General features: G+C 65.5%; 50 protein-coding genes, 1 tRNA gene and 1 pseudogene (2 of these 52 running past the window's edge). 24 read left to right on the forward strand and 28 right to left on the reverse strand.

What is annotated here, in order from left to right; all coding sequences use genetic code 11:
• Together OK349_RS17760 and cueR are read left to right on the forward strand one after the other, a co-directional pair.
• A protein-coding gene (locus OK349_RS17760) for a heavy metal translocating P-type ATPase (RefSeq protein WP_265119240.1) crosses the window boundary here: on the forward strand, positions 1-635 show its end. The gene continues 1,738 nt to the left of window position 1, outside the view; 635 of the gene's 2,373 nt are visible here — the last part of the coding sequence; its start codon lies off the left edge, out of view; its stop codon occupies positions 633-635.
• Positions 632-1,021: a Cu(I)-responsive transcriptional regulator gene (cueR, locus tag OK349_RS17765; protein WP_265119241.1), complete on the forward strand. Its 390-nt coding sequence runs from the start codon at positions 632-634 to the stop codon at positions 1,019-1,021. The genes OK349_RS17760 and cueR overlap by 4 nt, the downstream gene beginning before the upstream one ends.
• 26 nt (positions 1,022-1,047) lie before the next feature.
• On the opposite strand, the gene OK349_RS17770 is transcribed toward cueR, so the two are convergent.
• Positions 1,048-2,178 carry an acyltransferase family protein gene (locus tag OK349_RS17770; RefSeq protein ID WP_265119242.1) on the reverse strand — a complete coding sequence of 377 codons (1,131 nt, stop codon included), beginning with the start codon at positions 2,176-2,178 and terminating at the stop codon, positions 1,048-1,050.
• Between the two features lie 442 nt (positions 2,179-2,620).
• Between OK349_RS17770 and OK349_RS17775 the strand changes: the two genes are divergently transcribed.
• The 5 genes from OK349_RS17775 (at position 2,621) to OK349_RS17795 (ending at position 6,959) form a co-directional block, all read left to right on the forward strand.
• Entirely contained in the window at positions 2,621-3,226 is a 606-nt protein-coding gene (locus OK349_RS17775; protein ID WP_265119243.1) for a DUF6088 family protein, read from the forward strand.
• Positions 3,201-3,350 carry a hypothetical protein gene (locus tag OK349_RS17780; protein WP_265119244.1) on the forward strand — a complete coding sequence of 50 codons (150 nt, stop codon included), beginning with the start codon at positions 3,201-3,203 and terminating at the stop codon, positions 3,348-3,350. Before OK349_RS17775 ends, OK349_RS17780 begins: the two co-directional genes overlap by 26 nt.
• 673 nt (positions 3,351-4,023) lie before the next feature.
• Positions 4,024-4,353, forward strand: coding sequence for a hypothetical protein (locus tag OK349_RS17785; RefSeq protein WP_265119245.1), 330 nt, complete (start codon positions 4,024-4,026; stop codon positions 4,351-4,353).
• 207 nt (positions 4,354-4,560) lie between these two features.
• Positions 4,561-6,471: a tail spike protein gene (locus tag OK349_RS17790; RefSeq protein WP_265119246.1), complete on the forward strand. Its 1,911-nt coding sequence runs from the start codon at positions 4,561-4,563 to the stop codon at positions 6,469-6,471.
• Positions 6,471-6,959, forward strand: a complete 489-nt coding sequence (locus OK349_RS17795) for a hypothetical protein (protein ID WP_265119247.1) — start codon at positions 6,471-6,473, stop codon at positions 6,957-6,959. The genes OK349_RS17790 and OK349_RS17795 overlap by 1 nt, the downstream gene beginning before the upstream one ends.
• 107 nt (positions 6,960-7,066) lie before the next feature.
• Here OK349_RS17795 and OK349_RS17800 read toward each other — a convergent pair whose 3' ends face one another.
• Entirely contained in the window at positions 7,067-7,405 is a 339-nt protein-coding gene (locus OK349_RS17800) for a hypothetical protein (protein ID WP_265119248.1), read from the reverse strand.
• A gap of 264 nt (positions 7,406-7,669) precedes the next feature.
• Positions 7,670-8,089, reverse strand: coding sequence for an SMI1/KNR4 family protein (locus OK349_RS17805; protein ID WP_265119249.1), 420 nt, complete (start codon positions 8,087-8,089; stop codon positions 7,670-7,672).
• A 310-nt stretch (positions 8,090-8,399) separates the two neighbouring features.
• On the opposite strand from OK349_RS17805, the gene OK349_RS17810 reads away from it, so the two are divergent.
• Positions 8,400-8,723 (forward strand): hypothetical protein, encoded by a 324-nt coding sequence (locus OK349_RS17810; protein WP_265119250.1) that lies wholly within the window; start codon positions 8,400-8,402, stop codon positions 8,721-8,723.
• Between the two features lie 918 nt (positions 8,724-9,641).
• A complete protein-coding gene (locus tag OK349_RS17815; RefSeq protein ID WP_265119251.1) occupies positions 9,642-10,607 on the forward strand; it encodes a hypothetical protein in 966 nt (321 codons plus the stop codon).
• A 320-nt stretch (positions 10,608-10,927) separates the two neighbouring features.
• On the opposite strand, the gene OK349_RS17820 is transcribed toward OK349_RS17815, so the two are convergent.
• From OK349_RS17820 to OK349_RS17830, 3 genes are all read right to left on the reverse strand, one after another.
• Positions 10,928-11,491, reverse strand: coding sequence for a TetR/AcrR family transcriptional regulator (locus OK349_RS17820; protein ID WP_265119252.1), 564 nt, complete (start codon positions 11,489-11,491; stop codon positions 10,928-10,930).
• A 147-nt stretch (positions 11,492-11,638) separates the two neighbouring features.
• Positions 11,639-13,843, reverse strand: a complete 2,205-nt coding sequence (locus tag OK349_RS17825) for an MMPL family transporter (RefSeq protein WP_265119253.1) — start codon at positions 13,841-13,843, stop codon at positions 11,639-11,641.
• A 184-nt stretch (positions 13,844-14,027) separates the two neighbouring features.
• Positions 14,028-14,933 (reverse strand): LysR family transcriptional regulator, encoded by a 906-nt coding sequence (locus tag OK349_RS17830; protein WP_265119254.1) that lies wholly within the window; start codon positions 14,931-14,933, stop codon positions 14,028-14,030.
• A gap of 99 nt (positions 14,934-15,032) precedes the next feature.
• Between OK349_RS17830 and OK349_RS17835 the strand changes: the two genes are divergently transcribed.
• A complete protein-coding gene (locus tag OK349_RS17835) occupies positions 15,033-15,584 on the forward strand; it encodes a nuclear transport factor 2 family protein (protein WP_265119255.1) in 552 nt (183 codons plus the stop codon).
• A 407-nt stretch (positions 15,585-15,991) separates the two neighbouring features.
• Here OK349_RS17835 and OK349_RS17840 read toward each other — a convergent pair whose 3' ends face one another.
• Entirely contained in the window at positions 15,992-16,210 is a 219-nt protein-coding gene (locus OK349_RS17840) for a hypothetical protein (RefSeq protein ID WP_265119256.1), read from the reverse strand.
• Between the two features lie 698 nt (positions 16,211-16,908).
• Here OK349_RS17840 and OK349_RS17845 point away from each other — a divergent pair.
• On the forward strand, positions 16,909-17,208 hold the full coding sequence (locus OK349_RS17845; RefSeq protein ID WP_265119257.1) for a hypothetical protein: 300 nt from the start codon (positions 16,909-16,911) through the stop codon (positions 17,206-17,208).
• 524 nt (positions 17,209-17,732) lie between these two features.
• Positions 17,733-18,131 (forward strand): hypothetical protein, encoded by a 399-nt coding sequence (locus tag OK349_RS17850; RefSeq protein WP_265119258.1) that lies wholly within the window; start codon positions 17,733-17,735, stop codon positions 18,129-18,131.
• Between the two features lie 300 nt (positions 18,132-18,431).
• On the opposite strand, the gene OK349_RS17855 is transcribed toward OK349_RS17850, so the two are convergent.
• Complete coding sequence (locus tag OK349_RS17855; protein WP_265119259.1) at positions 18,432-18,662, reverse strand: hypothetical protein; 231 nt, start codon at positions 18,660-18,662, stop codon at positions 18,432-18,434.
• 208 nt (positions 18,663-18,870) lie between these two features.
• Here OK349_RS17855 and OK349_RS17860 point away from each other — a divergent pair, with 208 nt between their 5' ends.
• Positions 18,871-19,371 (forward strand): STM3941 family protein, encoded by a 501-nt coding sequence (locus tag OK349_RS17860; RefSeq protein WP_265119260.1) that lies wholly within the window; start codon positions 18,871-18,873, stop codon positions 19,369-19,371.
• A gap of 88 nt (positions 19,372-19,459) precedes the next feature.
• On the opposite strand, the gene OK349_RS17865 is transcribed toward OK349_RS17860, so the two are convergent.
• A complete protein-coding gene (locus OK349_RS17865) occupies positions 19,460-19,870 on the reverse strand; it encodes an immunity 70 family protein (protein WP_265119261.1) in 411 nt (136 codons plus the stop codon).
• Between the two features lie 151 nt (positions 19,871-20,021).
• Between OK349_RS17865 and OK349_RS17870 the strand changes: the two genes are divergently transcribed.
• On the forward strand, positions 20,022-20,513 hold the full coding sequence (locus OK349_RS17870; protein WP_265119262.1) for an SUKH-3 domain-containing protein: 492 nt from the start codon (positions 20,022-20,024) through the stop codon (positions 20,511-20,513).
• 119 nt (positions 20,514-20,632) lie between these two features.
• On the opposite strand, the gene OK349_RS17875 is transcribed toward OK349_RS17870, so the two are convergent.
• From OK349_RS17875 to OK349_RS17895, 5 genes are read right to left on the reverse strand one after another with little or no spacing between them, the layout of a single operon-like run.
• Entirely contained in the window at positions 20,633-22,204 is a 1,572-nt protein-coding gene (locus OK349_RS17875; RefSeq protein WP_265119263.1) for a sensor histidine kinase, read from the reverse strand.
• Positions 22,201-22,914, reverse strand: coding sequence for a response regulator transcription factor (locus OK349_RS17880; RefSeq protein WP_265119264.1), 714 nt, complete (start codon positions 22,912-22,914; stop codon positions 22,201-22,203). Before OK349_RS17880 ends, OK349_RS17875 begins: the two co-directional genes overlap by 4 nt.
• Before the next feature lie 25 nt (positions 22,915-22,939).
• Positions 22,940-23,443: a hypothetical protein gene (locus OK349_RS17885; RefSeq protein ID WP_265119265.1), complete on the reverse strand. Its 504-nt coding sequence runs from the start codon at positions 23,441-23,443 to the stop codon at positions 22,940-22,942.
• Positions 23,440-24,204, reverse strand: a complete 765-nt coding sequence (locus OK349_RS17890) for an exosortase/archaeosortase family protein (RefSeq protein ID WP_265119266.1) — start codon at positions 24,202-24,204, stop codon at positions 23,440-23,442. The genes OK349_RS17885 and OK349_RS17890 overlap by 4 nt, the downstream gene beginning before the upstream one ends.
• On the reverse strand, positions 24,201-26,543 hold the full coding sequence (locus OK349_RS17895) for a VIT domain-containing protein (protein ID WP_265119267.1): 2,343 nt from the start codon (positions 26,541-26,543) through the stop codon (positions 24,201-24,203). The genes OK349_RS17890 and OK349_RS17895 overlap by 4 nt, the downstream gene beginning before the upstream one ends.
• Positions 26,544-27,405: 862 nt before the next feature.
• Here OK349_RS17895 and OK349_RS17900 point away from each other — a divergent pair.
• Positions 27,406-27,969, forward strand: a complete 564-nt coding sequence (locus OK349_RS17900) for a DUF1851 domain-containing protein (protein WP_265119268.1) — start codon at positions 27,406-27,408, stop codon at positions 27,967-27,969.
• 118 nt (positions 27,970-28,087) lie between these two features.
• Here the strand turns inward: OK349_RS17900 and OK349_RS17905 are convergent, their stop codons facing one another.
• Positions 28,088-29,005 carry a HEPN domain-containing protein gene (locus tag OK349_RS17905; protein WP_265119269.1) on the reverse strand — a complete coding sequence of 306 codons (918 nt, stop codon included), beginning with the start codon at positions 29,003-29,005 and terminating at the stop codon, positions 28,088-28,090.
• Between the two features lie 356 nt (positions 29,006-29,361).
• Here OK349_RS17905 and OK349_RS17910 point away from each other — a divergent pair, with 356 nt between their 5' ends.
• A complete protein-coding gene (locus OK349_RS17910) occupies positions 29,362-29,577 on the forward strand; it encodes a helix-turn-helix transcriptional regulator (RefSeq protein ID WP_265119270.1) in 216 nt (71 codons plus the stop codon).
• 12 nt (positions 29,578-29,589) lie between these two features.
• Here OK349_RS17910 and OK349_RS17915 read toward each other — a convergent pair whose 3' ends face one another.
• Both OK349_RS17915 and OK349_RS17920 read right to left on the reverse strand, forming a co-directional pair.
• The gene (locus OK349_RS17915) at positions 29,590-30,822 is read right to left on the reverse strand and encodes a tyrosine-type recombinase/integrase (RefSeq protein WP_265119271.1); all 1,233 of its coding nucleotides are present in this window, start codon (positions 30,820-30,822) and stop codon (positions 29,590-29,592) included.
• Positions 30,823-30,986: 164 nt separating this feature from the next.
• A tRNA-Glu gene (locus tag OK349_RS17920) sits at positions 30,987-31,061 on the reverse strand.
• Between the two features lie 151 nt (positions 31,062-31,212).
• On the opposite strand from OK349_RS17920, the gene OK349_RS17925 reads away from it, so the two are divergent.
• The 4 genes from OK349_RS17925 (at position 31,213) to hmgA (ending at position 36,937) form a co-directional block, all read left to right on the forward strand.
• A complete protein-coding gene (locus tag OK349_RS17925) occupies positions 31,213-32,964 on the forward strand; it encodes a type I secretion system permease/ATPase (RefSeq protein WP_265119272.1) in 1,752 nt (583 codons plus the stop codon).
• A complete protein-coding gene (locus OK349_RS17930) occupies positions 32,961-34,310 on the forward strand; it encodes an HlyD family type I secretion periplasmic adaptor subunit (protein ID WP_265119273.1) in 1,350 nt (449 codons plus the stop codon). Before OK349_RS17925 ends, OK349_RS17930 begins: the two co-directional genes overlap by 4 nt.
• Before the next feature lie 95 nt (positions 34,311-34,405).
• Positions 34,406-35,443, forward strand: a complete 1,038-nt coding sequence (gene hppD / locus OK349_RS17935) for a 4-hydroxyphenylpyruvate dioxygenase (protein WP_265119274.1) — start codon at positions 34,406-34,408, stop codon at positions 35,441-35,443.
• 213 nt (positions 35,444-35,656) lie between these two features.
• A complete protein-coding gene (gene hmgA, locus OK349_RS17940) occupies positions 35,657-36,937 on the forward strand; it encodes a homogentisate 1,2-dioxygenase (RefSeq protein ID WP_265119275.1) in 1,281 nt (426 codons plus the stop codon).
• A gap of 48 nt (positions 36,938-36,985) precedes the next feature.
• On the opposite strand, the gene OK349_RS17945 is transcribed toward hmgA, so the two are convergent.
• The 11 genes from OK349_RS17945 to OK349_RS17995 form a co-directional block, all read right to left on the reverse strand.
• Positions 36,986-38,455 carry a flavin-containing monooxygenase gene (locus OK349_RS17945; protein ID WP_265119276.1) on the reverse strand — a complete coding sequence of 490 codons (1,470 nt, stop codon included), beginning with the start codon at positions 38,453-38,455 and terminating at the stop codon, positions 36,986-36,988.
• Positions 38,456-38,714: 259 nt separating this feature from the next.
• Complete coding sequence (locus OK349_RS17950; protein ID WP_265119277.1) at positions 38,715-42,905, reverse strand: translocation/assembly module TamB domain-containing protein; 4,191 nt, start codon at positions 42,903-42,905, stop codon at positions 38,715-38,717.
• The gene (locus OK349_RS17955; RefSeq protein WP_265119308.1) at positions 42,905-45,031 is read right to left on the reverse strand and encodes an autotransporter assembly complex protein TamA; all 2,127 of its coding nucleotides are present in this window, start codon (positions 45,029-45,031) and stop codon (positions 42,905-42,907) included. The genes OK349_RS17950 and OK349_RS17955 overlap by 1 nt, the downstream gene beginning before the upstream one ends.
• Before the next feature lie 175 nt (positions 45,032-45,206).
• Positions 45,207-47,132 carry a TonB-dependent receptor plug domain-containing protein gene (locus OK349_RS17960; RefSeq protein ID WP_265119278.1) on the reverse strand — a complete coding sequence of 642 codons (1,926 nt, stop codon included), beginning with the start codon at positions 47,130-47,132 and terminating at the stop codon, positions 45,207-45,209.
• Positions 47,133-47,238: 106 nt separating this feature from the next.
• Positions 47,239-47,562 (reverse strand): hypothetical protein, encoded by a 324-nt coding sequence (locus OK349_RS17965; RefSeq protein ID WP_265119279.1) that lies wholly within the window; start codon positions 47,560-47,562, stop codon positions 47,239-47,241.
• A 34-nt stretch (positions 47,563-47,596) separates the two neighbouring features.
• A complete protein-coding gene (locus OK349_RS17970) occupies positions 47,597-49,696 on the reverse strand; it encodes a malate synthase G (RefSeq protein ID WP_265119280.1) in 2,100 nt (699 codons plus the stop codon).
• A 72-nt stretch (positions 49,697-49,768) separates the two neighbouring features.
• Complete coding sequence (locus OK349_RS17975; RefSeq protein ID WP_265119281.1) at positions 49,769-50,221, reverse strand: MarR family winged helix-turn-helix transcriptional regulator; 453 nt, start codon at positions 50,219-50,221, stop codon at positions 49,769-49,771.
• 91 nt (positions 50,222-50,312) lie between these two features.
• Entirely contained in the window at positions 50,313-51,614 is a 1,302-nt protein-coding gene (locus tag OK349_RS17980; RefSeq protein ID WP_372340582.1) for an MFS transporter, read from the reverse strand.
• Between the two features lie 12 nt (positions 51,615-51,626).
• Positions 51,627-52,421, reverse strand: a complete 795-nt coding sequence (locus tag OK349_RS17985; RefSeq protein WP_265119282.1) for a 2-keto-4-pentenoate hydratase — start codon at positions 52,419-52,421, stop codon at positions 51,627-51,629.
• A gap of 67 nt (positions 52,422-52,488) precedes the next feature.
• The gene (locus OK349_RS17990; RefSeq protein WP_265119283.1) at positions 52,489-53,928 is read right to left on the reverse strand and encodes a mannitol dehydrogenase family protein; all 1,440 of its coding nucleotides are present in this window, start codon (positions 53,926-53,928) and stop codon (positions 52,489-52,491) included.
• Positions 53,925-55,397 carry a UxaA family hydrolase gene (locus OK349_RS17995; protein WP_265119284.1) on the reverse strand — a complete coding sequence of 491 codons (1,473 nt, stop codon included), beginning with the start codon at positions 55,395-55,397 and terminating at the stop codon, positions 53,925-53,927. Before OK349_RS17995 ends, OK349_RS17990 begins: the two co-directional genes overlap by 4 nt.
• Positions 55,398-55,470: 73 nt before the next feature.
• Here OK349_RS17995 and OK349_RS18000 point away from each other — a divergent pair, with 73 nt between their 5' ends.
• From OK349_RS18000 to kduI, 4 genes and pseudogenes are all read left to right on the forward strand, one after another.
• Complete coding sequence (locus OK349_RS18000) at positions 55,471-56,490, forward strand: LacI family DNA-binding transcriptional regulator (RefSeq protein WP_265119285.1); 1,020 nt, start codon at positions 55,471-55,473, stop codon at positions 56,488-56,490.
• 123 nt (positions 56,491-56,613) lie between these two features.
• Complete coding sequence (locus tag OK349_RS18005) at positions 56,614-56,871, forward strand: hypothetical protein (RefSeq protein ID WP_265119286.1); 258 nt, start codon at positions 56,614-56,616, stop codon at positions 56,869-56,871.
• Positions 56,872-56,893: 22 nt separating this feature from the next.
• Positions 56,894-57,169 (forward strand): annotated as a pseudogene (locus tag OK349_RS18010) (substrate-binding domain-containing protein); the annotation flags it as partial.
• Between the two features lie 93 nt (positions 57,170-57,262).
• On the forward strand, positions 57,263-57,507 hold the start of the coding sequence (gene kduI / locus OK349_RS18015; protein WP_265119287.1) for a 5-dehydro-4-deoxy-D-glucuronate isomerase. It continues 598 nt past the right edge of the window; the window shows 245 of its 843 coding nt (coding positions 1-245); its start codon is at positions 57,263-57,265; its stop codon lies beyond the right edge, outside the window.

The raw sequence follows: 57,507 nt of genomic DNA on the forward strand, positions 1-57,507 counted from the left end.
AACGGCATCGCAGCAGCGGGGCTGGCGTGATGCTGGTCGCGATCGACGGCAAGGTCGCGGGACTCCTCGCCGTCGCCGATCCGATCAAGACATCGGCGCGCGAGGCGATCGCGGCGCTCCACGCCGAGGGCCTGCGCATCGTCATGCTGACCGGCGACAGCCGCGGCACCGCCGAGGCCATCGCCCGCACCATCGGCGGCATCGACGAAGTGCACGCCGATCTTCGCCCCGAGGACAAGGCACGGATCGTCGGCGAGCTCAAGGCGAAGGGTGCCCGCGTCGCGATGGCGGGCGACGGCATCAACGACGCCCCCGCGCTCGCCGCTGCCGATGTCGGCGTGGCGATGGGGACCGGCACCGACGTCGCGATCGAAAGCGCCGGCATGACGCTGACCAAGGGCGATCTCTCGGCGATGGTGCGCGCGCGCCGGCTCGCCCGTGCCACGATGGCGAACATCCGCCAGAACCTGTTCTTCTCGTTCCTGTTCAACGGCATCGGCGTGCCCGTCGCGGCGGGCGTGCTCTATCCGGTCGCGGGCATCCTCATGTCGCCGATGTTCGCCGGCGCGGCGATGGCGCTGTCGAGCTTCACCGTCGTGCTCAATGCGCTGCGGTTGAACGCGGTGAAGCTGTGAACATCGGCCAGGCCTCGAACGCGAGCGGCGTCTCGCAGCGGATGATCCGGCATTACGAGAAGATCGGGCTGATCCCGTCGCCGCCGCGTCGGGACAGCGGCTATCGCGACTATTCGGAGGCCGATGTCCACCGCCTGCGGTTCATCGCCAATGCGCGCGACCTCGGCTTTCCGGTCGCGGAGATCGAGACGCTGCTCGCGCTCTGGTCGGATCGCAGCCGGTCGAGCAGCGAGGTCAAGGATCTGGCCGAGGCGCGAGCCGCCGAGCTCGGCCGCAAGGCCAAGGCGCTCGAGGCGATGCAGGCGACGCTGCTCGATCTCGCGCGCCGCTGCCATGGCGATGCCCGGCCCGACTGCCCGATATTGGACGAGCTCGAGAGCGGCTGACGCGGCGCCTCGCGTCTGTCCACGGGCTAGTCGTTCTGCCCGTCGGATGCGGAGGCACTGCCGGACGGACGTCTTCTCGCTGACGGTGGCACGAGCATGCGACGCAGCGTTCTGCGGAGCGTGCCGGTCCGCGCTTCGGTCAATCGGCTGAAGAGCCAGGCGGCGGCGAGCGAGCCGGCGAGCGTCAAACCGACAAGCCCGATCGCCGCCGGAGTGGGCGCGAGGCGCTGCGCGCCGAGGAAAAGCCCGGTGGCAAAGGCCATCAGCGGAAAGTGTGTCGCGTAGAGCGAAAAGCTCGCCGCCGCGCCATAGGCGGCAAGCCTTCGCAGGCCCGGCACGGGGCGCGGATTGGTGAGCAGCAGCGTCAGCAGGAAGAAGGCGAAGGCAAGCGCGAGCAATGGGTCCTCGATGCTGAAATCGCCCGTGCGTCCCCAGAACAGGACGCCGGCGAACAGCGCGCCCGCAGCGAGGACGGGCCCGAGGCCGCGCAGCAACGGCAGGTGCGCGCGCGACCGGAGCCGCGCTTCGAGGAAATAGAGCAGCGCCCCACAGAGCCAGGAGAGGAAGCCGAGCGCCAGATACGGCGTCAGGAACGCGAACAGCAGCGCCAGGAGGCCCAGGGAAGGCCGGCGCAGGCGCCAGCTCAGCAGCAGCGCCGGAAACCAGACATAGTACCAGAACTCGAACGCGAGGCTCCAGAGCGGGCCGTTCGAACCGTAAGGCCTGACGAGGATATCCTGGAGGAAGAGCAGATTGCCGGCGAGCACCTCGGGCTGAAGATTGGCGGCGACGTCGGTCCGCAGGACGAAGGTATCGGTCGCGCCGAGGTGCGTCGGGGAGTTCAACGCGTACAGCGCTATCGAATCGAGCAGGCCGCTGAGCGCGAGCGCCGGCACCAGAACGATCATCAGCCGGCTCAACCGGTCGATCAGATACAGACGCCAGTCCCATCCGGCGCGGACGCGGCCAACGACGCTCTTGGTGATCCAGTAACCGCTCAGCACGAAGAACAGGATCACGCTCGCATGGGCGAATCCCGCCGCGAAATAGAGCGCGTCGACCGCCACGCTTCGGCTCGGCTGGTAATCGCGGATCAGGAGCGCCCATGCGTGGCCGAACGCCACCGCGGTGGCGAGCACGCATCGAAACGCGTCCATATAGGCGTAGGCATGGGCAGGCGCGTCGTCCGTCCTCGATACGGCGCTGCTGTCGGCCTCCCTTCCGGACGATCTCATTTCGGCCCGCCGGGGCGTGAGCACCGGTCGCTGGGCGATCGGGCTGGCGATCGCGCGATATCGCCGGACGCGTCCCGCGATTCAGCCGAATATTCCTGCCCCCCGCACTCCATGCCGCTAATACGCGAGCGGCAGCGTTTGCCCTCAGCCCGACTTCGGTCGCCGCAAGGAACTGCGCATCGCCGACGCCCGCTCGATCGGGAATCGGCGGGGCAGGGTTGACCGCGTTCGGGAAAAGATGGCGGTTCGGCGATGCGCAGCCGGCGCTGGCCGTCTGGCTAGCGCCCCGGTACCCGGGCACAGACAGGCGCGACATTGAACTCCCGGTGCGCAGGCCGTATATGGATGTCGGAAACGTCGTATTTTGGTTGAGAATATGGGCACGCTCGCCACCCGCATCATGGATCGCTTCGCCTCTGGCGGCACCCTCGCACGCGCCGATCTTGCGGCGGACGCCGATTATGATTCGGTGGGCCGTGTGCTCGGTCAGCTGGTCAGGGACAGGAAGCTCGTGCGCGTCGGCCGCGGCCGCTATCGCAAGGCGGGTGCGAAAACCGCCCAGCCGACGAACACGATCGCGGATGCGATCGAAAAGAAGATTCGCCGCTCGAAGCGCAACGTGTTCCTGCGCAGCGATTTCGCCTCGCTCGGCAGCTATGATGCGGTCGGCCGCGCGCTCAGGCGGGCGACCCGCGACGGCAGGCTCGTCCAGATCGGCTACGGGCTTTACGCCAAGGCCGAGCGCTCGCCCTTCACCGGCAAGCCTGCGCCGATCGTAGGCATCAAGCGTCTCGCGACGGAAGCGCTCGGGCGCCTCGGCAAGACGGTGGCGCCCTCGTCGCTCGACGAGGCCTATAATCGCGGTCGCTCGACCCAGGTCCCGACCGGCCGCGTGATCGCGGTCAAGGACCGGGTCAGCCGCCGTATCGGATATGACGGCAACTATGTCCTTCTCCAACGCGCCGGCTGAGGCGACGCTCGGCCGCGTCGCGGGCGCGCTCGCGGTCGATGAAGCCTTTGTAGAGAAAGACTGGTTCGTCGTTCAGCGTAATCTGCCTGCAATTGCCTTGTTCGCCAAGCGATTGACCATGTGAAAGCCAGGTCGCGGATAGTTTGGGTCCATCCGTTCGACGTCCCTCGAATCGAGCTAGGGGCAAGTGCTTATCTCGTTCAACGATAGCGATGATTGCTTCCGTCAAACGAGCTTCAAGACCGCGATCAGCAGGCAAATTCCCGCCTCGCCACTGTCCGATGCGCGATCGAACGAAAGCGGCACGATCAGCCGGCGTCCCCAAAGCATGGCTCCCTGCTTCGATCATGTCTCTTCGCAAAGCTGCAAATGGCGGATACGTGAGGACGGGAGTGATACAAGTTTCTGGTCCTTCCAGCTTCTTCAAAACTGTACGGAGAAGCAGTGCATCAGGCCGTTCAGGTAATGGCGTGGCAGTAGCAGGAATAAACATCACACTACCCTGGCCGCCCAGTCTCGTCGGGGGACATAAATCGCAGTCCCGACAGGCGCGCCTGAACCCGACGTACAAGCCGCCAAGCCGACGACGAGTATCACCGATCCTAGACGTACCATGGCCGTATCCTCTCAGGCGTGCGTCGGCTGACATCGGTGTATTTGCCAAAAGCTGCCGGACCGCAATCCACCCAATATCGGTCGTTCCGGCGCTGGAGCGACGAACCAAAAGCGGTCTGTTAGCAAGCGACCCCATTGCGGACGTTGAGCTTCATCAATAACTTGCCGCCGAAGGGGGCGACATGACTGTTTATGACGGCGTTCAATGGTTGTGCTTGATTGTGGGCGTGTGGCTTGTCCTCCTTGCCCGCGATCATCTGCGCATGAACGCACCCAAGGTGAGAGTAACGCTGGGCGGAACTGGCGTGGTTCTAGCTATTTTCATCTTCCTTGGAGTGATGGTGCTCTTACCGCGCCCGTGGGAAAGCGGGTTTTCACCCCTTATCAATGTCACGATGCGTGCTGCTTGCTTCCTTTTCGCAGGGCTGCTCATTTTGTCTCTAAGCGAAATCGCTGGCGGGACGGTGCAGGCTTTCAGGCGCTGGCGCTACCATCGGCGGAACGTCAGCTAACCACCCATTTTAGGCCGTTCGGCGGTGACGATGCCGGGCCAGGAGCGGAACAGGCGCGACACGACAGCCATCTCCCGGTTGAGGGTTGCGTCCATTGCGCCTGCTGTCCCTGGAGGGGGTGTGACACGGTTTGTTGGATACATGTTGGAACCGGGATGCAAGTTCTCCCGTGGCCCGAGCTCGACTCGGGTGTCACGGAGAGCAGATATGTCGACCAACAACACGTATTTCACTCTAGCCGACCTCAAGGCGTCGCCTGTGGCAGAGGGGACGGCGTTTCTCGTTCAGGACCCGACCGATGTTGAGGACGGCACATTCTTCTGGACCCTCGGCGACTTCACTGGCCAAGCCGACGACGAGAACATTATCAAGGCCGACAGCACGGCGCTGAGCGTCGGGGCATGGGTGAGGCAGGAGGCGGCTTCTTTAACTGCGACAGCATCGGGCACGGGTGCTGTAATCCGACCGCTGCAAAGCAAGTTGGACGAGTTTGTCTCCGTAAAAGACTTCGGCGCTGTAGGCGATGGGGTCACTGATGACCTCCCCGCTTTTCAGGCCGCGACCAACACCGGGAAAACGGTCAGAATCCCACCAGCGAATTATTTCTTGAGCGATGCAGTCGCTTACACTGGGCAGGTCTTGTGGGTGGGTGAAGGAGCGCAAAGCACGATCATTTGCGACGGCCCGGTGCTGGAAGTGCTGAACGGAACCGACTCGATCGTCAGCGCGGTCAACCTGATCAACAAGACCGTGCCGTGGACGATCCTGCGCGATCCCAATGATTGGAACCATACCCCCACGGTTGCGCTGTCGAATGACGGCTACCAGCCCACGATCAACGATCAGGACATTTGGGCGAGCCTGACCACCGCGCAGCAAAACCAGCAGATCGGCCCGTCGATCGGCTTTCAGGGCAATTCTGAAAACGTCCTGGTGGAAAACATCACCGGTCGGTTTGTGGTCATCGGTATTTATAGCAGCCGGAACTCGACGGTTCGAAACATCGATATTCACGGGGGCAAGGGCGGGGTTGGTGCCGTGTTCTTCTGGAACATCGACGGGCAATCTGGCCTTGGCAACCGAGCCGAGAATATCCGCGTCCGATATTCGAGCTTCAACGGCGTCACCTTTGCCCGCAACGCAGACGGCTTCGCGCTCAACATTCAGACCGAGCGGTGCGGTGAGTCCGGCCTGAAGTTCTGGAAGGGTGAGATTAGCGGGACGGACGCACGCTGCTACAATATGACGGTCGCGAACTGCAAGAGCAACCGGCACTATTTCGACGGCTTTGATCTGTGCGGCGACCTGCCCTTCGCGGATACGATCCGCACGTCTCACAACATTTCGAATATCGAGGCTTACGGGTGCCATGGTACGGGCATCAACATCGATGGCAACGGCCACGCCGTTTCTAATTTCAAGGCCTGGCTAAACGGCGACAAGGGCTGGTGGGGCGAAATCACCGGATCGTCGGTTTCAAACCTCACGCTGATTGGAAACAACGCAAACGACGTTGATGGAAATCACGAGATCAGCGAGTCTGGCAGCGGCAATAGTTTCGCGGTCATCACTGTGACCTCGGACAGTTCGCTTGGTCACTACGCCATTTACGCTGATGGGCAGAACTCCTGGGCCAATGTCCGCGCCTCCGGTCGTCCGGTTTTCTTCGGTAATCCGGGTTCGATCGTTGCGGCACTGACTGACGTCCAAGACAATCAGACTGGCGCTGGTCGGCTGCACAACGCCGAGGTCGCGGACTGGGCGAGGGGTCTTGACGAACGCGGTTCGCATTACTGGCCTCGCCGGTCCGCCACCTTGGTCGCCGCAGCAGCCACGACCGGCATCCTGACCAATGCAACATCGGGTGGGGAATACGGCATTTACGCCGGTTATGTCGCAAAGGCCGGCGTGTTGACGGAGGCCTTTCACGGTCGGGCGGAGGCGGCGTTCAATGTGCCGTTCTTCCGGTGGAGCGCGCCGAACTCTGTACCCGGCGATGTGTATCTCGAAGCTGGGCAGGTTCTCTGCACGATCGACGAGACCGGGCACAACCTGCTTTTCAAGGTGAAATATTCGGACGGGACGACTGTCAAGACCGGTTCGGTGGCGCTCACGTGATGGCACAGGTGCGACATGACCGACTCCGGCAACGCAGCACAGGTGCGGGCGTGAATGCGGCAAGTCTGGTCGAGCAAATCGGCGTGTTCGCGGGCGCGGGCGCGGGGGCTGGTGGCGGCTTCTTCATGGTCAAATGGTTCGTCGAATGGATGGCTGGGCGTCTCGATAAGCGGGAGGCCCGTCTCGACGGCGCGACCGACAAGCTGATGGCAGCGCAGGACCGGCGGATAGATGCGCTGACCACGCGTCTTGATGCGGTCGAGCGATTGCTTGCTGATTGCCAGCGCAAGCACGCCGAGAGTGAAGCGACCGTTCTTCGGTTGCAGGCGATCATCGACGGCAAGGGTGAGATTGCCCAGCGGGCGCAGGCCATTGTTGCGGCTGACCGGCTCGCGGATGCGGCCAAAGGCGTTTATGGAAGTGAAGCGCGAGCCTATGCAATGCATCAGGCGCTGTCCCTCGCCTATCACCAGGCCGCGCCGGTTTAGAGACCCGCTATTTCATGCTTAAGTGACCGGGCAGAATAGGCCCGGTCACCACGTCGCTGACTACGATTCGCAATAACCCAGGCGTGGGGATTGGTCGCCCTCATGGCCTAAGTGCCTTCATCTGGCGGTAACCGCACTGCGCGCACGACAGCCGCGACCTTCGCCATTAGGTCCGCTTCGGCGCCGAACTCGCCCCAAAGTTCAGGATCATCATCCACCGGCATCAGCTCGTCCCAATAGCCCCTCCCCTTCCGCGATCTCCAGAATTGCAGGCGCTCGCCGAATGGTCCCGGATCGGGCTGCCCGGTCTCCGCCTCCTGCTTTCGGACATACTCCCACATGAGCCTAGCGGCGCGCTCGATCATCTCGGGCGTGACGCCCTGATCCGCCTGGGTTTTGAGCCGCTGGCGAAAACGGCGCTGTCGCTCTGCATTGCTTAGAACCATGCCGCCCCCGTTACGTCACGCGAGCGCGCTCGTCAATTCCGTTACGTAACGTCCTTGGCAGCTTTAACCTTGGGCCGTTACGTAACAAACGAGCCGAGGGAAGGCGGCAACCTTCTCCCCGGCTCTGATCGCAACCCTACAGCTTTTGGGTGGAAAGCAGTCGTTAGTCTTCGCCGAAATATGCGCGACCGTAAGGACGCCGAATGAGCCGGAGGAAGGGCGCGAGTAGCCGCCAGCGCAGCGAGTTTGAGCTTGGACGCCTGCTCACGACCCCGTAGCGGCCTCTTCCTCGATCCCAATGCGGTCATAGAAAGCGTCGAAGTCAGGAGCGATGACTTCGGCGCTGCCGCCGCCCGCTACCATGTCGATAGTGACGACAGGCCATGGCGTTCCGGTGCGGGTATCGAACGCGATATACTCACCGCCACCATTACTACCGAAGACGAGAAAGCCCTGCAGGTCCGCTTGCCCGTGGTTCGCACTTTCGATTGTAACCGCCACCGTTCCCGCAGGGTCCAAGCACATGTTATGGGGCCGGCTCGGCAACGGGCCTTCGCCACCATTACTGAACGCGAGCAGATCGAGATACCGTTCGGGCAGATCGTGAGGCGCAACCGCCCGGAGATATGACAACTCTTCGGCCGGAGCCCCACCCATCGCGAACCAGTCTCGCCCTTCGAGCATCGATCTGCTCCCTCCCGTGTCGGCGCTTAATTGACTGCTTTCACCCAGTTACAACTTAAAGCCGCCTGTCGCCTGACCACCCAATAGCAGACGCCCGACCCGGACCCACTTTACGACCGTAATCCGAAAGCGGGAGCCCAGCGGTACTTCCAATGTCAGGTGGCGTATCGAGATTGCAGTAGGGCTATGCAGCAATACAGGCGTTCGCCTGATACGCTGGGGGTCGTCAGGTTCCCCCGGCGCTGGCACTGTCTGGTTTGCGCCATTTATGACCCCTTGGTTCAACCCTGACAAGAAATGAGAGGCAATTATGATCATCCCTCCATTTGTCGCCATTGCAGAAAAGCCTATTGAAGCTAATCAAACAGATATCGAAAGCTGCTATCAGCAGTATCTGGAAATCATCGATGATGGCGCAAAGATATATGCTAAATATACATCATATTCTGATGAGTTTGGATATATACTTAGAGTAATATACTACCCAATATTTGAGGGACGAGCACTAGAATCTAAGAATATATTCCTATGCTGGCAGAAGCCAGGCGATCGAATGAATTTCGTTATATCCGATGTTAATGGGGAAGCTGATCTTCAAGAGAGCCTTAAGCATCAGGATAGAGAATCAAAATGAAGTAGAAATTATAGCGTGACGGACCCACTATCTAGTCGAATCTAGATAGACCGATGCCAGTGGTGTGGCGACAACAATCTGGCCTATGACAAATATAGGATTCCCTTAGGCAGCGATCTCGAGCGGTTCGGTTATACCGAGCAGGCCCGACTGTCGCAGTTTGTCGTAGCGACCGCTTTTGGATGCTCCCGCGGACCGGCTGGATGACCGGAATGAGGGCGCGTAGCCGCCGGACCGGTGAATTCCAGATCGAGTGACTGCTCACCAACTGATTGCGGACACTCTTGCGATCAGTATCACTCACTTATGAGCAATCCAGCTTCCACGTTGAGTTTCACTAACGATGGGAGCGAGTCCATGCTTGTTTGGCTTGAGCCGTGGGCGGACGAGCTTCACCTACCGGGTCGGTCAACGGTGCAATTTATAGCTCCTAACGGAGGAGAACTGGGTGAGCTTGAACAGGCTCACGATCAGATAACTCTCTGGGCCAACGCTGACATCGTTCAAGTTTTCATTGACGATGTGCTACAGGAAACCTCTTCAGCAAGCATCGCGGCTCCAGCGGGACTAACCAAGACAATGCTTCATACGGTCTTTGATGCTCAGCCATCCGCTCGTCTTGGCGGTCGTCCGCTTCCTTCCACGGCCCGCATTTCGATTTGGAGCAAACTGAAGCGGCAACTAGGCTTCTGATCGCGCTGCACGCTATCAGTTCAATGTACGCTATCCACCCATCAATCGACGTTCCCGCCCTTGTTGCGCGGTGCCAGCAGCAGACGGGCCGCTAACGACCCATTGCGGACGTTCAAGCGACCGACAAGCGCTCCGATTCCAGACATTCATGTTCGGCGTTCGCCATTCCGATTTGCAATCGGGTGAACGCTTGCGCTCGCCGCACCTAACTGCGAGCGTTGGGCCATGATCGAACTTGAAACCGTAGCGGAGATGATCCCGCTTCCGGCAACGCCCGAGGGCTGGTTCGATTATGGCTACACTGCGCTGGCCGATGGACGATTGGCCGTCATCCGCACACGCAAGGATGTTCATGCCGAACACATGCGCTGGTGGGAGGCCGTGAACGGCGACGACCAGTCGCGGAAATATCCCAAAGTCTGGGATGCCGACATGCGGCTGTCGATCTTCGACGGGATAGCCGAGACCGATGTTGCGATCATGCCATCGGGTGCGCATCCTATCGTTGATCAGATGGCAGACGGCAGGTGGCTCGTCGCCGCATCGCGCGCTGAAGAGGGCGAGAAGAACGGGCGTATCCATGCGGCTGACGGACGGATGGAGCGCAAGATGATCCTCGGCGACGGGATCGAAAATCTACTGTGCTCGACGGACGGCACGATATGGGTAGGCTATTTCGACGAAGGTGTGTTCGGAGGCCCGAACAGGGACGGAAGCTGGCCGGTGTCGTCCGGGGGGATCGTCCAGTTCGACGCCTTTGGCACGCCGCTGTGGTCGTTCAACGAGCAAGTTCGCGAGAACCACTCGATTGCTGACTCGTATGCCATGACGCTCTCCGGCACCGACTTATGGGCCTGCTTCTACACGGACTTTCCAATCGCCCGGATCAGCGGCGGTGAACCGGTATTCTGGTCGAACAGCGTAGCCGGAGCGAAGGCCATCGCCGTGAAGGACGACATCGTGATGCTGGGCGGCGGCTACAGCGACGACGCCAACCGCATCACGCTCGTGAAGCTCGACGGCAAGTCCAGTCGCGAGCTTGGTAGCTTGCGGCATGCCAGAGGAAGGGGCGGCGGGGCCGGTCTACTTCAGGGACGAGGAAGTGTCATGCACCTCGTCAGGGATGGCGTTTGGTCCAAGGTGTCGGTCTACAAGGCGGCTGCTGCCATCAATCGGCATTGTCGCTCTTGATCGTTAGATAGGCTGGCGCGCCTCATCTTCGGGAAGGGATGGACAAGCGGTCGGAAACAACAACACGACGCCATAGAGCCGACCATCCGCTTCCCACCCAATAGCGGACGCCCGGCCGCAATCTGAACGAAGGGCGGTTTTCGGGATCGTCCGGAGGCAGCCTGAACGACGGCTGTGGAACGCGAAGCTGTCATCTCCATGTGATCAGAATTGTGCTGTGGCAGCTTGGAATACTTGTGTTCTATGTTTGGTATTGTTGCGACGGATGCAGTTAAATACTTGTTTTTCAATAAATGAGACTCCTGGCCCGGCAGGGGAAGTTACATCTTCAGCATGTCGATGAGATCGTCGACCAGTCCCTGCGGATCGGACCGACCCTTGCCTTCCGCCGACAGATGTCCGCCCAGCGCCATTTCCATCGCGCCGTGGATGAGCGACATGAGCAAGGCCGCCGTGCGCTCATTGTCGCCAGGCCTTATTTTTCCGGCGCTGCGAACGAGCGCGATCGCTTCGATGAACAGGCGCAAGGTTTCGCTGGCGGCATCCGCAAGGTCTTCGTCGTGACGCTCCCAGCGGCCGAAGATCAGCCGGAACCGGTTGGGATACTGCAGGCCCCAGCGGATGTGATCATATGCCAGTTCGCGCAAAGCGGTCAGCGGATCGCTCGAAGCAGCGATGGTCCCAGCCATTGCCGCGGTTCTTACCCGCAATTCGCGCGCCGCAACACCGGCGAGCAGCGCTTCCTTGTCCCGGAAGTGCTTGTAGGGCGCGTTGTGCGAGAGGCCGGCGATCTGCGCGACGCCGCGCAAGGTAACGCCCTCCGGTCCTGACTGGTCCAGAAGCTCGGCCGCAGCGGCCAGGATGGTATCGCGTGTCGTCTCCATGTTTGCCTGAGATGCGTCCCGGCACCCAATGTCAACCACGCTGGACACGGCCGGGCCGGCGCGGCTGCTCGGCCATGCTGTCGGAACCCCAGCACTGCGCCGCCGAACGACGGTCACCAGCGAGCGCTCTCGCGCAAGCATTGAGAGTCAGACGGCGATGGCACCGCGCGTCGCGTCGTCCTCATTATCTCCTTCGCTGAGGCCGAGCCGGTCACTGAGCCAGGCTAGAGGACGCGGAGCCCACCAGTTCGCCGTCCCGAGCAACTGCATCGCGGCGGGGACGATAATCGACCGCACGAGCGTCGCATCGATCACCACTGAAAGCGTCATGCCGATGCCGAAGGTGATGAGGAAAAGCGACCCTGCGGTGAGCCCCATGGTCGCGAGCACGACAATCATCAGGACAGCGGCGCGCGTGATGATGGAGCCGGTCTGCTGCAGACCGATAGCGATGGCCTGCCGGTTGTCTCCGGTCGCCAGATAGGCTTCGCGGATCCGGCTGACGAGGAACATCTCATAGTCGGTGACCAGTCCGAACGCGATCGTGACGATCAACCCCAACGTCCAGAGGTCGGTGGTACCGACCACCTGGAAATCGAGCAGACCGGCAAGTCCGCCGAGCTGAAAGGCCCAGACGACGATGCCAAGCGAGGCCGCAAGCGAGAGAAGCGCGCACAGCACCGCCTTGACCGGGACCCAGACCGAACGGAATGCAAGGGCGAGCAGGATGAGCGTCACCGTGGCGATGAACTCGAGCGCAAGCGGCAATGCGGCAAGCGTGGCCGCGCTGTTGTCCAGACTGATCGCGGCACCGCCATGACCGCCGACGAGCACGCTGGTCCCGGCAGGGGGCGTCGCCGCACGGACGTCCCGCACCAGTTGCAAGGGCCCCGAGTCGTCGGCCTCGCCGCGATAGTCGATCTTGATCCAAGTGAGCGCCGGATCGGCCAGGTGCACCCGCGCACCGGCCGCTCCTGGCAGACCGCGCAGGCGCGCAAGGTAGCTATCCAGACCCTGGCGATCGAGCGTCCCTTGCACGGCGACATCGAGTACCATCCCGGCGGGACCATGCTGGGGGAATACGCCGCCCGTATAGCCCGCGACGATCTGGCTGTGGCTGTCGGCGGGCAGGTAGCGATGGTTGGTGAGCCCCGGCCGCAGTTCGAGAAGCGGCGCTGCAGCGATCAGGAGCGCGAGGACGCCAAGCACCAGCGAGATGGCGGGGCGCCGGCCGACGAGCCGGGCGAGCCGCGCCCAGCCGCCGTTCGCCGGATCGCCGCCGGAGCGGCCGAACCGCGGCAATGGAACCCGCCCGGCATTCACCCGGCGCCCGAGCACGGCGAGCAGGGCGGGAAGCACCACGACTGCTGCAACGATGTTGAGCAGGACCACACTGATGCCGCCGAAGGCGAAGGAATGGGAAATGGGCTGCGGGAATAGGAAGAGCGCGCTCAACCCGCTGATGACGATGAGGCCCGAAATGGCGACGGTACGCCCGGCGGTGGCCGTGGTCGCGACGACTGCCTCCGCAAGGTCGCCGGCGCGGCGCTCGAGTTCCTCGCGGAACCTGCTGACGATGAACAGCCCATAGTCCACGGCCAGTCCCAGCCCGATCAGCACGACGATCTCCAGTGCGAAGATCGAGATTTCGGTAAAGCCGGTGAGCAGGCGAAGGACGACGAGCGACCCGACGATCACGAACACGCCGAGCGTCACCGGGATCAGTGCTGCCACGAGGCCGCGATAGAAAAGGATCAGGAGCACCAGCAGGATCGGCAGGGAGATCGCCTGGGCGGTGGCGAGGTTCGCGGTCGCCTCCCGCTGCAGCTCGAAGACGCTGGTCAGCCCGCCGCCCAGGTAGGTCGCAATGCCGCTGTCAGCCCGGATGAGATGCTGGATCTCGCCATAGGCCTTCATTCGTGCGGTCTCGTCGGCTCCATGCAGGGTGAGCACCGCATAGGTCGCGTGCCGATCCGGGCTGACCAGCTTGGCGCGCTGCTCGGGCGTGAGGCCGGGCGTCCAGTAGCTGACAACCGACATGACCTGGGCAGCAGGGAGCGCGCCCAGCGCCCTCTGGACGGGACCCGCGAAAGTCGGATCGTCGACCGTGCGTGCGCCGGATTCGTCGTCGAAGACCGCCACGACATCAGGATCGCCGGGGCGATGGCCAAAATGCGAATCCAGCAGATCGTTCGCCCTGGTGACTTCGGCGGCTTGGGGGGCAAGCCCGCCCGTGGTCAGCCTGCCGAACACGCCGCTTCCCCAAAGGATCGCGAATGCGAGGAACAAGCCGGAGGTGAGAAGCACCGACCATCGGAAGCGAAACGCGAATCGTCCAAGCATTGAGAACATCGTACGAATCCCCGGCAGTTGGGTTGACAACGTCAACCTACGGGGCGTTGGTGTACAATGTCAACCGTGGAGAAATGACCGTTGGCGCCGCACCGGACGCGCGGTGGGTCCGGTGGGGTTCGTCACCCGATCGGCGCGGCACACGCACCAAAGGTTGCGGCGCGTGCGATTACCCTGAGGCCGGCTAACGCAAAGCGCCTGTCGCAGCCGCGTTCTCGAAGGCGTCCGCCACGAAGGAGAGCATTCGGCGGGCTGCGGGGGAGCAGCGATCGCACCGGTGGGTCATATAAAGCGGTAGCGTGGGTGCGTCCCCTTCGATCGGCACGAGAGTCATGCCGCCGCCCAGCGAAGCGAGCGAGGGCGGCACGAAGGCGATACCCATCCCTGCGCTCACGAGCCCGATGATGCTTGGAAACGCCACGACTTCCTGCGCCACGCGCAGGTCGAAGCCTGCCCGCCGGCAATGCGCCGCGATATCGTCGAAGATCGCAGGCCCCGCCCCACGGCGGACCATGATCACTGGCTCCCCGCGAAGCGCGGCGAGTGCGAGGGAGGTACGGGTCGCGAGCCTGTGATCATCGGGCAGCGCGATCGCGAACCGCTCTCTTCCGATCTCGAGCGCCTCCAGCGCGGGATCGATTGGCGCGAGACTGGTGAAACCGATATCGATGTCGCCCGATCGCAGCAGGTCCTCCTGCTCGTCGCTCGCCCTCACCTGCACAGCGAGCGCGATATCGCGGTGATTGGCATGAAATCGCCGGATCCAGCCAGGGACAGAGCTGTGGAGCGCCGGCGTGCTGAGTGCCAGCGACAGCCTGCCAAGCTGGCCTGCCGCCGCACGGCGCGCCGCATCGACCGCCTGATCGGCCTGGGCGAGCGTGCTGCGGGCCTCTTCAAGAAAAGCCTGCCCGGCGGCGGTCAGCGCAACATGCGCACGGCTGCGCGATATCAGTTCGACCCCGACGACGTCCTCGAGGCGCTTGAGCTGCTGGCTCACGGCGGACTGGGTCGCGCGCAGCCGTGATGCCGCACGCCCGAAATGCTGCTCCTCGGCAAGCGCGACAAAGGTTCGCAAATGGCGAAGCTCCATGGCGCCTTATTAGCAGAACTGATCAGAATGGCACCAAACTCATGAGAGCGTTGATCAGTCTGCCGGGCTAATGTTGTCGGCCCACCTAGGGAGCAGCCCATGAACGTAAGGCAATTGCACTCATTCCGCGCAGCGATCGCGATCGGCGCGCTGGCTCTGGCACCCGGAAGCGCGGGCGCACAGTCGGCCGCCGCGCGCAGCTTCCCGCCAATGCCCGAGGCCGAACGCCCCGTATGGAACGTGGCCGCGAACGCGCAAACCCGCGCCGTCGCCACGCGCGCCTGGATATTGTTCCGCAAGGCCTGGGAGAAAGGCGACTGGCAGCCTTTTCTCGACATGACCACCGACGACTTCCAGTTCTATTTCCCGCAAGGCGCTTTCGCAGGGCTCCACGAAGGACCAGCCGGGAAGGCGCAGCTGCTCGCCTGGGCCGCCTATCATCGCAAGGCGGGCAACAGGCTGCGCAGTGCCGCAACCCACATCACCATCGCCGGCAACACCGCCGTGTTCGAGACGACCGCGGAGAGCTTGCCGCCGGGCGGGTACCGGAATTTCGAAGCGATCATATTCGAGGTCCAGGGAGAGCGCGTACGCGCGCTTCGCGAATATTGGAACGTGCTGCAGCCCGGGAGCGACCCAAGCGGCAATTGAGCTCTGGCGCAGCCAATTGGGAAAGCGGGGTCACAGCTCCAGCAACACCAGCTTGCCTTTGATGGATCGGGGCGAATTCTGGGCCGGTGGCAGACTGGCAGCTTTCCGAGTTCAGGCTACATAGAGCAGACAACTGAACTACGCGCACCCGCCTCCATCTGCGATGCTCTTGGCCGCTCCCAGGCTAACGACCAGCCGCTCTCCTGCGCGCGCGCAAGCGAGCAGCGTCTGCCAGCGTCCACACGCAGACACCGACCATCACGGCGATAACGCCGGCCAAGATGTAGGTGATGAACCAGTGAAGTTCGATGCATAATTCCCAGATCTAGCGGCGTTATAGTTATGGACGACGAGGCAGGATGCTGTCCGGCGCCCGCCGCCCAATTCGATGCGTCAGAAATGCGCGATCACACCCTGTACAAGCCCCCATCGAGATCGCGCCCGACAAACGGAATCCTTGCGGCGCCGGGTTCGTAATCGAAGTGTTCATGGTCGCCCATAATGCCGAAAATGGGTTCGATGCCGAACGCCGGCGTACCATCAGGCGCCGTCGGCGCGGCGCTCGGCCTGCCAGCGGCAGCAACCTGAGCAATCGCAATGGAGGGGAGGGCCGCGACAATGGTCACGGCTGTTAGAATGATACGCATCAGAACACACACTTAGTGAAGGCGCCGGTGAGTACGCACGCGTCAGGAACAGCGCGTGCGGTAGCGGCGGATTCGATAGCCCCAAGATGGTGTATTTGTGCGACGCCACAAGGGCTTGAACGCGCCATCGTGATCTACCGTCACTCTTGAGCAACACCGTGGCAGCGAAGACTGCACAGGTTCGTGCGATGCCGGTGGTAAACTTGTCCCCCGTGCAACGTTTCCCAATGCATGACGCTGATAATCAGTCGGACATCGCCCCGGCGGCTTCCGGGCCGCGCGAGCCTTGCCGAAGCGAGGGCAACTGCACCCGCTGCAGGATGGCTCGGCGCAGCCGTCTGCTGATGATACTCATTGAGCCAGACGCGAAAGTAGAATGTTTCCCCACCGGTAGCTGCGACAGCACCAGCCGCTTTCAGGATTGTCCACAGGCGGACTGAACGTCCGAATTTTGGGCGCGTAGCAGCCAAGCCAACGAGGCGCAGATCGAACTGCAGCTCACGACCCCATTGCGGACATAAGCTGCCTAGGTCAGCATGCAGGTTATGAGGCTAAACTCCATCACAGCGAACCGACACATCTTTGCTGGCGAAGTGAGCGGAAAGCCGCTGCGGCTACAACTCACTTTCGACGGTGGCAAAGCCCTGCGCCTTCAGGTTGCCGGAGACGGAGAGCGGATGATCGCTGACGATGGTCCGCTCGATTCTCCGATCGACTTGGGCAACTATGGTCGGACGGACCTCGCAGACGTCACTGAATCCCTATTCCCGGCGCTGCAAGGCTCGGAAGTGGTGGGAATTGAAGCTCTGACTTCTAACGGTGCGCGTGTAGGCGTGAAACTTAATCTTGAGAGGAGCGGGCCGTTCCACTTCTGGGTGGACGGGGACGAGCTTCATTGGGGCGATGAAGCGGCCATCAGCGGGCACGACTGGATGGGTCGAGCGATCCCGAGGGCGTCCGAGCGACTCCAAATCTAACGTCTGCTTTCACCCCATTTTGGGCCGTTTGGCGGTGACGACGCCGCTGCTCCAGCAGGGGACGGTCGGCTAACGACTCCTTCTCCGCCGTTCGAAGCTGCTCCCCCGATGCCAGATTGCGGACGTTTCAGTCCCATAGTAGCTTGGTGTCGGACGGGGGCAAAAACTATGTGGTGGAAGATTGGCATCCTTACCGTCGCAGCGGCGGCACTGATCTTCTGCGTGATCCCCGTGCGAACCCACGCCGTCCTCTTCGATCCCACCAATCCTCCGCCGAAGCAGACACTGTGGACCCTGGTCTCGAACATGTATCTGACGCCGGGAACAGCGGCTCTGATCGCTGTCATAATTGCGATAGCCGGCGCGGTTGGATTTTGGCTTGTTCGCTCCGCTGATTAGCTCAACGCGAGGCGTCCGCATTTTTCCGATGCCGCCCAAAGGCTGCCGGCTTCCGACCCCATTGCGGACGTCGGGCATTCCAGCAACAAACGGATCGAGACGAAGCGGTTCGGAGCGGCTGAGATATGGAATTTGGCCAACTCTGGCGCAAGTTCGACAACTTGTTTCTGCCGATTGCGAAAAAGGCCTATCTCGCGAAGCTTCGGCAGATCGAGAAGCGCCTCGACGTTTTGAGTCGCCGCATGGGGCTACTGCAATTGGGCTCAAGCGCACACCTCTTCGCTTCCGCCCCCGGACTTTCGGAAATGGCAACAGGCGGCACTGGCACAAGGCAGGCTTTGGCGTCGATGCGGCAAGCGCTTGAAGGCCCGTCCTTCGAACAGTGGTCTAACGTGGACAACGCCCTCGCTGAGATCGAAACCTTCATCGCAGACGCCAATCTCGTCCTTGACGAGTACGACAGGGGCCGACCGAAGAAAGACCGAATGTTTGTGGCGCGCAGCGATGTTAGGGGGCTGTTCTAGCGCAACCTTGCAGGGCACCCGAATGTCCCCTTTCCACCCATTTGACGCCGTTCGGCAGTGACGACGCCGCGCCAGCAGCGGACAGGCAGCAGACGACCCCATAGCGGTCAGGGATCCGCAGCCACATCGAGCGGGAACGAGCTCAGGCTCTTTGAACCCTCGCCCGTTGACGTGGGCCTTAAGCCAATCACGGGTTTATCTGCGACTATTCAAACGAGGCTGCCAGACCGCGATTCACCCATCTCGCGCCGCTCCTATAGTGACGACGCAGCTCCAGCAGCGGACGGAAGCAACGACCCCTTATCGGACCTTCAGCAATTCTCCATCGCGCTCGATCAGGCTCAGTTCACCATTGTAGCGAATGTGGCTCAACGCCATCCGCCTACATTGCTTGTCGCTGTTGATTTGCCGCTCGACCCACCGACGCCACGCCGGGTCCGCCAGCGCAATGCGCTCTGCATCCACAATGCTCACGTCGTGCTCGACCCGAAGGCCTTTGATAAGCATGATCCAACGGTTGCGATCTTCCATCTGAGACAGGCTAGATCAGCGGATGTCGGCTTTCCACCCAATTGCCGCCGTTGAGCGGCCAGCTGCACGAAGGGCAGCTTTCGGGATTATCGGCAGGCTGGCTGAACGACCGCAATGAGGGCGCCTAGCGGCCGACCCACGAGGCTCGAGCTCGAATGTCAGCAAACGACCCCATTGCGGACGCTCAAGGCCCGAGCTACTTTTCGACATGCACCCGTTTGTTGCGCGCAAATCCATTGGCAAAACGGCAGCGCTTGTCATGGGGTCCATCGTATTCGTTGTGATGGGACTTGCACTGATCGGCGTGTTCGGAGACCTACCGTATAAGCGTGCGCCCACGTGGTGGCTCTACCTAATCGGGTGGGTGACCGCGCTGTTTTTCGGACTATGCGGCGTTTCTCACACAGTAAACCTGTTGGGGCCTAACGAACAACTTCGTGTAGATCACCGAGGGGTACTGTGGCGCCCTTGGTCAGCAAAACTGATCCCGTGGAGCGAGATCGTTGAAGTAAAGATTTCGGCTGTGGATCGACAGCGGGACATCGTTCTCAAGCTGCACGATCCTGCGAAGTATCATCGAACCAGTATGTCACGGTTTTTCGCCAATGGCGGGCGAACGTTCTCTAACAGCAATGTGCATATCTCGCTTCTCGGCACCGATCGCAGGTTCGATGACGCGATTTCTGCAATAAACCACTTCCGAGTTTAACGACCGCTAGCCACCCATTTCGAGCTATTTGCCGCTGACGACGCCGCCCCAGCGGGGGACGGTCGGCCAACGACCCCATTGCGGACGTTCAATAACGCACGATTTCCGCGATCTTTTGTTCATCGCGCGACGCTTCTAACGCCTCTCGCAAGACCCCGATTAAGTCGCGGCCTGTTGAAGTAACGAAGTAGTTCGAGAGGTTCGTGATATCCGCAGCTATCGCGCTCCCCCACGGCGGCATCTTGGTCCGATCTTCCAAGTCCCAGATGACTTCGTCTGGCGGCAGCGCGCTCAGTTCACGGCTAATGTCGGCAAGTTCCGTCAACGCTGCCGACGCTTCTTCAGAAGGAAGGCTGCCGTTGTATAGCTGCATGAGCGATGGAAACCGCTGGCCCCATTGCCGTTCCAAGCGACCACTGACCGTCGAATAAAACGCGTGCAAAAAAGCGCCGTCGCCGATCTCGTCAGTGATGCTGCCGACCTTGATGCCAACCGCCATGCTCGCTCCTCTTTGGCGGCAAAGGTAACCTGTCCAGCGACCGCTTCCCACCCATTTGACGCCGTTTATCGGTGCAAAGGCCGTCCCAGCAACGGACGGTCTGCTCACGACCCCATTGCCGACATTGGCGGCCGCATACTAGCTTGGCGGAATGAGCGTCATTCCGGCAGATATTGCACCCGTTTTTCGGAACGCGGGCTGGTTTGAAGACCGGCGCGTCGCTGTTGATACCGCCGTGCCGATGTATCACCCAAGCTTCGCCGTGCTGACCGAGCTTGGAGGGGTTGTCCTGCGCAACCCTGCCCCAAGCGTCGTGTCAATCGCCTTTCGGCATGTCAACGATGCGGCTCCGGATGTTGCCGAGTGGGAGGCAGTGCTCGGAACGAAGATAGTCGGAGTAGCCGAGCAAGACGGCGGCCATGCGGAACTCTATCTTACCGGGCGCGGGCAAGTGCTGGGCTTCAGTCTCATTCACCCTGCCTGCTGGCTCGTCGGTGAGACTTTCGGAAGCGCGCTTCAAGCCCTAACCAAGGGGCGGCGCTCAAAGCCCATGCTGCTGCCCGGCCAAGAGGGCGTAGCGCTCTACGGCACCCGCTTTCATCGCGGGGATGCCGGGGTGCTCGGTCCGGCCGATCTCGCTTAGGAGAATGGCTGCTTCCCACCCCGTAGCGGACGCCCGATCTCACCTGAACGAATGGCAACTTTCAGGATTGTCGACAGGCGGGCTGAACGGCCGAAAAGAGGGCGCTTAGCTGCCGCGCATTATTCCGCGACAGCAACCCGGGGAATGCTGATCCTAAAGGTCGCTCCATCCTTCGTGTCCCGAAGCGACAACTTCCCTCCGGTCACACCAAGCAGTGAAGCGGCAATGGAAAGTCCCAGCCCCGTTCCTCCCTGTGCGCGCCGGCCCGTGAAGAAGGCTTCGAAGATTCGATCGCGATCGGAAGCGGCAATCCCCTCGCCATTGTCGATCACATCGATCCAAGCGTCCGTGTCGCTCGTTGAGATCCAGATCCGGATGGAGGTCGCGCCGGCCTGCCGACTATTCTCGGCCAGCGTCGCCAACACGGCGGTCAAGGTTTCCGGCAAGACTCGCGCCAGCACCGGATCGGATGGCGCATAGAGCTGGATCGAGAGGTCCGCCGTTTCGGCTTCGCTGCGGAAATCGTGGATGACCGCCACGACATCGCTCTGCGGATTCTCGGTCGCGATGGCGAGGTCTGCGCGGGACAGGTCGAGCAGTCGTCCGACGAGTCGGGAGAGGCGGTCGGTATCGGCCATCGCATTGTCGAGAAACCGGCGGCGCTGCTCGGGACGCATGGTTGCGTCATGGTCGATCAGCAGCTCAAGCGCGCCCCGGATGCCGGTCAACGGCGTCTTGAATTCATGGCTCATTGCGGTCGCGAAATCTCGCAGATAGCGGGTCCGCTGATCCACCCGCTGCGCCATCGCCGCAAAGTTGGCGTAGAGCTCGCGGATCTCGATTGCTGCGGTGGCGGGTGTGTCCGGCACGCTCGCGCCGCCGCGTGCGACCTCGGCGCTCGCCGCCGCAAGCGCCTGAATCGGCCTTGCGATGCCGCGCGACAGCAATGCCGCTAGCACGACCAACGCGAGGAGGATGAGCATGACACCGAGCGCGATCTTACCGCGATCCTGATAGATGCCGACGAACAGGCCGCGCGGGGTGCGCGACAGCATCACCGCGCCGACCACCCTGTTATTCACGATCACTGGGCGAACATGATGAACGCGGATTCCCGCCGCTCGGCTCAACAGTCTGAGCGGGGAGCGCATGCCGTAGGCGTTGCCGTCGCGCGAGCGCAGCACCGTCGCCACCTGGCCCGATAGCGCCCGTCGGACCTCGGGCAGCGCGGCGTAGCTCAAACCGATGTCGTCTTGGCCAACCACGACCACGCCCTTGGCGTCGAGCAGCCGCGTTGCCGCCAAGGTCGTGGCAGCGGCATCGGCAACGATCGGCGCGATGACGAGACCGACGCGAATGGCGGCGGGGTCGGCGGGTCCAGCCTGCGCGCCGCGCGGCTGCGGAGATAGCACGGGATCGCTCCGCAGATCGATCGCTGGCGGCTCGGGCTGCGGCGCGCGCGGTCCACGCGGCGCGTCCCTCCAGGCGATGCCCGTGGCGGACGCCAGGACCGCGCCCTGCGCGACCAATTCGGCTTCGGTCTGCTGAACCAGCGTATTCTCGTACACGCGTAGGAACACTGCGCCGACCCCCGGCAAGGCCGCGACGAGCAAGAAGGTGGCGAGCAGGATCGTGCGCAGGCTCAGCGCCGGCCAATGGCGTTTGGCGACGGCCTTGAGCCGCGCGATCAACCGCAGCTGCCCAGGCGATAACCGATGCCCGGACGCGTTTCGATCAGATCGTCACAGCCGGCTCGGGTGAATTTCGCGCGCAGGTTGCGCACATGGCTGTCGATCGTGCGATCGGTGAGGGCGAAGCCCGGCCCACGCAGGCGGTCGATGATCGCATCGCGCGAGAACACCTTGGACGGCATCGACGCCAGTAAGGTCAGCAATTGGAACTCGGTCGCGGTGGTGGGCACGATTGCACCATCGACTCGCGCTTCCCATGCGTCGCCGTCGAGCACCAGCCGGCCATTGCGCAGCACCGAGGCCGGCGGTGTCGGCGCGATGTGCAAGTTGCGCCGTTTCAGGATCGCCCCGATCCGCGCGACGACCTCCCGCGGGGAGAAGGGTTTAGTCACATAATCGTCGCCGCCGATTTCGATGCCGACGATGCGATCGATCTCGTCTTCGCGTGATGACAGGAACAGGATCGGGATGTTCGCGGCAGCATCGGCGCCCGCGCGCAGCCGGCGGCACAGGTCGAGACCGTCCAGCCGGGGCATGTTGATGTCGAGCACGGCAAGATCCGGCATGCGCGCGGCGATGCGCGCGAGCGCGGCGTCACCGTCCTCGGCCTGGTCGGTCGTCATCCCTGCATTCTCGACCGCGAAGACAAGCAGATCGCGGATATGCGGGTCGTCGTCGACGATCAGAATATGGTGGCGCATCGCGTACATGGGTTCTCCCGAAAAGGGCCGCGGGTCAACCGGTGCGCTCGACCGTCATCGCCGCCAGCCACGGACCCGCCGACTGGCCGAGCAGCGCCGGCCAGTACCAGCTCGAAATGTCGGGATAGCTCGCTCCGTCGACAGCAATTACTCGCTCGCACACCTTGAACGTCACGCCGTCGCGCGCCGCCTCGAAGCAGGACGAGAGTGCGCCACCGGGCAGACGGACCATCGGAAGCGGACGCAGGCGGTAGCCGATTGCGCCGAAACAGTCCTTGGCGGGGTGAAGCTGGCGCGTCGCCGCGGCAAGGCTGCGCAGGACGACCTGACGCCGCCCGTCCTCGAAGCGGGCGATATGGCCGGGAAAGTCGCGCGCCAGCCGCGCGTCGAGCGGCGTCGGCGACATACGCTTGAGCGGCCTGCCTTCGAAATGGGTGGGCCAGGCGGGTGCGGGCGGGAAGGCGTCGCGTGTGCCGGACAACAGCGGCGCGGCGGCGGCGAGCCCAGCAGCGGCGAACAATGTGAGGCGGCCGGTCATTGGGGCCGCCATTGCGGGCGCAGCACGGCGAGGAGCCCGGCCGCGACGAGCGCGAATGCGATTACCCCGACTGCCTCGTGCGCGACGGGGCCTTGCAGGCGCTCGATCCGCCCATGCTCTACATAGAACAGGCTGGCGGCGCGCAGCGCGTTGCCGAGGATCGCGATCGCCGTCGCGACCAACAGCGAGCGGGCGTAGGCGAGCGGCCGTTGCGCCCCGGCAAGCGCGACAATGCTCGCCAGCACCAGCGACGCCCACAACATCCGCACGCCGCTGCACGGCCCGTCGAACAGCAGCGCCTGGCCCTGCCATTCGAGCGCCACGCCGTTGAGCCCGACGTCCATGCCATTGGCGCGAAGCAGGCCGACGGTGATTAGTGCCGACACCCGCCGGAGCGGATAGGCCAGCAGGAAATCGAGCGTGGGCAATACCGGCAACAGCAACGTGGTGAGGCCGAGCATCGGCAGCCGCGGCAGACGGATTCCGGCCGTAGCGGCTACCAACATCGCCCCGGCCGCGACACCGATCTGCAGCAGCGCGGGCCCGTTCACGCTGACGAGCGCGTAGCAGAGGAGGATGCCCGCAAGCGGTAGCGCGGGGACCTGCTTGTCCCGCGACTGCCAGCCACGCCACGCCAGACCGCCGGCCAGTAGCGCGATCATCGCCATCTCTGCCGGATCGCTCGCCCGTCCCGCGAGCAGACTCCACGCATCCCAGCAGGCCAGGCCCACGAGGATCAGCGCGGTCCGGGCCGGGATCATGCGAAGCGCAACCCTGGCGACGCGAATCGTCGCCGCAGCATCCACGCCGCACAGGAGGCAAGGATGATGAGCAGCGCCCAGACCTCCGGTTCGGGAATGGTTGGAACGTCGCCGGCGCTAGGGACCGGCAGGTCGTTATTCTTGTAGTCCACATCCGTCTCCAGCACCACCGCGCCGCTGACCGGGGTGATCACGTTGAGGCGGTGCGCCAGCAGGATCGCGCGGTCGCGGGCCTCGCCGGTCGCGCCGCCGTCGTCGGACAGCTCGCGCGCGGCCCATAGCCGCACGAGATGAGCGGAGGCCGGTGCGCCTGTGGCGGGCACGCGGCGATAGTCCGTCCGCCACGACGGGCCGGACATGCCGGCGAGGATCGCGCGTAGGTCGGCCGTCATGTCCGCGCCCGGCGTGACCATCCGCGCCTGTTCGAATAGTGGCGCAGCCTGCACCGTGAACGCACGGCCGGGCGAGGTCTGGTAGCGGATCAGCTGCGGCAGGCGCTCTCCGCGCTCGAGAAGCTGCCCGAGCGCGGCGCTCGAACGGGCGAAATCGACCGGCTGCGCGCCGTGAACCCACAGGACCGTGCCGCCGCTCGTGCCGGCGCGGGCGAACGCGTCGGTCAACGCCGGCAGATTGTCCTGCCCGCCGCGATAGCTCGCCTCGCTCAGCGCAGCGACGATGCGCGCCCGTTGCGTTGGCGACCAGGGTGCGGGATCGACGGTCGATGTCGCGTCCGCGACGATGACCAACCCGACCGGCAGCCGGGCGGGCAGCGCGTCCAGCGCCCGTGTCAGCGCGGCCCCGGCCTCCGCCATTTGCGCCGATCCGTCGAGCACGAGCATCAGCGCCGACGAGTGCCCGGCGATCCGGCGGATGTGCTGCTCGATCGCGATCGGCTCCCGTCCGCCGATCTCGCCGGTGCGCAGCGAGGGGGCGGCCAGCCTGGTCGTCTCGAAGCGTGGGCGCGAGGCTAGCAGCTCGGCATCGCGAAACGCGCCCCGCAGCGGCGCGCGCGTCAGCGACGGCATTCCCGCCGCCCAGCGCAGCGGCGCATCGCTCGCGACCCAGCCATTGTGCCGGAGCTCGCCGTCGATCTCGAAATTGCGCTCGACGATGGCGGGGAAGGCCTGGGTGCGCCGTCCATCGGCGGCGATCGCGAAAGGTGCGGTATAGCCGATCCGCAGCTTGATCCGGTCGCGCGGCTGGATCGGAAACGCCTGGACCAGCAGCCGCCCGGCGCCGGCGGTGGTCACCAGCAGCGGATCGCGCCGCGCATTGACCACCTTGGAATAAGCGGCACGGGTTTCGGCACGGCCCGCGATGCTGGCCTCGCGCGGCTCGCCATTGACCCACAGCGTCGCACGCGACGCCACCGCGCCCTCGGGCATGGCGAGCGTAAAGCGCGCCTCGTTTTGCACGTCGGCGGCGTTGGCGACCTCCAGCGTCCATTCCGTGTAGGCGAGATTGTCCGCCGGCGCCGCCGCGACATCGATACGCGAGCTCGCGAGCGAGAGGCCCTCGACCCGGGCGCCCACCTGCTCGCCGCCGAGATCTTCGTCGAAGCGAAGCCAGCGATGCCGAGCGGCAAGACCGCCGGTCGGCAGCGGTCGCGCATTGAACGCCTCGCCCGTCACGCGGTAATAGAGCTCGCGCGCGTCCTCGCCATTGGCGCGGGAGCGACCCCAGGCGCCGTCCCGCCACGACGACACCAGCCAGCTGACCAGGCCGGTGGCCCGGGCGTCGCCGCCATGCGCGATCCGCAACAGCATGTCGCGATTGCCGACGGCGCGCATAAGCCGGACCGCGGCGGTTTGGTCCGCCGCCGACCCGGCATAACGGTTGAGCGCGAGATGCACCGCCGTCGCCGGCAAATCCGCCGCGGTCAACAGCAGCAGGCCGGTACCGACGCCAAGCGCGACCCATCGCCCCATCGGGGCCTCCCATAGCTCGACCCGCCGCAGCCAGCGGATCGTCAGCGCGGCGGCGATCAGAGGCGCGAAGGGCAGCAGGCCAATCCCGAAGAAAATGATCGCGACTATCGCGATCGGGAGGATCGGAAGAAACGGCAACGAATAGGTCGCGGCGACGGCAATTGCCGCCCCGGCCGCCAGCCCAAGCCATTTCGGTGCGGCCGCCCCGCTGCGGAGCATCATCCAGACCAGCAGATTGACGATCGGCACGGCGCTGACCAGCAGCAAGTGGGCGAAGCTGGGCAACGGATCGAAGAAGGCCCCGGCGCACCAGCCTGTCACCAGCTCGATCAATATCGCCGCGGCGGGCAATCCACTTCCGAACAGCAGCGCGATTGGTCCAGGTGGGGCGGTGGGTGATCGATAGGGCATGTTGCGGGCTCCCGTCTGGCCCCTTCATGCCCGCGCGATTCGCACCATTGATGCCGCGCGGAAGGATTTGAGTTCAGATCGATGTGCAGAAGCCGTGCAGATTTGGCCTCCGAGGTCCCCAAACCCGTTTGTGCAAACCTCAAATTCCCCCGGAGCAGACGGGTATCAGAAGTGTCCGCTTTCAAGCAGTAAACTTTAAGCGATCAGTGACCGCTGTGAGGGCGCCAAGCAGCCGGCACGGCTGACTCGATCTCGAACGGCAGGAAACGACCCCATTGCGGACGCTGGCATGGTCGATACACTGCCCAAATGTCGCGCGTAGCCTTGCAAAATCTACTCGCTCTACTTTCGCTGGCTAGCTGCTCCGCCGCGCCAACAAATGAGCTTGTGATAGCCACGGACGATGGTCCTCCTGCCGAACTTGTCGCGAACATCGAGGAGAGATTGGCGGACGACCCGTGCTTATCTGATATAGGGACAAAGCGGCGTGAATACCGATACGTTTCACGTGACGAAAAAATTGATCGTGATCTAATTGACATAAAGGTGCAGGAAGCGGGGATAGACGGTCTCACGGCTGGTCGTTTTATTTTGGGACCTCCAACGTCCTTCGGATTCGATGGCCGACATTATTTCGTCGCGTTCGCAACCTACAAAGTAAGCCGCGATTCCCTAGACCTGTGGACCTGCGGCCAAAATGTGGGAAGCAGCGTTCGACGCGAGCCCATCTACTGAACGGCAACTTACCACCCAAATTTGAGCCGTTCGCAGGTGCGGAGGCCGCTCCGGGAGCAGACGGTCGGGAAACGACCCATTGCGGTCATTAGCCTCACCATCCAAGTAGTGCCAAAGGGGGCATTTCATGGGCATTGGCGATTGGTTCCGACGCGGCAAGCGCAAGGATGAAGATGTCCAGCTCATTTCCGTCGAACTGACGTCAATCGGCGGGCCGCCCGAGCTCGATTACCTCTTCATAGAAATACCAGAAGTCGACGTCATTCGGGCAATCGATGGGTGGAAATGGCTCCCCTTAAAGGGTCTCACGGCTATCGCGGTGTCGGCGTTCGGCGAGGTGTTTCTCCGCGACAGCGCCGGTGTCATCCATCAAATCGACACCATTGAAGGAAAGCTTTCGAAGGCCGCCAACTCTCTTCCTGAGCTAGCCGCCATGCTTCAAGATGCAGAGGCAAGGGACAACCTGTTGTTTGCGGGACTGGTAATTGGCGCTCGCAGGAGGGGGCTAATTCTCGAACCGGGCGAGTGTTACGATTTCAGACTTGCTCCCATTGTCGGCGGGAACATGGGCGTTGATGAAATGCAGAAACTGTCATTCGTCGTGAAGCTTCACATCGCGGGTCAGCTCCACGAGCAAGTCAAGGACCTGCCGCCGGGAACTCGGATCAGCAACGTTAACATCTCATCCTAATGACCGCTTCCCACCCGAGTGCAGACACCCGGTCTATGCGTGAACCGAACGGCTGCTTTCGGGATCGCCGGCCGGCATGCCGTATGACCGCTGTGAGGGCGCGAAGCGGCCGCCGATTCTAGGCAACCGCCTTCTCGAGTTCGGCGATCTTCTCCGAGCAGACTTGATGGACGCCCTGGCCTAACTCCTCGACGCGAGCGCCGAGCCAATTCAGTTCCTCTTCGCTGATCCGGTAATGCCTGGAGTAGCGCGCCTTGGTGTACGCTTCCTTGAGCTTCTGGAACATCGCCCGCTCGCGGCGGGTGGTCTCAGGCCAAATACCGAAAAGACGCCGATCGAGCCCCTCTGCCAGCGAGCGAAGGAAAGCAATGTTGTGATTATATGGCGTGTAGAAGGTCAGGGTCAGCAGCACGCCCTGATATAGATTTTCCGTGGCCTGATGCAGGAGGAAGGCGGCCCGCTTCCAATCGCCCTCCGACATACAGAAGCGAAAAATTTTGAGGAAGCCAGCGGAATTCCCCATGTGCTCCTCAAAATACTCCTTGGCGGCAGCAAGAGCCTGTGCGGGTGTTTTTGGTTTGGGCTGATGCAGTTCACTGCCGTCGCTGTCGTAGAGCGCTATGCCGTCTCTCGCGAGCTCCATGAAGAACACGCGGCCGTGGGCGAGTCCGTCGTTCACCTCACGCAGGGAATGCACGATGAAGTTGACCGGCGTCCTCAGCGTCTTCTCGATCGTGTAAGCGCGAACCAGTCGCTCCTCCGCCTTAGCCCAATAAGCGGCGCGATCGACAAGTTCTGCCTGATTAACGATCACCAACAGATCATAGTCGGATTTGTACTGGTTGGCTGACAGGGGCGCGTCGATCCAGTCGCCACGCGCATAGCTGCCAAACAGGATGATCTTGAGGATTTGCGCGCCTTTGCGGCGCGCTGTGGCGTTCTCGTTCGCAGCGCGGAACTCCTCGAACAAGATCTCAACCACGTGCTCCAGCTCGCGCTGCTTGGCAGGGGGAAGATGGTCAAGATCGGTGCGCATCCCAGAATCTTTCGGCAATCCCCGTCGGTTGGCAAGGACAATCGCGGTACGCTGATGACTGATTTCAAGAGGGGGCGGTCCAAAGGCGCGAATCGTCACCGGCTAGAATCCGCAATGAGATGACCTCCTTCGGACAAGGGGTGATTCCAACCCGCGAATGGGACGGCACGGGAAAATTTTCTCGGCGCCGTGTGTCACCGAACGTCACCGCAGCACACCGCAACCGACCGTAACTGGCCGCAGCTGGCACCCAGGGAGTTCATCGGCACCGTTTTGGCACTCTTGCATTCGATGCCGGCGCTTTCGATCCTGTGCCGGGGCGCATCGTCAGCAACCGAATATGGAAGTGTAAGCCCATGTCCAGCGTTGAAAGAATCATCCGTCTCAAGACTGTGCTCGCCCGCACTGGTCTTTCCCGCACCACCCTCTACCGAAAGATGGGCGAGGGCACGTTTCCCCAGCGAGTGAAGATCAGCGTCCATGGTGCCGGATGGCACGAGTCAGCCGTCAACCGTTGGATCGCCAACCCGGCGACCTGGCGCGAGAAGGGCGCCGGGAGCGAGATGCAATGATGGAAGGCCGGGTCATTTCCCGGCCTTCGCCTTCCCGAACCTGCCCTTGAACACCTTCGCGCCGTCGCGGAGAAAGTCGAGATGGTCGGACCAGTGCTGCATCATCTTGACGCGCTCGTCCCAATATTCGCCGCGCGTGTAGGCGCGGCGCACGGCATTGTTGTCAGAGTGGGCAAGCTGCCGTTCGATCGCGTCGGGATGCCATAGGCCCATTTCGTTGAGCAGCGTCGCCGCCATGGCGCGGAAGCCGTGACCGGTCATCTCGTCCTGTGTGAAGCCCATGCGGCGCAGTGCCGCATTGATCGTGTTCTCCGACATCGGCCGGTCAACCGAACGCAGGGAGGGGAACAGGAAGCGGCTATAATCCGTGTCGTGCTCGATGGTTTCGAGGATAGCGAGCGCTTGGCGGGAGAGGGGGATGGTATGCGCCCGCCGCATCTTGGTCTTGTGCGGCGGGATCGTCCAAAGCGCCTTGTCGAAATCGAAGTCGCTCCATTCGGCATGACGCAGCTCGCCGGGCCGCACGAACACATGCGGCAAGAGCCGCAGCGCCGCCTTGGTGTTGGGATGCCCTTCGAACGCCTCGATGGCGCGGAGCAAGCCACCTGCTTCCTTGGGGCCGGTGATTGCGGCCCGGTGGACCGGCTTGGGAGCGATCAGGGCGCCGCGCAGATCGGCGGCAACGTCGCGCTCGGCGCGGGCCGTGGCGATGGCGTAGCGGAACACTTGGCTGCACGCGCTGCGCAGCCGCTTGGCCGTCTCATATTTACCCTTGCTCTCCATCTTGCGCAGCATGATCAGCAGCTCCTGCGCGGAGATCGATGCGATGGGGCGCTTGCCGATGGACTCGTTGACGAAGTCCAGTAGCCAGCGCAGCTTCTTCATGGTGACGACCGAACGGTCTTCCTTCTCGACCTTCACCAGCCATTCGTCGGCGACCGCCTTGAAGCTGTTGGAGGCGGCGACGCTCGCGGCGATCCGCTCAAGCTTGATCTTCTCTCCAGGATCTTCGCCGCGCGCGAGAACCTTGCGGGCCGCGTCGCGCTGCTCGCGAGCGTCGGCAAGACCGGTGTCGGGCCACACGCCGAACGCCAGTGTCTTCTGCTTGCCGAGATGGCGATAGTTCATCCGCCAGTAGCGTGCACCGCTAGGCGCCACCAGCAGATAGAGGCCGTCGCTGTCGGTCAGCTTGTAGGGCTTGGCGCGGCCTTTGGCCGCTTTGATCGCCACAACGGAAAGCGCCATGATGGTATCTCCGATCTCGGGACCGGCGCGACACCATCAGATATACCATCGATTTGCTGGTATGTGGTGGTATCCAGCCGTTCCGAATGAACCGTCTATACCGCAGAAAAACCGCAGAAAACAGCCATTAATGGCATGTCTTGACACCTTCTGGGAGGCGAAGGTGGTGACCCCTACGGGAATCGAACCCGTGTTTCAGCCGTGAAAGGGCCGCGTCCTAACCGCTAGACGAAGGGGCCATGCAGCGAGCGCGCGAACTAGGCAAAGCGCGCCACCGGGTCAAGTGGCGTTCTTGCGGTTGACCGAACGTGCTTGTCGCACATGCCGCGAGGCAGATAGAGTGCACCGCGCGGGTTCCGGGGACTCGTGCCCAGGGGGAAACGCGAGACGATGCGCACTGGCTGGCGAGCACCCAATGCGACGCTCGCGGTCGCGCTTCAAGCGTGCCGGCGCCACTTCCTGGCCGCCGCCGGATTCAGCGCGCTGATCAACCTGCTGTTCCTCGCGCCGATGCTTTACATGCTCCAGGTCTATGACCGCGTGGTGCCGACGCGCGGGGCGCTCACCTTGCTGTTCGCGACGCTCGCGCTGGCGGTGGCGCTGATCGCGCTGGCGCTGCTCGATTGGGTGCGCTCGCGGCTGCTGGTGTGCGCCAGCGTGCGGCTCGACCGTCAGCTCGCCCAGCCCTTGCTCGACGCCGGGCTCGCACTGCGCGCCGGCGAGCGTGGTCCGGGCACGCGCCAGGCGGTGCGCGACTTCGACGTGCTGCGCCAGGCGCTGACCGGCCCCAGCATGCTCGCGCTGTTCGACGCGCCGTGGAGCCCGGTCTATGTGCTGATCTGCTTCCTGATCCACCCCGCGATCGGCGTGCTCGTCCTGACCGGCGCGGCGGTGCTGGTACTGCTGACGCTGCGCAACGAGAAGCTGACGCACGGCCCGCTGCACGACGCCAACCTCGCGGCGCGGCGCGCCTATGCCGATCAGGAGCGGGTGACCGCGGACGCCGAAATCGTTCGCGCGCTCGGCATGCGCCGCGCGCTGGTCCAGCGCCACCTTGCCGACCGCGAGACGATGATGGCGCTGCAATCGCACGCCAGCATGATCTCGAGCCGCTACGTCACCGCCAGCAAGTTCCTGCGGCTGGTGCTGCAGTCGCTCTCGCTCGGGCTTGGGGCCTGGCTGGCGATCGGGAACGATATCTCGGTCGGCGCGATCTTCGCCGCCTCGTTCCTCGCCGGGCGCGCGCTCGCGCCGATCGACCAGCTGCTCGGATCGTGGCGCACCGTGGTGCAGGCGCGCGACGCCTATGCCGCGCTCGGCGAGCTGCTCGACGCGGGCGAGGAGGGGGGCGCGCAGACCCGCCTCCCCGCCCCCGCCGGCCGCATCACGCTGGAGGGTGTCGCGGTGCGGGCGCCGGCGGGCGATGCCGCGATCCTCACCGATATCGCGTTCGACGTGAAGCCGGGCGAGGTCGTCGCAGTGGTCGGGCCGAGCGGCTCGGGCAAGTCGACGCTGCTGCGCGCGATCGCGGGCGCCGCCCCGGTCGCAGGCGGCACGATCCGCTTCGACGGGGCGAGCATCGCCGACTGGGATTCCGAGCGGCTCGCGGTGCATATCGGCTATCTGCCGCAGGAGACGGTGCTGTTCGCGGGCAGCGTGCGCGACAACATCTCGCGATTCGAAGGCGCACTGAACGACGACGTGGAGGCGATCGACGCGGCGGTGGTCGAAGCAGCCAAGGCGTCGGGCGCGCACGGCCTGATCCAGCATCTGCCCAAGGGCTATGACACGCTGCTGGGGCCGGGCGGCAGGGGCATTTCCGCGGGCCAGGCGCAGCGCATCGGGCTCGCCCGTGCGGTCTATCGCGCGCCGGCGATGCTGCTGCTCGACGAACCCAATGCGCATCTCGACGCCGAGGGCGAATCGCGGCTGGTCGGGACGATCGCTGCGGCCAAGGCGCGTGGGGCTTCCGTGCTGATCGCCGCGCACCGCATGGGTGTGCTCGGCGTGGTCGACCGCATCCTGCTGCTGCGCGGCGGGCGGATCGAGGCATTCGGCCCGCGCGACGAGGTGATTGGGCGGCTCCAGGCGGTGCGCGACGCGAAACCGGCAACGGCCATGGACAAGGCGGCAGGCGCATGACCGCGCTGGCAGAGCCCCTGCCCGAAACCGGGACCATGCTTGACGACCGGCCGGGGCGCGAGATCCGTTTCGGGCTGATCGTCGCCGGGCTGTTCTTCGTCGTGCTGCTCGGCTGGGCCGCGTTCGCGCCGCTCGATTCCGCCGCCTTCGCGCCTGGCCGCCTCGCCGTCTCCGGCCAGCGCCAGGCGGTGCAGCACCGCGAAGGCGGCGTGGTCGCGCGCATCCTGGTACGCGAGGGCCAGCGGGTGCGGCAGGGCGAGTTGCTGGTCGAGCTCGCCGCCGCCGATGTCCGCGCGCAGGAACGCGCGCTTGGCGGTCAGGTGATCAGCCTCAAGGCCGAGCGCGCGCGGCTGCTCGCCGAGCAGGCGGGGCAAGCCGCGGTGCGCTGGCCGGTGGAATTCGCCGCGCTGACCGGCGAGGATCGGAGCGAGGCAGACGCCGCGGTCGCGCGCCAGCAGGCGCAATTCGCCGCCCGTGCCTCCGTGCTCATCGCGCAGACCGGCGCGATGCGCCAACAGATCGCGCAGTCGCTGCAGGGCGCCACCGGCTTTCGCAAGCAGGCCGAAGCCTCGCGCCAGCAGGCCCGGCTCGTCACCGAGGAGCTCGACGCGATCAAGGGCGTTGCGGACAAGGGCTATGTCGCTAAGACGCGGCTGCGCGCGCTCGAACGCGCCCGCGCCGAATTGCTCGGGCAGGAGGGGCAATATGCCGCCAACACTGCCCAGGCGACGACGCAGGCGGGCGAGGCGCGGATCAAGCTGCTCGAGATCGAACGCGCTTTCCGTGAGAAGAGCAGCGCCGAGCTGCGCAATGTCGAGCTCAGCCTCGCCGATCTCGAGCCGCGCTTTCGTGCCGCGCGCGACCAGCTCGAGCGCGTGCGCATCCGCGCGCCAGCGAGCGGCACGGTGGTGGGGCTCAGCGTCTTCACTCCCGGCGGCGTGATCGCGCCGGGTCAGAAGCTGATGGACGTGGTGCCGCAGAATGCCGCTTTGGTGATCGAGGCGCGCGTCGCGCCCGGCGATGCCGACGACGTCCAGGCCGGCCAGGGGGCCGAGATCCGCTTCACCGGGCTGCACGACCGGCAATTGCCGATCCTGTCGGGTAAGGTCACGCGGCTGTCCGCCGACAGCTTCGAGGACGAGCGCACCGGCGAACCCTATTTCCTCGCCGAGGTCGCCGTGCCCGCCTCCGAGCTTGAGGCGATCCGGCGGGTGCGCGGCGCGGATTTCCGGCTGCGGGCGGGCATGCCGGTCGAGGTGCTGGTGCCGCTGCGCAAGCGCACCGCGCTGCAATATATCTTCGAGCCGCTCAGCCAGACGATGTGGCGTTTGTTCCGCGAACATTGATCGGCCCGGCGCGACTTCGGCGCGGGATAACTAGTATCATTTGACACCAAATGTCCGGACGACTAGGCCGGAAGCCTGTTTTCCGGAGAGACGCCATGACCGATCCCCAGAACCCGCTCGGCCTCAACGGCTTCGAGTTCGTCGAATTCACCTCGCCCGATCCCGAGGCGATGGCGCGCCAGTTCGAGCAGCTCGGCTTCGTCCCCTCGCACCGCCACCCGACCAAGGACATCACCCGCTACAAGCAGGGCCGCATCAACCTGATGCTCAACCGCGACGAGACCGGCCGCGTCGCCGAGTTCCGCGCGGAGCATGGCCCTTCGGCGAGCGCGATGGCGTTCCGCGTCGCCGATCCCGAAGCTGCGATGAAATGGGCGCTGGCGCATGGCGCCGAGCGCACCGCGGAGGACGACACCGTCATCCTCGGCATCGGCGGCTCCTACCTCTATTTCATCCAGGATGGCGAAGACCTCTATGCCGACTGGGAGGAGATCCCCGGCTGGCAGCAGGCCGAGGCCGAGAACAATGTCGGGCTCGACCTGCTCGACCACCTCACCCACAATGTCCGGCGCGGCCAGATGCGGGTGTGGAGCGAATTCTACAAGACGCTGTTCGGGTTCGAGGAGCAGAAGTATTTCGATATCAAGGGCCAGGCGACCGGGCTGTTCAGCCAGGCGATGATCGCCCCCGACAAGGCGATCCGCATCCCGCTCAACGAGAGCCAGGACGACAAGAGCCAGATCGAGGAGTTCATCCGCGAATATAAGGGCGAGGGCATCCAGCACCTCGCGCTGACCACGCCGGACATCTACGACACGGTCGAGCGGCTGCGCGCCCGCGGCGTCAAGCTGCAGGACACGATCGAGACCTATTACGAGCTGGTCGACAAGCGCGTGCCCGGCCATGGCGAGGACCTTGAGCGGCTGCGCAAGAACCGCATCCTGATCGACGGCAATGTCGGCGATGAGGGCATTTTGCTGCAGATCTTCACCGAGAACATGTTCGGCCCGATCTTCTTCGAGATCATCCAGCGCAAGGGCAATGAAGGTTTCGGCAACGGCAATTTCCAGGCGCTGTTCGAGAGCATCGAGCTCGACCAGATCCGTAGGGGCGTGATCAAGGTCGACGCCTAGGTTTGGAGAGGGGAGTCGGACCGCGACACCAGTAGCGTTGCGCGGCGCGAGTCCGGCCCAAATTCCCTCTCCCTCCGGGAGAGGGAAGGAGCCGCGAAGCGGCGGAAGGGTGAGGGCGTCGCAATCGCGGCAACCGCTCACCCTCTTCCTCCCGCGCGCTTCGCGCGCGGGCCCCTCCTTCTCCCAAAGGGAGAAGGTTTGTAGGATCGCTTGATGACAACCGATTATTTCCCCGGCTTCGGCAATCATGTCTCGACCGAGGCGGTCGCCGGCGCGCTCCCGATCGGCCGCAACTCGCCGCAGCGGCCCGCTTATGGCCTTTATGCCGAGCAACTGAGCGGCACCGCCTTCACCGCGCCGCGGCACGAGAACCGCCGCTCCTGGCTCTACCGCATGCGGCCAAGCGCCGCGCATCCGCCCTATCGGCGCTACGAGGGCGCCAAGCGCTTCGCCGTTGGCGCGCCGGGCGATCCACTGCCCCCCAATCGCCTGCGCTGGGACCCGGTCGCCGTGCCCGCACCCGGCACCGACCTGATCGACGGCATGACGACGATGCTGGTCAACCGCGATCCCGCCGAACTCGAGGGCGTCGCGGTACATGTCTATGCCGCGAACGCGGACATGGACACGCGCGTGTTCGTGAACGCGGATGGCGAGCTGCTGTTCATCCCCCAGACCGGGCGGCTGACCTTGCTCACCGAGCTCGGCCGGATCGACATCGCGCCGGGGCAGGTCGCGCTGGTGCCGCGCGGGGTGAAGTTCCGTGCCTTGCTCCCCGATGGCGAGGCGCGGGGCTATGTCGCCGAGAATCACGGCGCGCTGTTCCGCCTCCCCGACCTCGGCCCGATCGGCGCCAACGGGCTTGCCAATCCGCGCGACTTCGAGACCCCGGCGGCGTGGTTCGAGGATCGCGACGCGCCGTTCGAGATTGTGCAAAAGTCGTTGGGGAATCTGTGGACAACGACGCTCGACCACTCGCCGCTCGACGTCGTCGCGTGGCACGGCAACCTCGCGCCGTGGCGCTACGATCTTGCCCGGTTCAACACGATGAACACGGTGAGCTTCGACCATCCCGATCCGTCGATCTTCACCGTGCTCACCTCGCCCAGCGACGTGCCGGGCCGCGCCAATGCCGACTTCGTGATCTTCCCGCCGCGCTGGATGGTCGCCGAGGACACGTTCCGTCCGCCCTGGTTCCACCGCAACGTGATGAGCGAGGCGATGGGGCTGATCCATGGCGCCTATGACGCCAAGGCCGAGGGCTTCGCGCCGGGCGGGCTCTCGCTCCACAACCTCATGGCCGGACACGGTCCCGACGTCGCGAGCTGGGAAAGCGCCAGCAACGCCGAGCTCAAGCCGCACAGGATCGACGGGACGATGGCGTTCATGGTCGAGACGTGCTGGCCCTATCGCCCGACGCAATTCGCGCTCGACACCGCGCAGCCGGACTATGACGCGGCGTGGCAGGGCTTTCCCAAGGCCGAGCTGCCTTGAAATTCCTCCCCGCCGGGGGAGGTGGCATCGTGCAGCGATCTTCACCGCCTAGGCGGCCTTTCTCCTCGGCTCGGGGTTGGAGAACTCCATGCCTTCGTCGATCCCGCCGAAGCGCAGCGCCATCAGGTCGAGCAGGTAATTCTGGTGCACCCGCCACGGCTTGCGGTCGCCCTGCTTGGGGAACTTGTCCATGCCGCGCTGCACATATCCCGAGGTGAAGGTGAGGAACGGCTCGGGCTGGACGTCGCCCGCGATGCGCGGCGTCGCCTGGCGCATGCCGCGCTTCTTCATCACGTTGAGCAGACGGCAGACATAGGCGCAGGTGAGGTCCGCCTTGAGCGTCCAGCTGGCATTGGTGTAGCCGAAGCTGGAGGCGAGGTTCGGGATGTCCGAATACATCATCGCCTTGTAGCCCAATGACCTGGCCGGATCGACCTGCGCGCCGTCGACGGTGAAGGGAATGCCGCCCATCAGCTGCATGTCGAGGCCAGTGGCGGTGACGATCACGTCGGCGGGCAGCAGCTCGCCCGACTTGAGGCGGATGCCATCCGCCTCGAACGTGTCGATCTGATCGGTGACAACCGACGACCGTCCCTCGCGGATCGAGGCGAACAGGTCGGCGTCGGGGACCAGGCAGATGCGCTGGTCCCATGGATTGTAACGCGGGGTGAAATGCGTCGCGACGTCATAGTCCGCACCCAGCTCGTCGCGGACCATCTGGATCAGCCGCTCCTTGGTCTTCTCGGGCTTCTTGCGCGCGAGCCGGTAGAAGAACTGGCCGAGCGCGACATTCTTCATCCGCGTGAGGCGATAGGCGAGCCGCCCGGGCAGCTTGGCGCGAAGCCAGTTGGCGATGCCGTCCTCCGACGGGCGCGCGACGATATAGGTGGGCGAGCGCTGCAGCATCGTGACATGCGCCGCGGTCTTGGCCATCTCGGGCACCAACGTCACCGCAGTCGCGCCCGAGCCGATCACCACCACGCGCTTGCCGGCATAGTCGAGGTTCTCGGGCCAGAATTGCGGGTGGACGATCTCGCCCTTGAAGCGCTCGCGCCCGGCGAACTCGGGGAGGTAGCCGGCGGCGTAATTGTAATAGCCCGAGCACATGAAGAGGAAGTTGCAGGTGAACTCGACCCGCTCCTTGTCCGGCCCGCGCTCGACGCTGACCGTCCAGCACGCGTCCGGGGTCGACCAGCTCGCTGCGACCACGCGGTGCTGGTGGCGGATATGCCGGTCGATGCCGTGGTCGCGTGCGGTCTCATCAAGATAGCGCAGGATCGCCGGGCCATCGGCGATCGCCTTGGCCTCGGTCCAGGGGCGGAAGCTGTAGCCGAGCGTGTACATGTCGCTGTCGGAGCGGATGCCGGGATAGCGGAACAGGTCCCAGGTCCCGCCGATCCGCTCGCGCCCTTCCAGGATCACATAGCTGCGGTCGGGGCAGTCGCGCTGCAGGAAATAGCCCGCGCCGATGCCGGAAAGCCCGGCGCCCACCACCACGACATCGAAATGCTCGGTCATTCGCCTCTCCTGGGGGCGATACTTACACTTGTGTAAGTTAAGTGCAATGGGGTTGTGGCGAGCGGGGAAACGACGCGATAATTACTGAACGATCGAGTTCGTTTAATTGACAAAGTTGATAGAAAAGAGGGGTGTCGCGCGAAGTTGACGCTCGTCATGCGCGACGAGCTGACGGATCGGACGGCGGGCAGGCGCATGGTCCGAACATAGCCCGCCGATGCCGTGTAGGAAAATGGATTGGGCGGGCGGCGCTCTGCGCTCAATAGTCCTTCGAATATTTGAGGCCGGCGCGCGAGCCGCCGAACGAGCCGGTCTGCGAGAGCAGGCTGAGCGCGCGAGTCAGCGCGATCTCGAGCTGGACAGCGGTATAGCCGCGCGCGTCGGTGATGATCTCGACATAGATGTCGTCGGTCAGATACTGGCCCGCGGCGAGCGCCATGCCGCGGCCGGTGGTGTCGTCCTCACCCAGGATGCGCAGGCGATCGATCCCGGCGGCCGAGCGCAGCTGGCCGAGCGGGTTGAGCCCGCCGCCCGAGGCGCGCAGCGAGTTGAGCGCAGCGGCGAGCTGGATCGCCTCGGTCGCCGACAGATTGGTGACCGAGCTGCCGAACAGCAGGCGCGAGAGCACTTCGTCCTGCGGCAGGCTGGGGGTTGAACTGAATGCGATGCGCGGGGCCTGGCCGGTGCCGGTGATATTGATGATCGCCGTCACATTTTCCGCGGTGGTGCTCGCGGCGATGTTGATGCTGGGGTTGGCGAGCGGCCCGCCCTCGAAGTTGATCGTGCCGCGAGTCAGCTCGAAGCGGCGGCTGGCGAAATTATAGGTGCCGCGCACCACGCGCGCCTCGCCGGTGACGATCGGCGCCGCGGAGGTGCCGGTGACCTGCATCCGCGCCTCCCATTCGGATTCGAGGCCCATGCCGTTCACGAACAAGCGGTTGTCGGCGACCACCGCGACGTTGAGGCGGAAGATGCCGGCGGGCTTGGCGCGCACCGGGCGCTTGCCCTCGGCGTCGAGCTCGCTCTTGCGGTAGACCCCGGTCAGCTCGGGCACCTCGGCGGCGCCCTGGCGGATGATCTGGTAGCGCGCCTCGGGGATGATGATGCGGCCTTCGATCAGCCCGCCGTCGAGCCCGTTGGTGATGTGGAGCTGCCCGGTCGCGGTCGCGCCGAGCGCGTCGCTGCGCGCGAGCCGCGCGTTGCGGAAGCGCGCGGTGATGTCGATCGGGAAGCCCTGCGCGGCGGACAGCCCGACCGTGCCCGAGGCGATCACGCGGCCGGCTCCGGCCACGGCGTTCATCTCGGTGATCTCGAGCGTGTCGCTGTCGAACCGCCCCTCGATCTTCATTTGCGTCAAGCGCGTGCCCCAGGTCTCGTTCTCATAGACCAGTTTCTCGGCGCGCAGCTGGCCGGTGATCTGCGGGGAGCGCAGCTGGCCCGAGAAGTCGGCCGCGACCGCGACCGGACCCGAGACCGACTGGTTGGAGAAGCCGGCGAGCGAGAACAGCACCGCCGAAGGGCCATTGTAGCGCACCCCGCCCGACAGCGGCGCGGCCATCAGCCGCTCGTTCCAGCTTCCACCTGACCCAAGCGGCTGGAGGGTCGCCACCATCCGCCCGATCGTGGTCGTGCCGCGCTTGATCACCGCGCGCGCGTCGCCGCCCTCCGGCAGCAAGCGGCCGACAAAGGCGATGTCGACCGCGGGCGAGACGCCGGCGAGGCTCGAGCGATTGAAGCCGGCGATGTTGAGCCGGGTGATCGCGCGCGGGAAGCTGCCGTCGCGCGCCTGGCGGAAGTCGATCGATCCGGTGACGTTGCCGCCGACCCCGAGGCCGGGCGAAAAGGCGTTGGCGACCGACAGGTCGAGCTTGTCGAGCCGCGCCTGCACCACCAGCCCCTCACCCCAGCTGCCCGCGAGGCGCGCGCTGCCGCGGTCGAAGTCGATCTGCACCGGCGCGAGGCGGTAGCTGTTGTCGCTCACCGCGATCCGCGCGGGCTGGGCCGTCTTGAAGTCGATGTTGTTGGCCTTGCCGCCGAGTGCGACCAGCCATTGATCGGGGGCGAAGCGGGCATTGGCGGCGACGCGGAACGGCACGCCCGACGAACCCTCGGCGAATGCCTGTGCAGTGCCGCGCCCGCCGCGATAGTCGATTTTGGCGCGCGACCGGGCGAGCACGAACTCGCCGCTCTTGAGGTTGGCGACCTGCGCCTCGCCGACGATCGACGGCGCGTCGTCGTAGAGCACGACGGTCGCGTTGACGATCGCACGGCCGATGGTGATCTCCATGTCGCCGGGGATCTGCGCGTTGGTCGCGGTCGCGCGCACCACCGCCTGCTGGTATTTGCCCTGCGCGGAGAGATCGACATTGCCGTTGATGCCGGAGCCGACAAAGGCGAGAGCGCCCGCGAACGGCCCGGCGGCGGTCTGCTGCAGCTTGCCGGTGATATCGGTCCCGGCGAAGCGCGCCTTGCGCACGTCGACGGTGAGCGCGCGGCCGGTGCGCACCAGCACGTCGGCGGTGAACGGGCCGTAGCTCGTCCCGCCGCTGGCGACGACCGCATAGGCATCGCCCTGCCCGCGGATGCGCGCCTCGAGATTGGCGAGGCCGACGCCTAGGCCGGGCCGCGGCGCGCGCAGGTTGACGATCGGGGCGGTGAGGCTTCCGGTGACCCGCGCGAAGACCGGGCCATAGGCGTTGGAATAGCCGTCGGCATTGAGCAGCAGCGGGCCGGTGGGGTCGTAGCGTCCCGATCCGCGCAGGATCTTGAACTGCGGTGCGGCGAGCCGGAGATTGTCGAAGGTGATGATGCCGCTCGGATCGAGCCCGACATTCACGCGCAGGATTGCGTTGCCGCCGAGGAAATCGCGCACGCCGCTATTGAACAGCCGCGTGCTGCGCCCGACGATGCGGCCCTTGATCCCCCAGCCGCCGCCCGCCGCGGCATAGAGATCGGCGTCGGTCTCGAGGTTGACGATGCCGATGCCGTCGATCGTATAGTCGTTGACCCGCCCCTTGAGCGCGCCGGTATAGCGGCCGGTGGCGACATTGGCGGCGATGATCGCTGTCGCGTCGATCCGGTCGGAGCGGATGCGCAGATTCTCCGACAGGATCTGCGGCCCGGTGATGGCGAGATCGCCCGCCAGCGTGACGTTGGTGAGCAGACCGCCAGCCGCCTGGTTGAGCCCGGACACACGCGCCGCGCGGGCGCGGATCGGCACCAGGATGCGGTCGGCGTTCACCGTCGCCAGCCCCTCGGCATAGACGCGTTCGAGCACCGTGGTGCCGAAACCGATCGCTGCGGCCTGCAGCTTGTAGTCCACGGTCGGGGTCGCGAACGGGCCGTTCAACGCCACCGCGCCGATCACCGAGCGGCCGTTGAGGTTGGGGGCGATCGCCCCGGGGGTGAGCAACGCCGCCTCGATCCGGAACTGGTCGAACGCGCTCTTGCCGAGATCGATCGTGCCGGTGGTGGCGAGCGCCATCGCGCTGGAGCGCAACCGCAGGCGGGTATCGGCGCGGCGCTGGTCGAGCGTCGCATCGAGCGCGACCTGGACATTGGGTGCAGCGAGCCGCTCGACGGGGCCCTTGAGGTAGAGGCCGGGCTGGGCGGTGCCGCGGACCTGAAACGTCCCCTTGCGCGCGGTGATGTCGAGATCGGCGAGCTCCGCGCCGCCGAGCGTGCTCACCGCGCGGCCCTGCCAGTTCGCCCAGCTCCCGCGGCCGCTGATGCGTGCGGCCAGCGGCGCTTCGAGCTTGGCGAGGCCGGCGACGAGGCCGCCGACCGGGGCGTCGAGATCGGCGCGCAAGTCGAACTTGTCGTCGTCGGGCACCGCGTCGAGCACCAAAGCGAGCCGGTCGCCGCCGGTGGTGCCGAGCGTGCGCGCGTTGGCGATCACACGCGCTCGGCGGTCGGCGATCGCCGCCTCGCCCGAAAGCGTCGCGACGTGCCGCCGCCCAGCGACCGGCGGTTCGAGCACCAGCCGGTCGATCGCGAGACGGCCGATATCGATGTCGATATCGGGCAGCATCGAGGCGTTGGGGTCGCCGGGCTTGAACGCGGGCAGGCGGGCGACGGTGACCAGCGGGCTGGTCGCCGAGCGGATGTCGACATGGTTGTTGAGGAACGCGAAGGGCCGCCAGTCGACCGCGATCGACGGCGAGGTGGCGAACACCCCCTTGGTGTCGCTGACACGCACGTCGCGCAGCACCATCGCGCCGTAGATCGATCCCTCGATCCGCCCGACCTTGACGTTGAGGCCGGTGGCGGTGGTGTATTTGCCGAGCTGGTCGGCGACGAGGCGCTTGCCCGGGCTGGTGTTGAGCCCGAGGATCGCGAGCAGCAGCAGCGCGGCGATGCCGACGAGCGCGATCAGCACCCATTTGGCGACGCGCTGCCACGCCGGGGCGGGGACGATCACGGTCTCGGTCGAGGCCGCCTGCTCCGCCATCAGAAGGCCTGCCCGATCGAGATGTAGAGCGCGATCTTGCTCTCGCCCGGCTTGCGGTTGATCGGCGTCGCGACATCGAGCCGCAGCGGGCCGAAATTGGTGTACATGCGCCCGCCGATGCCGAAGCCGAAGCGCATGTCGGTGAGCTTGGGCAGCCCGCTTTCATAGACCTGCCCGGCGTCGACGAAGGGCACGATGCCGAAATTGCCGAAGCGGTAGCGCGCCTCGATCGCGAACTCGTTGAAGCTGCGGCCGCCGATCGGCTTGCCGTCGGGCGCGCGCGGGCCGAGCTCCTGATAGCCGAAGCCGCGCACCGATCCGCCGCCGCCGGCGTAATAGCGCCGCGACGGGGCGAGGGCGTTGCGGTCGATCCCCTGGATCGTGCCGAAGCGCGCGCGCCCGGCGAGGACGATGCTGTCGGTGACGGGGTAATAGGCGGTCCCCTCGAGCATGGCGCGGGCATAGGGGCGCGTGCCGCCGCGCACCGAGGTCTCGGGGCTGAGGTTCAATTTCACGCGATAGCCACGCGTCGGATTGAGCAGGTTGTCGGACTTGTCCCAGCCCGCGAACAGCGGCAGCGCGGCGATGAAATAGACCCCGCGCTCGCGCGCGCCGCGGTTGAAGTCGTAGCGGTCCTCGCTCGTGCCGACCAGCTCGACGCCGTAGCTGTAAGTCAGCTCCTTCTGCCAGATCGGCGTCGAATCGTACGAGATCTGCGCCGAGAGCGTGCCGGTGAGGCCGGTGAACGCCTCGACATCGGTGCGCAGCGCCGAGGCGATGAGCTGGAAGGTGCGGTCGCGGCGTCCGGCGTTGGAACGGCGGAAGGTCGCCGACGCGCCCTGCTCCTGCGTGCCCGCGACGCCGGAAAGGATCAGCGCGCCCTCGGGCGGGAAGAGGTTGCGATGCGTCCAGCTGACCTCGGCGCGCAACCCCTGCCCGGTCGAGAAGCCGAGCTCGCCCGCCAGCGTGCGCGGCGGGCCGGCCTGCTGGCGCACGAGCAGGTCGACATATTCGGTGCCCTCGGCCGCCGCTTCGCCGGTCTTCACCGGCTCGACCGAGACGGTCGAGAACAGGCTGGTCGCGATCAGCGCGTCGCGCAGGTCGTCGACCATGCGGCTGTCGTAGAGATCGTCGCGGTCGAAGCGCGTGAGCACCTCGACATGCTTGGCGTCGAACGCCAGCTTGCCCTCGGTGGTGATGCTGCGGAAGCGCGCGCGCGGACCGACCGTCACCGGCAGGCTGTAGTCGCCGGTCTGGGCGGTCTCGTCGAGCAATATGTCGCGCTGGCCGACCTCGGCGAAGGGATAGCCGTTCTGGGGCAGCGCCACGCTCACTGCCGCCTCCGCCGCCTGCACGCGCACCGCATCGATCGGCTCGCCGGTCCTGAGCTGGAAATTGTCGGCGATCAGGCTGGGTGGCACGGTCGGGTCGGCCTGGATGTCGATCCTGCCGAGCTTGTAGAGCGCGCCCGGCACCGCGGCGATCGTCGCGGTGGTCGGCTGCCCCGCGGCGGCGGGCTGGTCGACCGTCGCCGCCGCGGTCGCGTCATAATAGCCGAGCGACTTCATCAGCCGCACCGCCAGCGCCTCGTCCTCGCGCGCCCGGGCGCCGATGATCGCGGCGTTCGCCGCCTTGCCGTCGCCGTCCTCCAGCGCGGAAAGCTCGCGGAACTGGCCTTCCAGCCCGATCTCCTTGAGGCCGGTCACCCGCGTCGCATAGCGGATCTCGACCGCGTCGCCGTCGTTGAGCGCCATCGCCTCGGCGATCGGAGTGGTGTCGAACTCGCTGAGCGGGGGCAGCGGCGCGGCGAGCTCGGTCTCGTTCTCGCCCTGGCCAAGCGGCTGCTCGGCATCGAGCGGGGCCATGCCGCCCGGCGTTTCGGCCGTCGCGTCCGCGGGCGGCGGCGCGGGAGCCATCGGCTCGAGCGGAGCGTTCATGTCGTCGCTGAGCGGCGGCAGCGCCTTCTCGAACTCCTCGTCGGACACGATCGGCTTCTCGTCGGGTGCGGGCACCGTAGCATCCTGACCGGGCTGCGGCGTTTCGACCGGCTTGGGGTCCTCCGCGGGCGCACTCTGCCCCGGCTTGCCGACGCTGCCGCTGATCTGCGCGAGGGCGACACCCGGCATCAGCGTGCTGCTCGCCAACAGCAAGATCCCCAGTTCGACGCCCGAAATTGCCCTGTCCTCCCAAAGGGATCGCATATGTGCGTACCCGCTCGCTAACCCAACGAGCAAGCGGGGGGAAGGTTCAAGGGGCATCAACCGCGTTTTTGGCGGGTTCGGCCGATGCCCCAGGCCCGCGTCAGTCTCCGCCGCCGAAGCGCAGGCGCACGCCGGCATTGACCACGAACCCGTCGGTCGGCGCCCAGGCATCGACGGTCCATTGGCCGTCGGGCGCGCGGCTCGGGCGGAGCAGCGAGTTGTAGCGCGTCTGGCGGACGTTCAGGATGTTCTCCAGGTTGACGAACAGCCGCGCCTTGCCGACCGCGGCTTCGGCGAGCAGGCCGAGCTCGAAATAGGGCTTGCCGGTCAGGCGATAGGGATTGTCCTCCAGGTCCTGCTCGCCGGTATAGTAGAGCTCAAGGCCCACCCGGCCTTTCTCATGATCCTCCCACATCGCGACCAGACCGGCGCTGTGGCGCGGGGTGAGCGGCACGATGCGCCGCCCGCCGCCCGCCGGATCGGGCTCGGTGGCGTCGACATAGACATAGCTGCCGGTCACCACGAAATCGCTCCAGCGATAGCGCAGCAGCAGCTCCGAACCGCGGATGCGCGTCTGCCCCGCGACGTTGACCAGCCGCACGCGATCCGGAGCGACCGCGTCGAGCCGGGTCGCATCGTCCATGTTCGAGCCGAACAAGGTCACGTTCGCCTCGATCCCATTGCGGGCATAGCCGATGTCGAGCGAGGCGGTCGTCGCGGTCTCGGGCGCGAGCACGCCGAGCGGTTCGAGCCGCGACAGGCCCGCCGCCTCGATCTCCTCGACGAACGGGGTCGGCGCATAGAAACCGCGCCCACCCGAGACGCGCACCGTCCACGCGCCAGGCTTGTAGAGCAAGGACAGGCGCGGGCTGAACTGGGTGCCAAATTCGTTGTGGAAATCGAGCCGCGCGCTGCTCGCCAGGGTCAGTTCGGGGAGAACATCATGCTCGACCTGCGCGAAGATGCCGGGCACGTCATAGCGATAGTCGAACGCCGGGAAGGTCTTCGATCGGAAACTGTCGCGCTGCCACGCGACGCCGCCGACCCAGTTGGTCCCGCCCGCCCTGCCCGACAGCGACGCCTCGGCGAAGACCGTGCCGTGGCGGTCGTCCTCGACGACATCGCCGAAACGATGGACATGGCCCTGCGTCATTCCCGCCGCCCGGAGGTGCGCCGCGAGATCGCCGCCCAGCGGCAGCTTCGCGACCAACCCGGCATCGAGCCGGTCCGTCTCCTGATCCTGCCGGAAGGGAAGGCCGTCGGGCGCGGTGCGGCCGTCGAGCGTGCCGCCGCGGCGTTGCTCGCCCATCGCGCCGCCGGTGAGGAACAGGCTGGCCCCGGCATCGCCTTCCCAGAACAGGCGCGGGCGCACCGTCCAGCGCTCAAAGCCCGGCATGTCGATCCAGCCATCACCGTCGAGGTCGCGGCGGCGCTGGCGGTGATAGCCGCCGGTGATCGAACCGCCGAGGTTCGCGGCGAGCGGCGCGGCGGCATAGCCGGTGACATCCTGTCCGTCGCGCGTGGTGGCGTTGAGCAGCAGCTCGCCCTCGGCTTCGGCGCGGGGCCGCCGCGAGACGAGGTTGATCACCCCGCCCAGCGCCGAAGGGCCATAGAGCGCCGACGCCGCGCCTTTGATCACCTCGACCTGGCCGAGGTCGGTCGGCGGGATCTGCAGCAGGCCGAGCGAGGAGGCCTGGCCGCCATAGAGCGGCAGCCCGTCGGCGAGCAGTTGCGTGAACCGGCCGTCCATCCCCTGGACGCGGATGTTCGCGGCGCCCATCGCGGGGGCGGTGACCTGCACGCGCAGGCCGCCGGTCTCGCTCAGGATCATCGCGACATTGCCGGGGCGCATGAGGATCTTCTCCTCGATCTCCTCGCGATTGAGCACCTCGACCCGGACCGGCTCGTCCTGCACGCGGCGGTTGGAGCGGGTGGCCTGGACGACGATCTCCTCGTCCTCTTCTTCGGCCTGGGGTGCAGGCGGCGCGGCAATCGTCTGGGCGGACGCGGGATGGGCGGCAAGCATCGAAACCCCCGCCAAGAGGGCGCAAGAAATGGAACGTTTCATGTGAACTTCTTCCTGGACTGAACGAGCAACGGCACGGGCATGCGGCCCGCGCGGCGATGTCGGTTCAGGCGGAAGGCGGTTGGAGCGGCGGCGCCTGTGCGAACGAGCGCAGCGGCGCGACACGCGGCGTGAAGGTCATCGGCGCCGCGGTGATGCACGACTCATCGTTCGCACGCGCGCGCAGGTCGGGCGCGACATGACAGTGATGATGGCCGGCTTGCGCCGTGCCGTCACGATCCGCGCAGTCGCCATCGGAGTGCTGGTGCGCGGCTTCCACCGTCACAGCCTGATCGAACGATACGCTGCCATGCGCCTGCGCCGGTTCGGCGACATTCGCGCAGCACCACAGCACCGCTGCGATCAGGAAAAGGCGCGCAAGCAAGGCCATCGCCCGCGCCTTTAGCGGCTCGCGCCGTACGTGCCTAGCCGCGCGCCTTCGCCTCAGCGCGGAAGCGGTGCAGCAGCGGCTCGGTATAGCCGTTGGGCTGCGCGACGCCCTCGAACACCAGCGCGCGGGCCGCCTGGAAGGCGAGGCTGGTGGCCTCGTTCCCCGCGATCGGACGGTAGAGCGGGTCGTCGGCGTTTTGCGCGTCGACCTTGGCCGCCATGCGCGCGAAGGCGGCATCGATATCCGCGGCGGTGGCGACGCCATGGAGCAGCCAGTTGGCCATGTGCTGCGAGCTGATGCGCAAGGTCGCGCGGTCCTCCATCAGGCCGATATCGTGGATGTCGGGCACCTTGGAGCAGCCGACGCCCTGGTCGATCCAGCGCACGACATAGCCGAGGATGCCCTGGGCATTGTTGTCGAGCTCACGCGCGATTTCCTCGGGCGTCCAGTTGCGGCCCTGCGCGACGGGAATGGTCAGCAGCGGTGCGAGACCGGGCACAGCCTCGCTTGCGATCTCGCGCTGGCGCGCGAACACATCGACCTTGTGATAGTGCATCGCGTGCAGCGTCGCCGCGGTTGGCGACGGCACCCAGGCGGTGTTGGCGCCGCTCAACGGATGACCGATCTTCTGGTCGAGCATCTCGGCCATGCGGTCCGGCGCCGCCCACATGCCCTTGCCGATCTGCGCCCTGCCCGACAGGCCATGGCGCAGGCCGATGCGGACATTGCGGTCCTCATAGGCCTTGATCCAGGCCGACGCCTTCATCTCCGCCTTGGGGATCATCGGGCCGGCGCGCATCGAGGTGTGGATCTCGTCGCCGGTGCGATCGAGGAAGCCGGTGTTGATGAAGGCGACGCGGTCCTTCACCGCATGGATGCAGGCGGCGAGGTTGGCGGAGGTGCGCCGCTCCTCGTCCATCACGCCGACCTTGATCGTGTGGCGATCGAGCTCGAGCAGGTCCTCGACCGCGTCGAACAGGCGGTTGGTGAAGCCGGCCTCCTCAGGGCCGTGCATCTTGGGCTTGACGATGTAGATGCTGCCGATGCGGCTGTTGCGATATTTGCCCAGGCCGCGCAGGTCGTGCAGCGCGATCGTCGAGGTGAGGATCGCATCGAGGATGCCCTCGGGCGCTTCTTCGTCGCCGAGGCGCACCGCGGGGGTGGTCATCAGGTGGCCGACATTGCGCACGAACAGCAGCGAGCGGCCGGGCAGCTCGAGATCGCTCAGGAAGGGGCGCTGGTAGACGCGGTCCTCCGCCAGCCGCCGGGTCATCGTGCGGCCCCCCTTCTCGAAGCTCTCCTCGAGGTCGCCGCGCATCAGGCCGAGCCAGTTGGTGTAGGCCGCGACCTTGTCGTCGGCGTCGACCGCCGCGATCGAATCCTCGAGATCGACGATGGTGGTCAGCGCCGCTTCGAGCAGGACGTCGGCGATGCCCGCGGGATCGGTGCGGCCGATCGGATGGACGCGGTCGATCATGACCTCGATATGCAGGCCGTTGTGCCGGAACAGCAGCGATTCCCCGCGCGTGCCGGCGAGCTGGCCGGGATCGGCGAGCGGCAGATCGCCGCCTGTGAACTCGGCCCAGCGCATCCCCGCGAGCGGCACCGCTTCATCGAGGAACGCCTTGGCCGCCGCGATCACCTGCGCGCCGCGTTCGGCATCATAGCCGCCGGGCTGCGCGGTGCCGGGCAGCGCGTCGGTGCCGTAGAAGGCGTCGTAGAGGCTGCCCCAGCGCGCGTTGGCGGCATTGAGCACGAAGCGGGCGTTGAGCGCGGGGACGACCAGCTGCGGCCCTGCCATGGTGGCGATCTCGGCATCGACATTCGCGGTGCCGATGCTGAAGTCGCCGGGCTCGTCCACGAGATAGCCGATTGAGCGCAGGAAGGCCTCCTGCGCCGCCGGGTCGGCCGCTCGCGCGGGATCCTCGGCGCACCACGCGTCGATCTGCATCTGGAGCGCGTCGCGCCGGGCCAGCAGGTCCCGGTTCTCCGGCGCGAACCGGGCGAAGATGTCCGCTGCACCCGCCCAGAATGCCTCCGCCGCAATGCCCAGATCGGGCAGCACGCGCTCCTCGACGAAGCGCGCGAGCGGCTCCGCCACCGAGAGGCCGGCGCGCGACTGGTAGACGGTCATTGGAATCCTCCTGGGTGATGTGCACATGCCCTGGGGAGGCGGTGTCTGACTAGTCGAGCGGAGGGGCTCCGATCAACCCCCTGAGCCGATCGCGGCGGCAGCGCATTCAACGCGCTCGAGCATCGTGCGAAGCTGCGACAACTCGGTCTCGGACAGGCTTTCGAAGATGCGGCGCTCCATTTCCAGCGCCTTGGGCGCGACCTGGCGGTAGAGCGCCCAGCCGTCGATGCTGAGCTCGAGCAAATGCGAGCGCTGGTCGTCGGGGTTGGGCGTGCGCGTGACGAGGCCGCGCTCGTAGAGCGAGATCGCCGCGCGGCTCACCGTCACCTTGTCCATCTGGGTGCGCCCGCACAGCGCCTGCTGGCTCATCGCCCCGAATTCGGCGAGCACGGTCACCAGCCGCCATTCGGGAATGCGCAGCCCGAACAGCGATTGATAGGCCCCCGCGATCGCCCCCGAGACGCGGTTGGACGCCACGGACAGCCGGTAAGGCAGGAAGGCGTCGAGCTTGAGTGTTGCCGTCATAGGACAGTGATGCCCCGAACCCGGTCGGGGCGCAATGATATGATTACTTCATTGCGCCCAAACCGGGACTTGAGACAGAATGTGTCAAACTTTAGTCGACCTTGACCGGTTCGAGCCGCGGCGAGAGCAGGTGCACCACCAGCAGCGCGAGGAAATAGGCGCCGCCCGCGACCCAGAAGAGCGGCCAGTAGACGCCGAGCCGGTCGAGGATCTCGCCGGCATAGAAGGCCATCAGGATGCCGCCGATCGCGCCGAGCGTGCCGCCGATGCCGACCACCGAGCCGACCGCGCCGCGCGGGAACAAGTCCGAGGGCAGCGCATAGAGATTGGCCGAGAAGGCCTGGTGCCCCGCAGTCGCGACGCCGATCACCAGCACCGCCAGCCACACGCTGGTGATCGATTCGGCGAACACCACCGGCAGAATGAGGCAGGCGCAGACGAACATCGTCACCTTGCGCGCGAAGTTCGCCGACCTGCCCGCCTTCATCAGCCGCGACGACATCCAGCCGCCGAACACGCTGCCGGCGTCGGAGATCAGGTAGATCGCCGCCAGCGGCAGACCGAAGGTCAAGAGATTGAGATCGTACTGTTTGAACAGATAGCCCGGCAGCCAGAACAGGAAGAACCACCAGATCGGGTCGATGAAGAACTTGCCGAGCGAATAGGCCCAGGTCTCCCGGCGCGTCAGCACGGTCAGATAGCCGATCGGCTTGACCGGATCGGCCGGGTCCTGCTCGATCCAGGCGAGTTCGCCTTCGGTGACCTTGGGATGCTGGCGCGGACTGCGATACATCGCCCACCACGCGATCAACCACACGAAGCTGATCACGCCGGTGATCACGAACGCCATGCGCCAGCCCCAGGCGACGACCATCAGCGGCACCACCAGCGGGGTGATCACCGCGCCGATATTGGCGCCGGCGTTGAACACGCCGATCGCGAAGGCGCGCTCCTTGGCCGGGAACCATTCGGTCACTGCCTTGATGCCCGCCGGGAAGTTGCCCGATTCGCCGATGCCGAGGCCAAAGCGCGCCATGGCGAACTGAGTCATCGAATAGGCGCCGCCATGCGCGATGTGCGCGAGCTGCCAGATGACGAAGGCGACCGCATAGCCGAGGCGCGCGCCGACCATGTCGACGAACTTGCCGAAGCCGATATAGCCGATCGCATAGGCGATCTGGAACCAGATGATGACGCCGGCAAAGTCGCGCTCGGACCATTGCAGGTCCTCCATCAGCGTCGGCTTGAGCACGCCGATCATCTGGCGGTCGACATAGTTGATCACGGTGGCCGCGAACAGCAGCGCTACGATCATCCAGCGATAGCGCCCGGCGTTGGCCGCCGCCTGCGTTCGAATGCCCTCAGCCCCGACCGGTGCCTGCGTGCCGTCCATCATCTTCTCCCATCACGCCACAGGCCTGGCCGCCTCGATCGAGCAGCTCACCTGCATCTCAGCGAACGTCGCCGTCACCGTCGCGCCCACGCTCACCTCGTGCACGCCGGTCACGGCGCCCGAGGAAATCCATTGCCCCGGCTCCAGCGCGATGCCGCGCGCCGCCAGCGCCCCGAACAGGAAACGCGCCGCCCCAAGTGGGCCGTCGAGCATGTCCCGGGCAACAGCCCTGCCAGCTTCCTGACCATCAATCAACAGGTGGACTGGCCAATCTGCGAAGCCCGAATTGCGCCAATCCGCGATCGCCTCGCCGATCACCAGCCCGTAATTGTTGCCGAAGTCCGAAATGGTGACGAGCGGGCCGAGCGCGTTGATCCCGGGAAAGGGCGAGCTCGCGATCTCGATGCCGACATGCACCGCGTCGATCAGCTCGGCCGCCTCGTCCATCGTATAGCTGGTCTTGGCCGGATCGGGCGCGCGGCCGATGCGCAGCAGATACTCGGCCTCGCCCGCGGCAAAGCCGTCGGCGAAGACCGGCATCGCGGGGCTGACGCCGCATCCGTCATGCACCGAACCCGCGAAGATCGGACCGGCGAGACGGTTGGTGCCGAGCGCGCCGTCGAGCGGCGGGCCGATCTTGCCGACCTTCCACCCTGCGACCCGCCCGCCGCTCAGCGCCAGCGCGCGATCCTGGATCGCATAGGCGTCCGCCAGCGAGGACGGCGGCGTGCCCGGATAGTCGGGAAGCCCGGTCGCGGCGCGGCGCGCGGCGACGAATGCCTCGGCGATCGCGTCCAGTTCGTTCATCCACCCCTCGCTTTCATCCTTTGCGCGAGGGGTAATGGAAACCGGTGTCAGTGACAAGAGCCCGCAATCAGCGCGCGAGCAATGCCTCGATCCGCCGCTCGGCCAGCGCCTGCACGGCGCCGGTCACAGCGGCGCGGAACGCGGCATTGCCGGCGATCTCGGGCCGGAAGACCGAGTCGAAGGCGAGCAGCCGTTCGGCGAGCTGGACCGGCGATGCTCCAGCCGCTGCTTTGGCCAGTGGCCCGGCGAGCGGATCGGTGATCGCGGTCCCCTCGGCGGCGCGCCGCGAGATGAAGTGCATCCACGCCGCCACCGGCACCGCCAGCCGCTCGACCGGCCGCCCGGCACGGATCGCCGCCGCGACGGTGTCGAGCAGGCGATAGGGCAGCTTCTGCGACCCGTCCCACGCGATCTGCGACAGCAGGTGCCGGATCGCAGGATTGCGGAAGCGGTTGAGCACGGCCTGGGTGTAGGCGGCGTGATCGAGGCCCGCGACGGGGTCGAGCACCGGGACGATGTCCTGAAGTGCGAGCCGCTCGGCAAAGGCGGCGAGCGCGGGCTCGCCCATCGCGTCGGCGACCGTCTCCAGCCCCAGCGCGAGACCGAGATAGGCGAGGCTCGAATGCAGGCCGTTGAGGATGCGCAGCTTGGCGCGCTCGTAACCGCCGACATCGCTGGTCAGCGTCGCACCCGCTCCGGCGAGATCTGGCCCTTCGGCGAATTGATAGGGCCCGATCACCCACTGGGCGAACGCCTCGCGCTGCACCGTGGCGCGGTCCTCGACGCCCAATTCGGCGGCGACCTTGGCATAGAGCGCATCATCGCTCGCCGGGGTGATCGAATCGACCATCGTGTCGGGAAAGGCCGCGGTGTCGGTGATCCACTTGGCGAGATCGGCGTCGCGCGCCTCGGCCAGCGCGATCGTCGCCGCGCGCAGCTTGCCGCCATTGCCCGAGAGATTGTCGCAGCACAGCACCATGAACGGGTCGGCGCCCGCCGCACGGCGCGCCGCCAGCCCCTGCACCAGCCAGCCGACGAAGCTGCGCGGCTCGCCGCCCGCGAGGTCGGCGACGATGTCGGGGTGGTTCGTATCGAGCGTGCCGTCGCCCGCGAGGCAATAGCCCTTCTCGGTCACGGTCGAGGTGACGATGCGCACCTGCGGGTTCGCGAGCAGCGCTGCGACCTTCGCGCCGCCGCCCGGGCCGATCCATTCGCGATGCGCGCCGATCACGCGCATCGACGGCTCGCGGTCGAGGATCGCCAGCGTATAGAGCCCGTCCTGCGCCGCCAATGCTTCGACCGTGCCCGGCGAACGCAGCGAGACCGCGGCGATCCCCCAGCGCGGGTCGCTCGCCAGCACCGTGTCGAAATAGGCCGCCTGGTGCGCGCGGTGGAAGGCGCCGGGGCCGAAATGCACCACGCCGGTCGCGACCTGCGCCGGATCATAGCCAGGCTTGCTCACCGCCGCGGGCAGGTCCCGCAGCGTTTGCAGCGACAGTCGGTTCAAAGCGTTACCCCTCGTTTCCAGATCGCGATCTCGCGCTCGTCGTTGCGCTCGGCGGCGGCTTCCTCACCCGATGCGATCGCGGCGATGCGCGCGAGCAAGGCGTCGGCGGCGACATCCATGCCGTCGGTCAATACCTGCCCGGCGTCGAAATCGATCCAGCCCGGCTTGCGCGCGGCGAGATCGGAGTTGGAGGCGATCTTGAGCGTCGGCGCAGGGAAGCCGAGCGGCGTGCCGCGGCCGGTGGTGAACAGGATCACGTTCGCCCCTGCCGCCGACAACGCGGTCGAGGAGACGGCGTCGTTGCCCGGTGCCTCGAGCAGGGTCAGGCCCTTGCGCTTCACCTGCTGGCCATAGTCGATCACATCGGTGACGATCGCCTGCCCGCCCTTCTGCACCGCGCCCAGGCTCTTTTCCTCCAGCGTGGTGATGCCGCCCGCGATGTTGCCCGGCGACGGGTTCTCGGAGACCGGCTCGCCATGATCGAGGAAGTAGCGCTTGAAGCGGTTCACCAGCGCGCCGATCGCGTCGAACGTCGCGGCATCGGCGGCGCGCGCCATCAGCAATTGCTCGGCGCCGAAGATTTCGGGGATCTCGGTCAGGATCGCCGCACCGCCGGCATCGGTGACGCGATCGGCCATGCGCCCGACCAACGGATTGGCGGTGAGCCCCGACAGCCCGTCCGACCCGCCGCATTTCACGCCGAGCACGATGCGGTCGAGCCCCATCTCCTCGCGCTTCGTCAAGGCCGCCTGTTCGGCCAGTTCGAGCACCGCGGCAACGCCATCGGCGACCTCGTCCGAGGCGGCCTGCGCGCCGACGGTACGCACGCGCCCGCGCGTCTCCGGAGGCAGGGTCTCGAGCAGCGCCGACAACTGGTTCGACTCGCATCCCAGCCCGACCAGCAGCACGCCCGCGGCATTGGGATGCTGCGCCAGCGCCGAGAGAATGCCGCGCGTGCCGTCGAGGTCGCCGCCGAGCTGCGAGCAGCCGAACGGATGGGCAAAGGCGTGCACGCCATCGACGCCGGCGGGCAGCAGCGCCTCGGCCTTGGCCGCGATCTTCTGCGCGGTGCGCCCGACGCAGCCGACGGTCGGGAGCACCCAGATCTCGTTGCGCGTGCCCGCGCGGCCGTCGGCGCGCGCATAGCCGCGCCAGCGGATCGCGGACGCAGCCCCCTGCCCCTTCGCCGCGGCCCCGCCGCCGCCATAGCTCGCCTCGCCCGCCAGCGCGGTCGCGACATTATGGACATGGACGTGCGCGCCCGGCGCGATCGGCGCGGTCGCGCGCCCGATCGGGAAGCCGAACTTGAGCACCGCATCGCCGGGCGCATGCGCCGCCAGCGCGAATTTGTGCCCGCGCGGGACCGCGTCAAGCAGCGTCACGCCGAGCACGGTTTCGCCCGCTTGAAGGTCGCGCAGCGCGGTCGCGACGCTGTCGCCGGGATGGATTTGAAGAGCAGCAGGAATCATCATACGAATTCAGCAGCGCCTAGAGCAACAGCCCGCAATTGGCTAGGGCCCGCATGCGCGCTATGCACTTGCCATGAAAAAAGGCGCGCAGGCGACAATCAACGATGTAGCGCGACTGGCGGGGGTATCCAAGAAGACCGTCAGCCGCGTGATCAACCGCTCCCCCTTGCTCAACGAGGAAACGCGCGAGCGGGTCGAAAAGGTCATTGCCGAGATCGGCTATGTTCCCAACCCCCAGGCGCGCGCGCTGGCATTGCGGCGCAACTTCCTGATCGGGCTGATCCACGACAACCCCAACCCGCATATGGTGCTCAACGTCCAGCAGGGATTGCTGGAAGTGTTGCGCGACACCGAGTTCGAGCTGATCGTCCACCCGGTCGATCGCGGATCGACCACGATGCTCGATGATATCCGCCGCTTCCTCGAGCGCCAGCGCCCCTATGGCGTGATGATCCTGCCGCCGATCAGCGAGAATGATTCGATCGCCGCTTTGTGCCAGGAGATCGGTGCGCGTTACGTGCGCATGGGCTCGGCCTCGTTCGACGATGCCGAGCATATGGTCGCGTCGAACGACCGCGAGGTGGTGCGCGGCGCGGTCGCGCACCTGATCGAGAACGGGCACAAGCGCATCGGCCTGGTGCTCGGCCCGCACGGCTTCCGCTCGGCGCACGAGCGCAGCCAGGGTTACGAGGCGGCGCTCGACGATGCCGACATCCCGGTGCAGCGCACGCTGATCGCACAGGGCGACTATACGTTCGAGTCGGGGATGCGCGCCGCGGAACGCCTGCTCGACCTGTCGCCACGCCCGACCGCGGTGTTCTGCTCGAACGATGCGATGGCGGCGGGGGTGTTGCACACCGCGCGCCAGCGCGGGCTCGACGTGCCGCGCGACCTGTCGATCGTCGGCTTCGACGACACCTCGATCGCCTCCTATCTATGGCCGCCGCTCACCACGGTGCGCTGGCCGATCGCGACGATGGCGCGCGCCGCGGCCTTGAAGCTGATCGGCGACGGCGAGGATGAGGAAAGCGGGGAGTCGCTGTTCGTCTCCACGCTGATCCGCAGGGCATCGGTCGCGCCGCCGGTGGAGTGAGAGGGCGTTCGTGGCCGCCGGGCCCTCGTAACAGGCACTTAACTATCGCAAGTTGACGGAGTGGCTTGGCTATGAGACGCATCGCCTGCCAAACCCATAGTCCGAGGTGTCTCCATGCGCACTATGAAGCTGCTTGCCACAACCGTCGCCGCCTTGAGCATATCGGCCTCACCGGTCCTCGCACAGGCGGCAAAGCCGGCTCCGGCTGGTGCTGCCAAGAAATTGTCTCTGTCGAATACAGGGTCTGTGCGTGCATCCACCGCTGCGGGGGATAGCAACCAGCTTACTTCTGCGATACTCATCGGCGTGCTCGCAACTGTTGCAATTATTGGCGGCATAATCGTACTTGCCGATAACGATGACGACCCCGATAGCCCCTGAGCCAGATTAGGCGCCGCGCTGCTCGAACGACGCGATGGCGGCCGCCTGTTGCACACCGCGCGCCAGCGCGGGCTCGACGTGCCGCGCGACCTGTCGATCGTCGGCTTCGACGACACCTCGATCACCTCCTATCTATGGCCGCCGCTCACCACGGTGCGCTGGCCGATCGCGACGATGGCGCGCCGCGGCCTTGAAGCTGATCGGCGACGGCGAGGACGAGGAGAGCGGGGAGTCGCTGTTCGTCTCCACGCTGATCCGCCGCGCCTCGGTCGCCCCCCGTCGGAATAGCCGAACATGACTTTGGTTGAAAAGTGATCTGACACCGGTTACCGAATTAGTAGAAATCGACATCCTGCCGTCTTCGCGGCGCGACGTATCATTGGAGCTCCATATGTTTGATCGGACCTATTACGCGACGCATCCGGACATGATGGAGTGCGTGTCGAACGAGGAGTTGCGCGAGCGGTACCTCATTCAGGGCCTGTTCCGGGAGGGCGAGGTTGTCCTCAACTACACGCACGCCGACCGGTTCGTGATCGGTGGGGTGGCGGTGGGCAGCGGCCCGGTCAGGCTGCCGGCGCAGGAAGAGCCGGCCTCGGCCAAGGGGCATCCGTTCCTCGAGCGGCGCGAGATGGC

The sequence above is a fragment of the Sphingomonas sp. BT-65 genome, assembly GCF_026107375.2.
Lineage (GTDB): Bacteria > Pseudomonadota > Alphaproteobacteria > Sphingomonadales > Sphingomonadaceae > Sphingomonas.

Coding starts and splice junctions, on each gene's coding strand:
- OK349_RS17785 (WP_265119245.1), top strand. CDS start 4,024: ATGACTGTTTATGACGGCGTTCAATGGTTGTGCTTGATTGTGGGCGTG.
- OK349_RS17845 (WP_265119257.1), top strand. CDS start 16,909: ATGATCGCTGACGATGGTCCGCTCGATTCTCCGATCGACTTGGGCAAC.
- OK349_RS17800 (WP_265119248.1), bottom strand. CDS start 7,405: ATGGTTCTAAGCAATGCAGAGCGACAGCGCCGTTTTCGCCAGCGGCTC.
- OK349_RS17885 (WP_265119265.1), bottom strand. CDS start 23,443: ATGACCGGCCGCCTCACATTGTTCGCCGCTGCTGGGCTCGCCGCCGCC.
- OK349_RS17830 (WP_265119254.1), bottom strand. CDS start 14,933: ATGGAGCTTCGCCATTTGCGAACCTTTGTCGCGCTTGCCGAGGAGCAG.
- hppD (WP_265119274.1), top strand. CDS start 34,406: ATGACCGATCCCCAGAACCCGCTCGGCCTCAACGGCTTCGAGTTCGTC.
- OK349_RS17895 (WP_265119267.1), bottom strand. CDS start 26,543: ATGCCCTATCGATCACCCACCGCCCCACCTGGACCAATCGCGCTGCTG.
- OK349_RS17780 (WP_265119244.1), top strand. CDS start 3,201: ATGTCCTTCTCCAACGCGCCGGCTGAGGCGACGCTCGGCCGCGTCGCG.
- OK349_RS17770 (WP_265119242.1), bottom strand. CDS start 2,178: ATGGACGCGTTTCGATGCGTGCTCGCCACCGCGGTGGCGTTCGGCCAC.
- OK349_RS17890 (WP_265119266.1), bottom strand. CDS start 24,204: ATGATCCCGGCCCGGACCGCGCTGATCCTCGTGGGCCTGGCCTGCTGG.
- OK349_RS17900 (WP_265119268.1), top strand. CDS start 27,406: ATGGGCATTGGCGATTGGTTCCGACGCGGCAAGCGCAAGGATGAAGAT.
- OK349_RS17880 (WP_265119264.1), bottom strand. CDS start 22,914: ATGTACGCGATGCGCCACCATATTCTGATCGTCGACGACGACCCGCAT.
- OK349_RS17825 (WP_265119253.1), bottom strand. CDS start 13,843: ATGTTCTCAATGCTTGGACGATTCGCGTTTCGCTTCCGATGGTCGGTG.
- OK349_RS17810 (WP_265119250.1), top strand. CDS start 8,400: ATGATCATCCCTCCATTTGTCGCCATTGCAGAAAAGCCTATTGAAGCT.
- OK349_RS17995 (WP_265119284.1), bottom strand. CDS start 55,397: ATGATTCCTGCTGCTCTTCAAATCCATCCCGGCGACAGCGTCGCGACC.
- OK349_RS17835 (WP_265119255.1), top strand. CDS start 15,033: ATGAACGTAAGGCAATTGCACTCATTCCGCGCAGCGATCGCGATCGGC.
- OK349_RS17855 (WP_265119259.1), bottom strand. CDS start 18,662: ATGGAAGATCGCAACCGTTGGATCATGCTTATCAAAGGCCTTCGGGTC.
- OK349_RS17850 (WP_265119258.1), top strand. CDS start 17,733: ATGGAATTTGGCCAACTCTGGCGCAAGTTCGACAACTTGTTTCTGCCG.
- OK349_RS17945 (WP_265119276.1), bottom strand. CDS start 38,455: ATGACCGAGCATTTCGATGTCGTGGTGGTGGGCGCCGGGCTTTCCGGC.
- OK349_RS17985 (WP_265119282.1), bottom strand. CDS start 52,421: ATGAACGAACTGGACGCGATCGCCGAGGCATTCGTCGCCGCGCGCCGC.
- OK349_RS17970 (WP_265119280.1), bottom strand. CDS start 49,696: ATGACCGTCTACCAGTCGCGCGCCGGCCTCTCGGTGGCGGAGCCGCTC.
- OK349_RS17865 (WP_265119261.1), bottom strand. CDS start 19,870: ATGGCGGTTGGCATCAAGGTCGGCAGCATCACTGACGAGATCGGCGAC.
- OK349_RS17795 (WP_265119247.1), top strand. CDS start 6,471: ATGGCACAGGTGCGACATGACCGACTCCGGCAACGCAGCACAGGTGCG.
- OK349_RS17930 (WP_265119273.1), top strand. CDS start 32,961: ATGACCGCGCTGGCAGAGCCCCTGCCCGAAACCGGGACCATGCTTGAC.
- OK349_RS17960 (WP_265119278.1), bottom strand. CDS start 47,132: ATGCTTGCCGCCCATCCCGCGTCCGCCCAGACGATTGCCGCGCCGCCT.
- OK349_RS17910 (WP_265119270.1), top strand. CDS start 29,362: ATGTCCAGCGTTGAAAGAATCATCCGTCTCAAGACTGTGCTCGCCCGC.
- OK349_RS17905 (WP_265119269.1), bottom strand. CDS start 29,005: ATGCGCACCGATCTTGACCATCTTCCCCCTGCCAAGCAGCGCGAGCTG.
- OK349_RS17820 (WP_265119252.1), bottom strand. CDS start 11,491: ATGGAGACGACACGCGATACCATCCTGGCCGCTGCGGCCGAGCTTCTG.
- OK349_RS17975 (WP_265119281.1), bottom strand. CDS start 50,221: ATGACGGCAACACTCAAGCTCGACGCCTTCCTGCCTTACCGGCTGTCC.
- OK349_RS18005 (WP_265119286.1), top strand. CDS start 56,614: ATGAAGCTGCTTGCCACAACCGTCGCCGCCTTGAGCATATCGGCCTCA.
- OK349_RS17955 (WP_265119308.1), bottom strand. CDS start 45,031: ATGCCGGGTGTCGCCCTCGCGCAGATCAGCGGCAGCGTCGGCAAGCCG.
- OK349_RS17965 (WP_265119279.1), bottom strand. CDS start 47,562: ATGGCCTTGCTTGCGCGCCTTTTCCTGATCGCAGCGGTGCTGTGGTGC.
- OK349_RS17805 (WP_265119249.1), bottom strand. CDS start 8,089: ATGCTCGAAGGGCGAGACTGGTTCGCGATGGGTGGGGCTCCGGCCGAA.
- OK349_RS18000 (WP_265119285.1), top strand. CDS start 55,471: ATGAAAAAAGGCGCGCAGGCGACAATCAACGATGTAGCGCGACTGGCG.
- OK349_RS17860 (WP_265119260.1), top strand. CDS start 18,871: ATGCACCCGTTTGTTGCGCGCAAATCCATTGGCAAAACGGCAGCGCTT.
- hmgA (WP_265119275.1), top strand. CDS start 35,657: ATGACAACCGATTATTTCCCCGGCTTCGGCAATCATGTCTCGACCGAG.
- OK349_RS17870 (WP_265119262.1), top strand. CDS start 20,022: ATGAGCGTCATTCCGGCAGATATTGCACCCGTTTTTCGGAACGCGGGC.
- OK349_RS17790 (WP_265119246.1), top strand. CDS start 4,561: ATGTCGACCAACAACACGTATTTCACTCTAGCCGACCTCAAGGCGTCG.
- OK349_RS17980 (WP_372340582.1), bottom strand. CDS start 51,614: ATGGACGGCACGCAGGCACCGGTCGGGGCTGAGGGCATTCGAACGCAG.
- OK349_RS17815 (WP_265119251.1), top strand. CDS start 9,642: ATGATCGAACTTGAAACCGTAGCGGAGATGATCCCGCTTCCGGCAACG.
- OK349_RS17950 (WP_265119277.1), bottom strand. CDS start 42,905: ATGGCGGAGCAGGCGGCCTCGACCGAGACCGTGATCGTCCCCGCCCCG.
- OK349_RS17915 (WP_265119271.1), bottom strand. CDS start 30,822: ATGGCGCTTTCCGTTGTGGCGATCAAAGCGGCCAAAGGCCGCGCCAAG.
- OK349_RS17925 (WP_265119272.1), top strand. CDS start 31,213: ATGCGCACTGGCTGGCGAGCACCCAATGCGACGCTCGCGGTCGCGCTT.